Below are 56115 nucleotides of genomic sequence, written 5' to 3' on the forward strand. Positions count from 1 at the left end.
GCCGTAGAGCGGCGCCACTGCGGTCGCGGTCAGAAGATAGCCGGTTACGATCCACGGCAGATATTCGGCATGCCCGAGCAGACGTGCCATCGTCGGCATCGCCGGCGCGACGATGGTCTGGTCGAGCGCCGCCAGCAGCATTGACAAAAGCACGCCGCCGATGATGGCGTTTTTCTCGGTTTCGGTCAGCGGCGTGCTGGTTTCCACCATCGCTTGCTTGTCGATAGCCTGGTCCATATCCGTTCATCCATTATGCCTGCGTGCACTTCCGCGACGGGCTGGGAAGCATCTAGTACGCCGATTGGCGTTTGCCGGAGGCTGATCCCTGCGAACCTGGCATATGTCGTTCGCTATAGGCCGATTTCGACAGCGGCTCGAAAGTTTTTCGAAGCTGGCACTATGCTTCGCCAAATTGGCTTTGTTCCAAATTTGGCTTTGTCCGACGCGGAGTTCAGCCGGGAGCGAGCCGTCCATTCTCAATGCGCTCGATGCGATAGTGCAAAAGCCGCAGGATGCGGCTTTGGAAATTGACGCTTTCCACACGATCGAAGCGCATCTGGTCCTGGTCGTGCTTGGCAAGCATGGCCGCTGTAATTTTCGCGGCCTTGGCCTTGGCCAATTCGCAGGTCTTTTCAGGGTAGCTCGCCTTCAAGGCGTCTTCTAGTTCGCGGCCATGGTTCTTGGCAATCTCGACGTGGCGTTCCTCATGGCGCTTGATGTCGGCGGACAAAGTCTCCCAGAACAGCTTGACGCCTGCATCGGCTTTGCGCGGGCGGCGCCACTCGGGAAGGATAACCTTGACCTTGACGGTAACGGCAGCGTCGGCAATCCAGCACGAGCCCGGCTTTTGCGCATAACTGACGCGGGTGGTGAACGCCATCTGGGTGGCGCCGGGATGCCGCGACCCGGTGCTTTTCACCTGAGGCCCGAGTTTCGACAGCTGGGTCCCGATGTCGTCGAGCGTCCTGCCGCCGATCGGGAAATAACTATATGTCTTGACGAGAGTCGTAGCGCCGGCCGGGAATGCGGTCAGAGCGAGCATCAGGGCGCAGAGGAGGGATCGTTTCATCGTGTTGCCTCTTTGCCCACCTTGCTTTACCGCCGTCTCCGGCGCAACGGAATTGATCCCCGGTCATGACGTGGGATCGAACATGGTTGATGGGCAATGATGACAGGGCGATGGCAGCTGGCGCATGGGCGCCATCTTGACCTTGGCGGCAAGGCCATCGTCGTCGGCATCCTCAACGTCACGCCGGACAGTTTTTCCGACGGCGGGCTGTTCGATGCCCCGGAAAAAGCGGTGGACCAGGCGCGCCGTATGGTGGAGGAGGGAGCCTCCGTCATCGACATCGGCGGAGAATCGACGCGTCCCGGTGCCTCTCCGGTGTCTGCAAAGGAAGAGCAGGCCCGCATAGTGCCCATCATCGAGGCGCTCGCGACGTCTGGCGGAACGCTGATCTCGGTCGATACCTATCGCCAGGATACGGCGCGGCTTGCCGTCCAAGCCGGTGCACATATCGTCAACGACGTCTGGGGCCTGCAGCGCGAGCCGGGCATTGCCAGCGTCGCTGCCGAAACCGGCGCCGGCCTTGTCATCATGCACACGGGACGGGACCGGCAGAAACTGCCCGACGTGATTGCCGATCAGCTCTTCTTCCTCAGGAAGTCGCTGGAAATCGCGCAACGGAGCGGTGTTGCCGACGACCACATCGTGCTCGATCCGGGCTTCGGCTTCGCCAAGGAGACAGCCGCGGAAAACCTTGACCTGATGGCACGGTTTTCCGAGCTTCGTGCGCTGGGCTTTCCGCTGATGGCCGGCACATCGCGAAAGCGCTTTATCGGCACCGTCACCGGCCGCGACGCAGCGGCAAGGGGCGCCGGAACCGCCGCCACAAGCGTCATCCTGAGGCTCAAAGGCGCGCATCTTTTTCGCGTCCACGATGTCGCAATCAACGTGGATGCGTTGGCTATTGCCGATGCTATGCTCGCACGTGAGATCGGGGAAAGCTGAGCCATGTATGTCATCCGCATGAAGAACTGCGCCTTCTTCGCCCGGCACGGTGTGCTGGACGAAGAGGAGACGCTCGGCCAGCGCTTTTATGTCGATGCGGCGCTCACGGTAGACCCCGGGCGGGCGCTGGTCGACGATTCTATCGAGGACACCGTCAATTACGGCATCGCCTTTGCGGTCATCGAAAAGATCATTACCGGCGAGCGGCGCTTTCTGATCGAAGCGCTGGCGCTCGAAGTGGCGAGGGCGCTGACGGCGCGGTTTCCGCAGATCAAAAAGGCCGAGATCACCGTGCGCAAGCCGAACGCCCCGGTGCCGGGTGTGCTCGATCATGTCGAGGTGACCGTTGTCTGGCCAGAATAGTAACAACAACACCGTCTATCTCAGCCTTGGCGGCAATCTCGGTGATCCGGCGAAGTCGATGGCTGCGGCACTGGGCATTCTGGATGCCGACGAGAGCACGCGCGTCGTTGCCGTTTCGTCGCTCTACCGAACGCCGCCCTGGGGCAAGCTCGATCAGCCGGATTTCCTCAATGCGGCGGCCGAGATCTCGACCGCGCTTGCGCCGCGGGCTTTGCTCGACCTTTGCCTCGACGCCGAGCGAAAACTGAAGCGGGTGCGGGAGGAGCGCTGGGGTCCGCGCCTGATCGACATCGACATTCTGGTGTTCGGTGACCGCATCATCCACGAGACCGGACTGGAGGTGCCGCATCCGCGCATGCTGGAGCGCGCCTTCGTGCTGGCACCGCTGGCAGAAATTGCACCGAAGCTTGTGGTCGACGGCAAGAGCGTGTCGGAGCGACTGGCCGCCGTTGACACGTCGGGTATTGAACGGCTGCCGTCAGGCCGGAAATGGTGGAAGACCTGACGCTGCCGCCATCGGTGGCCGAAAATCAGCCGGAAAACCCACCACCGTCGAGGAACATTTGTTCGTCCGGTGTCGTCTCCCGGCCAAGCATCCTGTTTCGGTGTGGAAAGCGGCCGAAGCGCTGGATGATGTCGCGGTGTTCTACCGCATATTTCAGATAGGACGGGGCTTTGGCGGCGGTAAGCTCCATCGATTTGAGCTGATCGGCGAGATCCTCCGAATGCTCATAGGGCAGATAAAGAAAGACGCGGAGCTCTTCGTCGAGCGCCAAGTCATGGCCGGCAGCGATCGCCTTCTCGGCAAAATGCCGCGCCAGCGGGTCCGTGGCGTACATGTGGCCAGTGCCGCGAAAGCAGTTTCGCGGAAACTGGTCGAGCAGGATCATCAGTGCCAGCGACCCTTCGGCGTGTTCGGACCAGCCGTCGCATTCGCGGCGGGCGGCGGCGAAGTGCAGATCGAGAAACCGGGTGCGGAAGTCGGCATCAAAAGCGTCGTTCTTCTCGAACCATGCGTCCTCCCCGGCGTGGCGCCAGAATCTGGTGACGGAGCGCGCGCGTTCGTCCAGTTCATCCATCATTCGCATCTTCCCAAGGATTAATCGGCCGGCTCGGATTTCTGCAGCACGCCGGCGGTTTCCTCATTGAGCGCCTGACCCGCGCGGCGTGGTGTGCTGAGCGGCGTCGGGATGGGGGTGCCAATATTGCCTTTGAGGAAGCGCCGTCCGGCGCGGATGCCTTCGGCCTGTTGAAGCTCGAAACGGGCAGCGTCGCGGCGGCGGACGTCCTCGACTACCTCGGCGACCTCTTCCGGGTCGACGCCGAGGGCTTCCAGCGTCGAGCCGCCGAAGACAAGCGCCGATTCGAACGTCTCGCGGAGCTGATAGTCAACGCCGGCACGAATGAGCTGCAACGCGGTGCCGCGGTCGAACGCCCGTGCCAGCACTGTCAGCAAGGGAAACTCCGCCTTGATCAGTTCCGCGATGCGCACGGCGGCATCGGGCTTGTCAACGCAGATCAGCACGGCGCGTGCCCGCCCGGCTCCCGCGGCTCGCAGGATGTCCAGCCGCGTGCCGTCGCCGTAATAGACCTTGAAGCCGAAATCGGCCGCTGCTTGGATCATTTCGACCTCGTTGTCGATGATCGACACGTCGATGCCGCGCAACAAAAGCGGCTGGCTGGCGATCTGGCCGAACCGGCCAAAGCCTATGATCAGCACGCTGCCGGTCAGGCCGTTGGCGACATCGACGCCTTCAAGCGACTGCTCGTCGCGCGGCGTCAGATACCGCAGTGCAATGATCGCCAACGGCGTCAGCACCATGGAAATGATGACAATGGCGGTCAGCATCGCATTGGCTTGGCCGTCGATAATGCCCACCGCAGCCGCCGCGGAATAGAGGACGAAGGCGAATTCGCCGCCTTGCGCCATGAAGACGGCGCGCTCGAGCGCTTCCCGATGGTCGGTTTTGAGGACGCGGGCAACGATATAGATGCCGATCGCCTTCATCACCATGTAGGCGACGACATAGATGGCAATGAGCTGCCAGTTGACGACGACGACATGCAGGTCGAGCGACATGCCGACGGCGAGGAAGAACAGCCCGAGCAGAATGCCGCGGAACGGTTCGATGTCGGCCTCCAGCTGGTGGCGGAAGGTCGATTCCGACAAAAGCACGCCGGCCAGGAAGGCGCCCATGGCCATCGACAGGCCGGAAAGCTGCATGGCGAGCGCTGACCCGAGAACGACCAGAAGGGCAGCTGCGGTCATCACCTCACGGGCGCGCGCATCCGCCAGGATACGGAAGAACGGATTGAGCAGATAGCGCCCGGCAACCACCAGCCCGACGATCGCGGCAAGGCCGATGCCGACCTCCGTCAACCTATCCGACAGGCTCATATCGGCGCCGCCCGGCGCGAGGAAGGCGATCAGCGCCAGCAGCGGCACGATGGCCAGATCTTCCAAAAGCAGGACCGAGACGATGCGCTGGCCCTTGGGCGTTGCCAGGTCGCCGCGTTCTTCCAGCAATTGCATGACGATTGCCGTCGAGGTGAGTACGAAACCGGCGCCAGCGACGAAGGATTGCGCGATCGGGAAACCTCCCGCCAGGCCGACGCCGGTCAGCAGAACCGCGCAGACGCCGACCTGCAGCGCACCAAGCCCGAAAATCTCGCGGCGCAGGCCCCATAGGCGTGACGGCTGCATCTCCAGCCCGATGATGAACAGGAACATGACGACGCCGAGTTCGGCGACATGAAGAATGGCTTCCGATTCGGAAAAGACGCGCAGCCCGAATGGGCCGATCACGACGCCGGCCGCCAAATAGCCGAGGATGGAGCCAAGTCCCATGCGCCTGAAGATCGGCACCGCAACGACGCCGGCGGCAAGCAGCGCCACCACCTGGATCAGATCGCTGTTCGATGCCTCTGCCGCCATGCCTGCCCTTCCGCTCTCCTGGGAGTCAAGCGGCCAAGATAGGGGCTTCGGAGCGGATCGAACAGTGTGAATCCGGCGCATTGTGCAGGCGATATTGCAGGCGCACTGCACAGGATAATGGCCTTCCAGGCGTTGCTTGTTTTCGCTATCCGGCGCTAAGGACGCCCGGCTTCGGCCAGTGGAGGGTGAGCGACGATCAAGTCACGGCCCTTTTTGAGGAGATGACTGACATGAAGAAGTTTTTGCTGGTTGCCGTTGGCATCGCGGCACTTGCCGGCTCTGCCTGTTCGAAGGCGCCGGAGTGCACGACCGAGATGCTGACCAAGAAGGCTCAGGACATGACTGCGGCACTTCAGGCTGCTATCACCAAGGATCCGGCCAAGGCAGCCGACCTCACAGCCAAGGTCCAGGCGGTCACAACCAAGTATCAGGGCGGCACGACAGCAGCCGAGGCCTGCAAGGCCTATGACGAGTTGATTGCAGCGATCAAGGGCTGAGCACCCATCTGCATGTCAAGGAGGGCGGCGGCGTTTGGTTGCCGCCTTTTCACGCCGAAAGCTCAGTTCGGAGTTATGGAGCCGACCTCGACTGCATCGATCCGCTTCAACTTCATGCCGATGACCGGGACCAGCTGCTGGTCGACGCGCACGGCAACGGTCACCGTCATCGAATTGTCGTCGGGGACAAGCGCCTGCATCACGCCGCGCAACTGATTGCGATTAATGGTGAAAACCACCTTGTGCGCATCGATGACATTGCCACCGATAATGTCGAGGCCGGAGCCAGCGGCCCCGCCCATGAAGCTGCCCTTGTAGCCCTGCCGGCCCTTGTGTTCGATCGTTGCCGACATCTGCTGGGTGAACATACCGACCCGGCAGCCGCCGTCGAGCGACATGCCGACCTTGCCGTCAGGCGTCGAGCCAATGAAGCTGCAGGTGAATTTCGTGCCCTTGTATTTGCCGGCAACGATTTCTCCGGGGCCGACCCATTTGCCCTCGACCGATCGAAAGAACTGCTTGTCCGGTTCTGCCGCCGAAGCCTTTCCGGCAATGCCGATGGTTGCGACAAGGGCGAGCGCCACGGGCAGCACGCTGGACAAAATAACGCTTTTCATCGACGACACCCGGCAACAAAGAGACTGGTTTGGACGCTTCCGACCATGAACAAGATTGGTTAATGCTTTGTCACCCCAAGGCGATAGTCACGTCTCGGAAGCGGATGTTTCTTTTTCTTTCTTTGCCGCAAAGGAGGTCAGCGCGGAAAGGAAATCGCCCAATCCTGGACGCCTGACGGCGTTAAAGGGCAGGGGCCTTGCCGTTTCCATCGCTGCAATGCCGATGCGCGCCGTCATCATGCCGTTGACGACGCCTTCGCCGAGCTTGGCCGAGAGCCGAGCCGCAAGGCCATGGCCGACGATCTGCTGGACGAAACTGTCGCCGACGGCGATCGACCCAGTGACCGCGAGATGGGCGAGAACGCTGCGCGCCAGGCGAAAAAAGCCAAGCGTGCCGGGGCGGCCGCCATAGAGCTCCGACAGACGGCGAATCAGCCGGCCGGCTTCGAACACGACATAAGCGACGTCGACCAGCGCGCGCGGACTGACCGCGGTCACCAGGGACACGCGCTTCGCCGCTTCGAGGATCATCATCTTGGCGCGGGCATCGAGCGGGCCGAGGATCTCGGTCTCGGCCAGCCGCACCAGATTGCCGCCATCGATGATCTCGCCGCGCAATTCGGCCAGCGAGCGCCTGCCGGCCGCGGTTTCGGGCTTGGCCGCGACAAATGCCGACAACTCGTCGACCACGGCGCGGGCGGCCTTCGGATCATCGCGGGCAATCGCATCGAGCGCCCGCTTCTGCAACTTTTCGACCTCGGCGAGGCGAGCAATCGCCACGAATTCGCGGATAAGGATGACCACAAGCGCCAGGATGGCGATCAATGCCATTCCGGCCGCCAGCCAGCCCAGCCACTCGGCGCGCTCGAACAGGTCGCGAATCAGCTGGTCGGTCCAGAGGCCAAGGGCGAGCGAAACCAGAACGCCCAGCGCGCCGAAGAACAGGCTGCCAAGCAGCGAACGTTTTCGCGGCGCAATCGCCGGCGGCGGTTCGGCAGCGACGACATCAGGCTCGTCGAAGACGTCGATCTCCGCCGGTGTGACCACGGCAAGATCCGCCTTCACGTTACGCGGCTTTCGCGCCGGCGCGGCCTCGGCCCCGGAATGGCGAGCCGTCGGATCTACCTTCGGCTGGGGCTCCGGCTCGATGCGAAAGGCCGCCGGTCTGCGGGGCGCGCTCATGCGAGATGATCTCCGATCAGGAACTGCACCGCGCGGTCGAGCCTGATATGCGGCAGCGACAGCGTCACGCCCTCGGCCGTGCGCTCGAGTTTCGGCGGGCGAAAGCGCACGAAGCGGATCGCCGGGTCGTCATCGTTCTGCTGGTGCTTCGATTCGAAACCATCGAACACCGCATCAACTTTCTCCGGCAAATCACCGGGAAATATGGCTGTTTCGGTCTTTCCGTCAAAGGTTTCGCCATTGATTTTTTCGCCACGCAATGGCGTGCCGATAATGACCGGCAAAGTCTCACGGCCCTGCTTGACCGTGCCTTCCCGAGTCGCGCGCATGGCCGCCATGGCGACGACGTCGACGTCGGCACCAGTGAAATTCGCCCGCGCCACGGCGCGGTCGGCAAGCCGCCGCACGATCGCCTGCAGCCGGTCGTGGCTTTCGTGGTGCAGATGGTCGGCCTTGGTCGCGGCCACCAATATGCGGTCGATGCGTCTTGAAAACAGGTCGGTCAGGAAGTTGCCCCGGCCGGGCCGGAAACAGGACAGGATTTCGGTGACCGCGCGTTCCAGATCGGCCATCGCACCGGGGCCGGCGTTCAATGCCTGTAAGGCGTCGATGAGCACGATCTGCCGGTCGAGGCGCGTGATGTGTTCGCGAAAGAACGGTTTGACGACATACGTCTTGTAAGCCTCGTAGCGCCGCTCCATCATCGCCTGCAGCGATCCGGAGCGGGCGCGCCCGAGGCCGAGTTTCGGCAGCGGCGCAAAGGTCAGCGCCGGCGATCCTTCAAGATCGCCGGGCATCAGGAAGCGGCCGGGCGGTAGGGTCGAAAGCGCCCGCTCGTCAAGCTTGCAGGCCTTGAGGTAGGCGGCGAAGCTCTCGGCGAGACGGCGCGCCGTCATCTCGTCGGCGTCGGCGTTGGGGTCGACGGAGGCAGAGAGCGCCTGCCATTCCCGCGAAAGATCGACACGCACCGGCAACACGGCCATCTCGAAGGCCTCACGCGAAAAATCGGCGTAGGACTTGCCGAGCAGCGGCAGGTCGAGCAGCCATTCGCCGGGATAATCGACGACGTCGACGGACAATTTGCCGGCGGAAAACATGCGGCTCCAACCGGAGGCCGATTCGTATTCGATGGTGAGCCTCAGTTCGGAAATCGCACGCGTCGAGTCCGGCCAGACACGGTCGTCGACAAGAGCCGCGATGTGATCCTCGTACTGGAAGCGTGGTACGGCGTCGTCCGGCTGCTCTTCGAGAAAGGCCCTGGCGATGCGCCCCGATTTTTGTGCCTCAAACAGCGGCAAGCGTCCGCCATGGACCAGATTGTGCACAAGGGCCGAGATGAACACCGTCTTGCCGGCGCGGGACAGCCCGGTCACGCCAAGACGCAGCGACGGAGCGAAAAGCCCGGCAGCGCGGCCTGACAACGTATCCAAGGCGATCTTCGCCTCGTCGGTGAAAGTCGTCAGCGATGATGCCAAAATCTGTTCTCGCGGGGCCGGTCAGCCACCGATATAGGCTTTGAGGCGCGGCTTTGAAATGGCCTCAGATATCGGCAGGCGTCAGGAAGGCTTCGAGATAGCCGGCGCCAGGCGCAGCCTCCGCAAGACTGCCGTTGAACCGGACCACCGCAAGTGCGGAGGTCGGGAAGCCGTGGTTCAGCATGGCCCGCGCGGTCTCGTTGCCGTCGCCTGAGAGCGCCATGGCGAGATCCTCAATCATCGGATTGTGGCCAATGACGAGCAGGGCGTCCAGCCCGCCATTCTGCCGGACGGCAGCGAGGTACGCGGCGGCATCGTCGTTGTAGAGCGCGTCAAAGAACAGCACCCGGCCCGTGTCCGTATGGCCAGCTAAGCTTTCCAGCGTCTGGCGGGCACGCCTGGCGCTTGAGCACAGGGTGAGGCCCGGTACGTATTTGCGAGAACGCATCAGCACGCCCATCGCTTCGGCATCGGCGAAGCCAGATGTATAGAGCGGGCGGTCGAAGTCGGCGACGCCGGGCAGCGCCCAGCCGGCCTTCGCATGCCTCAGCAGGTAAAGTCTGGTCACCGGATCCCCGTTGTGCCGGGCACCGAACCCGTCAATACGCCGCAGGATTTGCCATCAGAAGAGCTCCGTGCGCAATGGCAAGCGTCCTTCAAGCATAGCGAATCATGTATGAATTCGGTCGTATTCTTCGCAAAAAGGGCATCGCGGATGCCGTTTGTCCGGGACTAACAATTGCGTGAAACAGTCGTCGATTGACCTTGTGCAGTTTTCGGTCCGCGAATATATAGGCGCCAAATTTGGGGTTTGTTGGGTGAGTCGAATGAACGACATCGTTACCGCCGATTACGTACCCTCCGAAGACGAGCCGTTCATGAACGAGCGGCAGAAATCCTACTTTCGCCTGAAGCTCGTCACCTGGAAGAACGACATCTTGCGCGAAGCGCGCGAAACTCTCGAAATCCTGCAGCAGGAAAACGCCAACCATCCCGATCTCGCCGATCGGGCTTCCTCAGAAACCGACCGCGCCATCGAACTTCGCGCCCGCGATCGCCAGCGAAAACTCATCTCGAAGATCGATTCCGCCCTCCAGCGCCTTGACGAAGGCACCTACGGCTATTGCGAGGAAACAGGCGAGCCGATCGCGCTGAAGCGGCTCGACGCGCGCCCGATCGCGACCTTGTCGATCGAGGCACAGGAGCGCCATGAGCGGCGCGAGAAGGTGTACCGCGACGACTGAGTCGGCGGGAAAAACAGAGCGGCATCGGTAAAGCGTTCAAAATGGCCGGTTTTCCGGCCATTTTCATTGGCCGTTCGCTATCAGCCTATCTTTTCTGATTGGACAACTCGCCGAGGAGCTTCGTCATCTCGTCGTCGAGAGAGGGCGATGCCTTCGCCACTGGCTTGCTCGGCGTTTGGCTGAAGCGTGGCTCGTCGAGGGAAACCTCCAGCTCCTTCATCAGCGCATCGTCGATCGACTCGTGCTGTGCCGGCGGCTCGTATCTTGCCGGGGAGTCCTGTCTTGCCGGCGGCGGCGTATGCCGTGAAGCATTGGCGTTGACGGATCCATAATTTGGCAACGGTGTGACGTTCGATGCCGGTTTCGGCGCCGGTGCCGGCATTGTTGCCGGCATTGTCGCCGTCTGGCGGGCTCGGACAGGGGTTGCGGCTACGCTTGCCGCCTGCGGCGGCGCTTGCCTCACCGGCGCGGCTGTGGTCTGAGCCGATCTTGCTGCCGGCTGGTGGCTGTTATCTCCGGTCAATGCCGGGCGGCGCAGCGCCGAGAGCCTGATGTCGCGCTCGACGACGACGTCGGTCGGACCACCGATCAAGAGCAGGTGCTCGATATCGTCGCGGCGCACCAGCACCAGCCGCCGGTGACTGTCGACCGCTGTGGCATCCATGACCGCCAGCCGCGTCTTGCGGTTCCTGCCGCCGGCGACGAATGTTCCGAAGGTCAGGCTGCGGACCAGCCTGATGATGAGAAGAATGATGAGCAGAAGGACAAGTACTGCAAACGTCCACAGGATTGCCGCGGCATAACCAGGACCCGCCACGCCATCCAGCCATTGCAGCATTGGTTCCCCCAAAATCAGCTTTCGAAGAGAGGCGACACTAGACTGTTGCGGCAGGCCACCGCAAGTTGCCTTTCACGCTTCGTGAACAGCTTGAAACACCGGAAGCGGAACGGCGTCTTTTTAGCGGACATTTGCCGCCGGGCCTTTTCCCGACCCTGAGAATATGATTCAACCGACACCGGAATTCACGAGCAGGGGGAACATGGCCAAGGAAGCGCGCGGCGATTTCTATCCGGTACCTATCGTCGACCAGAACACGCGACCGGGAGCGGTCACCCGGCTCATCGTCTTCATCGTCGTCCTGACGGGGGCAGCGATCGTCTTCGGCCTTTTCCGCGAGCGACTTGGCGACCCATTCCTGCTCGGCATGCTTGGCGTGTTGGGGATGATCGGCGTCGGCTTTCTGTTCGCCACTGCGATCGGCTTCGTGCACGTCACGCCGCGCTCGACAAGCGACGAACTGTCGAAAGCTTTCGTCGATTCGATGTCGCAAGGCCTCCTGGTCACCGATACCAAAGGCCGGATCATCTACGCCAACCGGACCTATGCCGACATGACGGGTGCCGAGTCGGCCGCCGACCTCAAGACGGTCGAAGGTTTGCTTTCAGACGTTCCCGAGGCCTCGGTGACCATATACCGGCTGGCGTCAGGCCTGCGCGACGGCCAGCCGGGCGACGGCGAGTTTCGGCTCGCGCAGTCCATTCGGCCAGGCGCCGAACCGGGCGCGCGCTGGTACCGCGTCCGGGCCCGCGCGTTCAGCGTTCCAGGCCAGCGGCTGCCCATGCTTGCTTGGCAGCTTGCTGATATCTCGCAGGAACGGGCCGAGCAGGAGCGGTTCTTTCTCGACCTGCAAAAGGCCATCGATCACCTCGACCACGCGCCGGCCGGTTTCTTTTCGGCCGACCAGGAAGGCCGCGTCACCTATATCAACGCGACCCTTGCGGAGTGGCTGGGCATCGACCTGGCCAGCTTCACCCCCGGCGCCATCACGCTGCCGGAGATCGTCGCCGGCGACGGCATGGCGCTGGTCCGTTCGGTCAAGGCCGACGCGGGTACCACGCGCAATGCCGTTATCGATCTCGATCTGACGACGATGACCGGGGAGGCGTTGCCGGTGCGCTTCATGCATCGTGTTTCGGCCAGCCGAGAGGGGCTCAACGGCCCGACTCGCACCATCGTGCTCAACCGGACGCAAGGCGAGGACGCTTCGGCCGACCTTCGCGCCTCGGAAATACGCTTCACGCGATTCTTCAACTCGACGCCGATGGCGATTGCCGGCGTCGACCATGCCGGTCGCATCCTGCGCACCAATGCGCCGTTCCTGTCGCTATTTTCCTCGGTCGTCGACCGCGACGCGGTCGATCGGCGTGTGCGGCTGGATACGGTGATCCACGAGCGCGACCGGCCGGCCTTCGCCGCGGCGTTCGAAAAGGCACGCCAGCAACAGGCTGATATCGAGCCGATCGATACGGTGCTGCCCGGCAATGAGGAACGACACATACGCTTCTACGTCAATGCGGTCGCAGACGGCACCGGCGGCGAGGGCGCCGAGGAATCGGCCATCGTCTATGCCGTCGAGACCACCGAGCAAAAGGCCCTCGAGGGCCAGATGGCGCAGAGCCAGAAGATGCAGGCGGTCGGCCAGCTCGCCGGCGGCATCGCGCATGATTTCAACAATGTGCTGACCGCCATCATCATGGCCTCAGACCTGCTTTTGACCAACCACCGGCCGTCCGATCCGTCGTTCCCGGACATCATGAACATCAAGCAGAATGCCAACCGGGCGGCCTCGCTGGTGCGGCAGTTGCTGGCCTTCTCGCGCAAGCAGACGCTGCGACCGGAGGTGCTCAACCTGACCGACGTGCTCGCCGACCTAAGGATGCTGCTTGCCCGTCTGGTCGGCAACGATATCAAGCTCAAGATCGACCATGGCCGCGACCTGTGGCCGGTCAGGGTCGATATCGGGCAGTTCGAGCAAGTGGTGGTCAATCTGGCGGTCAATGCGCGCGATGCGATGCCGGCCGGCGGCGACCTCACCGTTCGCACCCGCAACGTCAGCGCCGGGGAATGCAAGACCTTTTCCTATCGCGAACTTACTCCGGCCGACTATGTGCTGGTCGAGGTCGAGGACAGCGGCAGCGGTATCGCGCCTGATGTGCTGAAAAAGATCTTTGAGCCCTTCTTCACGACAAAGGAGGTTGGCAAGGGAACGGGCCTCGGCCTGTCCATGGTCTATGGCATCATCAAGCAGACAGGCGGCTTCATCTTCTGCGATTCCGAAGTCGGCAAGGGATCCCTGTTCCGCATCTTCCTGCCGCGGCACATTGCGGAGGCAAGGAAGGCGGGCGAGGCTGGAGAAGTGCCGGCCGCACCTGCCAAGATCGCCGACTCAGCCAAGGATCTGTCGGGCTCGGCCACGGTGCTGCTGGTCGAGGACGAGGACGCCGTACGCATGGGCGGCATGCGTGCACTAAAGTCGCGCGGCTACACCGTCCACGAGGCGTCGTCGGGCGTCGAGGCGCTTGAAGTCTACGAAGCGCTCGGCGGCAAGGTCGACATCGTGGTCTCAGACGTGGTGATGCCGGAAATGGACGGCCCGACGCTGCTTGGCGAATTGCGCAAGCGGCAGCCCGACATCAAGTTCATCTTCGTGTCCGGATATGCGGAAGACGCATTCGCCAAGAACTTGCCGGCCGACGCACATTTCGGCTTTTTGCCCAAGCCGTTTTCGCTCAAGCAATTGGCCACGATCGTCAAGGACATGCTGGAATCCTGACCCTTCCAATGCTCCGCTTGCGCAATGCCGTGAGACTGCCATGATTGCAGGCGAAACGGGCGACGGGTTTTGGAAAGCATGCCGTGACGCCACACAACGAGGCCAGCAAGGGCGACTACGCAAGCACGGTGCTGCTGCCGGGCGATCCGCAGCGCGCAGAATGGATGGCGCAGACTTTTCTGGAGGCGCCGCGCTGCGTCAACCGCCGCCGCGGCGCGCTTGGTTTTACCGGCCTGTTTCGCGGCAAGCCTATCAGCATCCAGTCCACCGGCATCGGCGTCCCGTCATTCCTGGTCTACGTGCACGAGCTGCTGGATTTCTATGGTGCGAAAACACTGATCCGCACCGGCACCTGCGGCGGGCTGACCGCCGAGCTGGCGCTGCGCAGTCTGGTGATCGCGCAATCGGTGCGCGGTGAAAGCTCAGAAAGCGTTCAGAGTTTCGGGCTCTATCGTGCCAACGCCAGCCCCGATCCGGCATTGTTGGCCCAGGCGTTGACCCGGGCCGCCGAACTCGGCATCGACCAGCGGGCCGGCCTGACCATCTGCAGCGATATTTTTTATCATCCGCAGGGGCGTGAGCGCTTTGCCGAAGCGCAGGCACAGGGCGCGCTCGCCGTGGACATGGAAACCAGCGCGCTCTACCGCATCGCGGCCGATTTTGGTGCCCGGGCACTGTCGATCCTGACCGTCGTCGACAATGTGGCAACCGGCGAGCAGACCGACTATGCAGAACGCCAGGGGCTTTTCACCAATATGACCCGGCTGGCGCTCGACGTGGCGGCGGAGAGCTAGGCGGCTCTCTGCCTTCCGGTGCTAATTCTCACGAGGTTGCGCATATTTTTTTCAACGTTTGGTGCAGGTCGAGGCGGTAAAGGCACCGTCCGGCTGCTTCATGATGATGTCGAAGGAGGGGGTGGTTCCGCTTTCCAGCGTCGCTTGCGTAAGCGAGATCGAGTTGCCGCCGCTGGTGTAGCCGCCCAGCGGACCCAGCCAAGTGATCACCCCGTCTGCATCCATCTGGTAGTTATAACTCTGCCGCGCGGTGCCGAAGCTCACCGGACCGCTATAGACGTTTCCCTTGATGGTGATGTCGCCGAGGCTGAGGAACATGCCAAGCAGATAGACTTCGCAATGATAGGGGCCGTCCGGCAGCTTGCCGTCGCTGAAGCCGGCGCGCGCTACAGTCGTCGTCGCCAGCAGAAGCATGGTGATGAAAATGCAAGACGTTCGGAAGGCCATGGCGTCGCTCGTTTAAGGGTTCGAACTTGCCCCATTTCGCTGCGGCGCTGCAATCCTCGCCAGTGCTCTTGTGATGCTGCTCAAAATTCGGGCATTGGCCCGTACATGAGTAAAACTTAGGCTGATACGGGTGATCTTTTCTCAGTTCGAACCTGGCAGGCGAGGTTCATCTCCTGCGCCTAATACATTAACCGACTGACAGAGCTGGGAAATCTCAGATCTTCCGATCTTGCTCCGGTAATTGGCACAGCCGTTGCATGGTCTGTTCCGATGCAGTTAACCAGCTTGGGAGTTTAAAAGTATGAGGGGCAGTTTCTCGACAATAACAAAAATGTTTTCGGCCGGCGTGGTCACCGCCGGCCTGCTGATGAGCATTCCCGCCAAGGCGGCCGACGACACCATCAAGGTCGGCATCCTCCATTCGCTGTCGGGAACCATGGCGATCTCGGAGACGACGCTAAAGGACGCCATGCTGATGCTCATCGAAGAGCAGAATGCCAAGGGTGGCCTGCTCGGCAAGAAGCTCGAGGCGGTGGTCGTCGATCCGGCTTCCAACTGGCCGCTGTTCGCAGAAAAAGCGCGCGAGCTGATCTCGAAGGACAAGGTCGCGGCGGTGTTCGGCTGCTGGACCTCGGTGTCGCGCAAATCGGTGCTGCCGGTGTTCAGCGAACTCGACAACATCCTGTTCTACCCGGTTCAATATGAGGGCGAGGAGAGCGAGCGCAACGTGTTCTACACCGGTGCGGCGCCGAACCAGCAAGCCATTCCCGCGGTCGACTATCTGATGAGCGAGGATGGCGGTTCGGTGAAGCGCTGGGTGCTCGAAGGCACCGACTATGTCTATCCGCGCACCACCAACAAAATTCTTGAAGCCTATCTGAAGGCGAAGGGCGTTGCTGCCGAAGACATCATGGTCAACTATACGCCGTTCGGCTTCTCCGACTGGCAGACCGAAGTCTCGGCAATCAAGAAGTTCGGCTCGGCCGGCAAGAAGACCGCTGTCGTCTCGACCGTCAACGGCGACGCCAACGTGCCGTTCTACAAGGAACTCGGCAATCAGGGCATCAAGGCCGAGGATATTCCGGTCATGGCCTTCTCGGTTGGTGAGGAAGAGCTTGCCGGTCTCGACACCGCGCCGCTCGTCGGCCATCTCGCCGCCTGGAATTATTTCGAGAGCGTCGACACGCCCGAGAACGCGAAGTTCATCGCCGATTGGCACAAATTCATCAAGAACGACAAGCGCACCACCAACGACCCAATGGAAGCCCACTATATCGGCTTCAACATGTGGGTGAAGGCGGTAGAGAAGGCCGGTACCACCGATCCGGACAAGGTCATCGACGCCATGGTCGGCGTCTCGGTGCCGAACCTGACCGGCGGTTATTCGACCATGATGCCGAACCATCATATCACCAAGCCGGTGCTGATCGGCGAAATCCAGGCCGACGGCCAGTTCGAAACCGTCTCGCAGACGCCGGGCCTGGTGATGGGCGACGAATGGTCCGACTACCTGCCCGACTCCAAGGACCTGATCTCCGATTGGCGCGCGCCTCTATCCTGCGGCAACTTCAACGTTGCCACCGGCAAATGCGGCGGCAAGGGAACCAACTAATCCTCCCGGTCTGTCCTCCCAGACCGCAAAGCCTCCGGGCGGGCTCCTTTCTCCAGCCTGCCCGGAGGCGACATTCAACCTCCAAGAGCCACCAGAAACCGATGATCCTGATCCGCGCGATTGGCCTGATGCTGCTGCTCCTCCTGGGGGCGCTGCTGCCGTCGAACGCCAGCGAAGCAGATATGCGCGCCGTCATCGCCAAATTCGCCACTGCCGCCAATTTTCCGGCGATCGAAGCCGTCGTGCGCGAGCTTGCGGCTTCCGGCGATCCGGCCGTCGAACGGCCGCTTGCCGCGCTTGCGGAGGGCAGCCTTTACGTTCGCAAGGCCGATTCACTGGTCTTTGTCGGCAAGGAGAGCGGCGACGGTATTGAGCTGCTCGATGCGCTCACCGGCGAAAAATCGGGCGAAGCTGCCAAGGCCGACATCACCAAGATCAAAGTCAACAACACGCTGCGCCGCGTCATCCGCGACGCGCTGGGCACACTGACGCTTGGCTCCAAGGACCCGGCCGTGCGCATTGCCGCCGCCGACACCATGTTCAAGACGCCGGACGCGGCAAACATCGAGCCGCTCGACACCGCCATCGCCAATGAGAGCGTGGCAAGCGTCAAGGCGCTGCTCGAACATGCCCGCGCCGCGTCGGTTCTCGTTTCCGACAGGCCGGAGGCCGACAAACTGGCGGCTATCGCTCTCATCGGCGCGCGCGGCGACCGCGATGCGGTGTCGCTGCTCACGTCGGTAGAGGCCAATTCCGAAGGTGCGGTGAAGGACGCGGCGACGGCTGCGATCGCCAATATCAATTCGACGCTGGCGCTGTGGGATGCCGGCCAGAATATCTGGTACGGCATATCGCTCGGATCGGTGCTGCTGCTGGCGGCGATTGGCCTGGCCATCACCTTCGGCGTCATGGGCGTCATCAACATGGCGCATGGCGAGATGGTCATGCTCGGTGCCTACACGACCTTCGTCGTGCAGGAGGTGATCCGGAATTCCTTTCCCGGTCTGTTCGACTGGTCGCTGGTCATCGCCTTGCCGCTGGCCTTCCTAGTGGCGGCGCTCGTCGGCCTTGTCATCGAGCGCGGGCTGATCCGCTTCCTCTACGGCCGGCCGCTGGAGACGCTGCTGGCGACATGGGGTGTGTCGCTGATCCTGCAGCAGGCCGTACGCACCATCTTTGGGCCGACCAACCAGGAGGTAGGCAACCCGTCATGGATGTCCGGCTCGTTCAATATCGGCCAGCTTGCCGTGACATGGAACCGGCTCTGGATCCTGGTATTCGCGCTTGGCGTGTTCGCGGTGCTGCTCTACGTGATGAAGCGCACGCCTTGGGGGCTGCAGATGCGTGCAGTCACCGCCAACCGCCGCATGGCCGCCTCGATGGGCATCAGGACGCCGTGGGTCGACGCCCTGACGTTTGCACTCGGCTCCGGCATTGCCGGCATAGCCGGTGTCGCGCTCAGCCAGATCGACAACGTCTCGCCCAATCTCGGTCGTGGCTACATCATCGATAGCTTCATGGTCGTCGTCTTCGGCGGTGTCGGCAATCTCTGGGGCACGCTGGTCGGCGCCTTCTCGCTCGGCATCGTCAACAAGTTCCTCGAACCTTATGCCGGAGCGGTGCTCGGCAAGATCGTCGTCCTGGTGCTGATCATCCTGTTCATCCAGAAACGCCCGCGCGGCTTGTTTGCGCTCAAGGGCAGGTCGGTGGAAGCATGACCACGGGACGTTTCTTTGCCGCCGGCGCCGATCGTCGCGTCGCCATCACCATCTTCGTCCTGCTGGCGGCCGCCATCGTCGTGCCGCTGCTCAACCTTGCGGTCTCGCCGACAAGTTCCTTCTACGTGCCGTCTTATATCGTGGCGCTCACCGGCAAATATCTCTGCTACGCACTGCTCGCCTTGGCGCTCGATCTCGTCTGGGGCTATTGCGGCATCCTCTCACTCGGCCACGGCGCCTTCTTCGCGCTCGGCGGCTATGCGATGGGCATGTACCTGATGCGCCAGATCGGCTCGCGAGGCGTCTACGGCAATCCGCTGCTGCCCGACTTCATGGTGTTCCTGAACTACAAGGAATTGCCGTGGTTCTGGTATGGCTTCGACCATTTCTGGTTCGCGGCGGTCATGGTGCTTGCGGTGCCCGGCCTGCTCGCCTTCGTCTTCGGCTGGTTTGCCTTCCGCAGCCGCGTCACCGGCGTCTATCTGTCGATCATCACCCAGGCGATGACCTATGCGCTGCTGCTTGCCTTTTTCCGCAACGACATGGGTTTCGGCGGCAATAACGGCCTGACCGATTTCAAGGACATTCTAGGCTTCAACGTGCAGGCCGACATGACACGCTCGGCGCTGTTCGCGGCCAGCGCCGTCATGCTCGCGTTTGCCGTCTTCGTCACCTGGGCAATCGTCGGTTCCAAATACGGCAAGCTTTTGATGGCGGTGCGCGACGCCGAAAGCCGCACGCGCTTTCTCGGCTGGCGGGCGGAGAACGTCAAACTGTTCGCCTTCACCGTGTCGGCGGTGATGGCCGGCATCGCCGGTGCGCTTTACGTGCCGCAAGTCGGCATCATCAACCCTGGCGAGTTCGAGCCGTCCAATTCGATCGAGGTGGTGGTGTGGGCGGCCGTCGGCGGGCGCGGCACCATCGTCGGACCGATCATTGGCGCGCTTCTGGTCAATGCCGGTAAATCCTGGTTCACCGGCGTGCTGCCGGAGTTCTGGCTGTTTGCGCTGGGCGGCCTGTTTGTCGCCGTCACGCTGTTCCTGCCCAAGGGCATCATCGGCATGTGGGATTCCTGGCGCGGCAATGCCAAGGCGCTGCGGGCAGCCTCGATTGCCGAGGAAGCCGGCACCGATCCTGACACGCCGGTGCCGCCGAAAACCGATCGCTCGGCGGCGAGAAGGCCGGGCGACTGGTCGGCCTCCGGTGCCGAACCGCAGCCGGCGGAGTGATGGCCTGATGTCGAAGAGCAACACCATCCTCTATCTCGACGGCGTGTCGGTTTCCTTCGATGGTTTTCGCGCCATCAACAACCTGTCGCTGGTGCTCGACAAGGGCGAGATGCGGGCGATCATCGGCCCCAACGGCGCCGGCAAGACGACGATGATGGACATCGTCACCGGCAAGACGCGGCCCGACGCGGGCGAGGTCTTCTTCGACGGCGAGGTCGACCTGACTAAACACGACGAGGCCGAAATCGCCATGATGGGCATCGGCCGTAAATTCCAGAAGCCGACCGTCTTCGAAAGCCACACGATCGAGGACAATCTGATGCTGGCGCTGAAAGGCCCGCGCTCGATCTTCCCGGCACTGTTCCATCGTCGCTCGGCCGCGGAAGCGCGGCAGATCGACGACATTCTCGGCATCATCCGGCTTGGCGACAAGCGCGACGAACTCGCCGCCAATTTGAGCCATGGCCAAAAACAATGGCTCGAGATCGGCATGCTTTTGGCGCAGGATCCGAAGCTGCTGCTGGTCGACGAACCGGTTGCCGGCATGACAGACGCCGAGACTGAGGAAACCGCGCGGCTGCTTAGAGACATCGCGCGCGACCATTCGGTCATCGTCGTCGAGCACGACATGCATTTCGTGCGCGAGCTCGGCGTCAAGGTTACCTGCCTGCACGAAGGCTCGGTACTTTCCGAGGGCTCGCTCGACTTCGTTTCGGCCGACGAGCGCGTCGTCGAAGTCTACCTGGGGAGATGAGCATGGTCTGGCGCGTTCCGTTCCATCATTTCGACCTTTCGTTTTTCAGGCGTTGGAGAAAGCGCTGACCATGCTCGAAGTCTCCAATGCCACGCTGCATTACGGCGCCGCCCAGGCGCTGCGCGGCGTCTCGCTAAAGGCCGGCGCCGGCAAGATCACCTGTGTGCTCGGCCGCAACGGCGTCGGCAAAACCAGTTTGATGAGATCGATCGTCGGCCATCACCGGCTGACGAGCGGAAGTGTTGCCTTCGAGGGGAAGGCGCTCGACCGGAGCGCGGCGTATGATCGCGCCCGGTCGGGCATCGCATTCGTGCCGCAGGGCAGGGAGATCTTTCCACTGCTTACGGTGCGGGAAAACCTCGAATCGGGATTCGCGCCGCTGAAGCGCGCCGACCGCAACATTCCCGGTCACATCTTCGAGCTGTTTCCGGTGCTGAAGCAGATGCTCGCGCGCCGCGGCGGCGATCTGTCCGGCGGCCAGCAGCAGCAGCTTGCCATCGGCAGGGCACTGGTGATGCGGCCGAAACTGCTGGTGCTCGACGAGCCGACCGAAGGCATCCAGCCGTCGATCATCAAGGATATCGGCCGCGCCATCCGCTATCTGCGCGACCAAGCCGGCATTGCCGTGCTTTTGGTCGAACAATATCTCGATTTCTGCCGGGAATTGGCCGACGAGGTCAATATCATGGACCGCGGCCAGATCGTCCATACCGGCCCCGCCGAGGATCTCGACCGGGCGGACGTGCGGAAATTCCTGACCGTCTGAATTCTTTTTGATTCTATTACTTTGCAACTCTGGCGCGCCGAAGATTGCGTGCTAGATTTTGCTTGGCCTTGGTGAGTCGGCCGCTTTCCGTACCAGTTCCAAATTGGCAGATCAGGGGAAGGCGCGGGCCGCTTGCGCGCAAGCCGCTCCCTCCAGCGATCTGTTGTCGTCCGACATTTCGGGTGCTTGGGAGCCAGGGCCAGATGATGGAGCGCTATGTCGAGGACTACCAGAAACGACGGCTCACGGAGCGTGTCGACATCATAACCGCCATCAACATTCTGAAATCGCAGGGATATGAACACGACGAACTTATCGCGGAGATCACCAAGGTCTTCTATGTCGATCTCGATGCTTTCAACGAGATCGTCAGGGTTGATCGGCGTCCGGACGAGCGCGCCGCATAGGCGGTAATCTAGGAGCCGGCCAGCCGGACCGCCGACAGCGGGGCGTCAGCCTGCGACCCGCTTCATCAGCGCGATGGCGCCGAATGGAGCGCGGACCTTGCCCTCGGTGATGAAGTAGACGAACACGTCGCGTGGCTTGACCGGCGCGTCGGTTGAAGGGTCGGCGTGGGGCAGGTCGGCCGGAACCTTTCCATCAGCCCAGGTCTTGGCACGGGCCGCCCATTCGTCGAGCGCCTTGGGCGTATAGCAATCGGGATTGTCGTCGCTGCCGGTCTGCAGCCGCGCATAGATGAAATCGCCGGTGACGTCGGCAATCGCTGGATATTTAGCATGATCAGCAAAAACGATCGCCACCTTGTGCTTGCGAGCCAAAGCGGCGAACTCGGGCACGACGAAGCTGTCGTTGCGCACCTCGACCGCGTGGCGCAGCGCAACGCCGTCCTGCTTCTCAGGCAATAGCTTGAGGAAGGCCTCGAAGTCGTCCGGGTCGAATTTCTTGGTCGGCGCGAACTGCCACAAGATCGGCCCAAGCTTGTCGCCAAGTGCCGCGACGCCCGACCCGAGGAAGCGCGTCACCGATTCGCCGGCCTCGCCGAGCACGCGGCGGTTGGTGACGAAGCGGTTGCCCTTCAGCGAATAGACGAAACCATCCGGCGCCTCGTTGGCCCATTTGACGAAGGTCGGTTCCTTGAAGCTCGAATAATAGGTGCCGTTGACCTCGATGGTCGGCACCTGCCGGCTGGCGTAATTCAGCTGCTTGGCCTTCGACAATTTGTCCGGGTAGAAGGACGTGTCCCAGGGCTCGAAGGTCCAACCGCCCATGCCAGCGCGGATTGTTCCTGATTGAGTCATGGTAGTCCTCCCGGTTTGCAGAAAAGGATCACGCGATGGCGGTCGTCTCGACGGCTTTCGCCATGTCGACGACCGTCCATCCTGGCCGATATGGATTGGGCCGGCGACCCGTTTCGCGAAAGCCGTAGGCCTTATACAACGAAACGTTCCGTTCCATTCTGGAATTGGTGTAGAGTCGGATTTCAGGCAAGCTCCACAGGCGCGTCTGTTGCTCGGCCCAGTCGAGCAGCCCGATGCCGAAACCCTTGCCTTGAAAGGCGGGCGCAACGGCGACGCTGAAGATCATTGTGTGGTCATCGTGCCGTTCGAGAACGATCAGGCCGGCCGGCTGTCCGTCCTGCTCCGAAAGCCAGACCTCGCCGCGTTCTATGCGCGGCGCATAGTCCTCGGTGACGGGGATCGGCGGCGCTCCGAACAGGGCAGTGTAGGGCGCGTAGGCGTCGGTGGTGAGCGAGATCACCGTAGGGAGATCATCGGCCCGAGCGGCTCTCATGATCAAAACTGGCCCGCGCCGGCAGCGGCCGCAATCACCTTGTCCATGCCGGCGGCGATCGCAGCGACGGCATTGCGACTAGCGTCGCCCAAGCCGTGGCGTTCCGCCAGCCAGTGTGCGTCATTGTAGGAGAGCCAGACCTTGCCTTGCTCGTCCTCCCAGGCCAACGCCTTGACCGGCAGATCGATGCCGGCAAGCTGCCGGTCCTGCATCAGTGGCGTACCGCCTTTGGGATTGCCGAAAATCAGGAGTTGGGTTGGACGCAGTGATGTTTCGACATTGCGCGCACCGGCGGCGTGGTCAATGCGGGCGAAGACCAGCAATCCTGCACGTTCCACAGTCTCGGCCAGGCGATCTATGGTTTCGGCCACGCCGAAGCGGCTTTGGACCGTGATGAGACCGTTCTTTGCCATCACTCCGCCGCTTCGCGCTTGCCTCCGGGGCGCCGTTCCAGCAATTCCCTCAGGAACTGCCCGGTATAGCTGCGCTTTTCGCGAACGATGTCCTCAGGCGTGCCGGACGCCACCAGCTCGCCGCCGCCGTCACCACCTTCGGGGCCAAGATCGAGAACCCAGTCAGCGGTCTTGATCACCTCCAGATTGTGCTCGATGACGACGACCGTGTTGCCCTGGTCGACCAGCTCGTGCAGCACTTCAAGCAGCTTGGCGACATCGTGGAAATGCAGGCCGGTGGTCGGTTCGTCGAGGATGTAGAGCGTTTTGCCGGTTGCCTTGCGCGACAGTTCCTTGGCGAGCTTGATGCGCTGCGCTTCGCCGCCCGATAAAGTCGTCGCCTGCTGGCCAACATGGATGTAGCCGAGGCCGACCCGTTTCAGCGTCTCCAGCTTGTCGCGCACGCCGGGCACGGCGGCGAAGAAATCGACGCCTTCCTCGACCGTCATGTCGAGCACGTCGGCGATGGACTTGCCCTTGAACAGCACGTCGAGCGTCTCGCGGTTGTAGCGCTTGCCGTGGCAGACATCACAGGTGACATAGACGTCGGGCAGAAAATGCATCTCGATCTTGATGACGCCGTCGCCCTGGCAGGCCTCGCAGCGGCCGCCCTTGACGTTGAACGAGAAACGGCCCGGCTGGTAGCCGCGCGCCTTGGCCTCCGGCAGGCCGGCGAACCAGTCGCGGATCGGCGTGAAGGCGCCGGTATAGGTTGCAGGGTTGGAGCGCGGGGTGCGCCCGATCGGCGACTGGTCGATATCGATGACCTTGTCGAGGAATTCCAGCCCTTCGATGCGGTCGTGATCGGCAGGATGCTCACGCGAGCCCATGATGCGGCGTGACGCCGCCTTGAACAAGGTCTCGATCAGGAAGGTCGACTTGCCGCCGCCGGACACGCCGGTGACGGCGGTAAACGTGCCGAGCGGGATTTCAGCGGTGACGTTCTTCAGATTGTTGCCGCGCGCGCCGACGACCTTCAGCCGGCGGTTCTTTTTCGCCTCGCGCCGAACCGCAGGCGTCGCCACTTCGAGCTCGCCCGACAGATATTTGCCGGTGATCGAGGCGGGAGTCGCCATGATCTGCTGCGGTGTGCCCTGGGCGATGATGTGACCGCCATGGATGCCGGCGGCCGGGCCGATATCGACGACGTAGTCGGCATGCAGGATGGCATCCTCGTCGTGCTCGACGACGATGACCGTGTTGCCGATGTCGCGCAGATGCTTCAGCGTGTCGAGCAGGCGGGCATTGTCGCGCTGATGCAGGCCGATCGACGGCTCGTCGAGCACGTAGAGCACGCCGGTCAGGCCGGAGCCGATCTGCGAAGCGAGGCGGATGCGCTGGCTCTCGCCGCCCGACAGCGTGCCGGAGTTGCGCGACAGCGTCAGATAGTCGAGACCGACATCGTTGAGGAAGCGCAGCCGCTCGCGGATTTCCTTGAGCACGCGCACTGCGATCTCGTTCTGCTTGTCGTTAAGCGAAGCAGGCAAATCGGTGAACCACTGGTCAGCCTTGCGGATCGACAGCTCGGTGACCTCGCCAATGTGCTTGCCGGCGATCTTGACTGCGAGCGCCTCGGGCTTCAGCCGGTAGCCGCGGCAGGCCGGGCAGGGCGTGGCCGACATGAAGCGCTCGATCTCCTCGCGCATCCAGGCGGATTCGGTTTCCTTCCAGCGGCGCTCGAGATTGGGGATGACGCCCTCGAAGGTCTTGGTCGTCTTGTAGGAGCGCAGCCCGTCATCATACTGGAAGGCGATTTCGCGCTCGCCAGTGCCGTGCAGGATGGCTTGCTTTGCCTCTTCGCTCAAATCCTTGAACTTGTCGCCGAGCTTGAAGCCATAGGCAACGCCCAGCGCTTCCAGCGTCTGCGCATAATAGGGTGAGGTCGACTTCGCCCACGGGCTGACGGCGCCGGCACGCAGCGAGACATTCTCGTCGGGCACGACCAGGCTGGCGTCAATGGCGCGCTGGCTGCCGAGCCCGTCACAGGTCGGGCAGGCGCCGAACGGATTGTTGAACGAGAACAGCCTGGGCTCGATCTCGGGAATGGTGAAGCCGGACACCGGGCAGGCGAATTTTTCCGAGAACAGCATGCGCTCATGCGTCTCGTTCTTCGACTTGTTGACCGAATCCTCGCCGGTCTGGCTGGCGTCGAGCGGCTTGTCGGCAAATTCCGCCACCGCCAGCCCGTCGGCCAGCTTCAGCGCGGTCTCGATGGAATCGGCGAGCCGCGTCGCCAGATCGCCGCGCACGACGATGCGGTCGACGACGACGTCGATGTCGTGCTTGTACTTCTTGTCCAGCGCCGGCACGTCGGCGATCTCGTAGAAGACGCCGTCGACCTTGACGCGCTGAAAACCCTTTTTCTGCAGCTCGAGCAGTTCCTTGCGGTACTCGCCTTTGCGGCCGCGCACCATCGGTGCCAGGATGAACAGCCGGGTGCCCTCTTCGACCGCAAGCACCCGGTCGACCATCTGCGAAACCGTCTGGCTCTCGATCGGCAGGCCGGTGGCCGGCGAATAGGGGATGCCGACGCGGGCGAACAAAAGCCGCATATAATCGTAGATCTCGGTGACGGTGCCGACCGTCGAGCGCGGGTTCTTCGAGGTGGTCTTCTGCTCGATGGAGATGGCCGGCGACAGGCCGTCGATCTGGTCGACGTCCGGCTTCTGCATCATCTCGAGGAATTGCCGTGCGTAGGCCGAAAGGCTCTCGACATAGCGGCGCTGGCCTTCGGCATAGATGGTGTCGAAGGCAAGCGACGACTTGCCGGACCCCGACAGGCCGGTCATGACGATCAGGCTGTCACGCGGCAGGTCGAGATCGACATTCTTCAGATTGTGTTCGCGTGCCCCGCGAATGGAGAGATATTTATGGTCGGCCATCGCCGGTCGCCGCCTCAGAATCTGGAATTCGTGGGATGGGCGGGTTTTCCCGACCACCCCCTATGTAGGTAATTTCGCCGCCTTTTCGAGAGACGCCACAACTCTCGACCAAAGCGTTTAACCGCCTTTCGCGCGAACGGGCAAGCGGAAAGAACAAAGGCCGAACACGCTCCTGACAAAAGCTGCCCGTACAGCCGGCTTCACAAAGCGTCTCGCGATCACATTTTTCGGTAATCGGCTATTCAAGGTTGACGTCCATGCGTCACGGGGGCAGACTCCAAACGTCAACGAAGCCGGCCGTCTTTCGATGGCCTCGCGGCCTGCGAGACGCCGCGGGTTATGCGATGAGCGCTTCGACGACGACAGTCACAATGAACAGAAGGAGAGCAGAGGCATGACTCCACCGGATAGTTCCTTGAGGCTCCACGTGTCGCTGGAGCCGCGGCAGGTATAAGTGGCCAGGTCAGGCGTTTTGCGCTATCTGCCAACGTTGACTTGCCGATCCCCACAACAATCAGAGACTGCTAGTCGGATCGTCGGCTGAACGCCGCGAAGCATCCGAAATAAAAAGCCGGCAGTACACTCCCGGCAATTTGGATTTCAGATCCAAGAAGCCCCGTCAGTTGCACAAGCAATGGCGGGGCTGTTCGTTTGAAGCGCACATTTGTGGTGCATACCAGGCGAACTTAGCGGCTGGGAGGCCTGATCCCGCCGGTAGCGACATCGATGGTTATGCTACCGGAAATCCGAACTTCGGTATCGCCGATCTTGAACGTGCCGTTGCCGCTGCTGGGAACTGCGTCGTCTGGCTCTGGCTGCGGCGCTGGCTCGGCGATGCGATAGTCGCTGGTCACACCGGGCAGGGCGCCCCGTTGCGAAGACGTCGAATTATCTTGGGCAAGTGCCATGCCCACCAGCATGTTCGTGCCGGCAACTGTGGCGACGGCAACGCATAACAGGCTGCATGGACGGTTCGCGATCATCACCGGACTATAGTGCCGCGATAGCGGCAAGACCAGACCGACTGCCCTGAAATTGCTGGGCGCTCAGTCGCCTCAGTGCCGGCCGCCGCCTTCGCTCGTTCACGCGGCCTGTTTGCGAGTGTCGAAAACATGGTCGACGAGGCCCCAATCCTTGGCCTCCTGCGCGGTCATGAAAAAGTCGCGGTCGAGCGTGCGTTCCACTTCTTCGTAGGTGCGGCCGCAATGCTGGGCGTAAAGATCGGTCATGCGCCGCTTGGTGCGAAGGATGCCCTCGGCATGGCGCTGGATGTCGGAGGCCTGGCCCTGGAAACCGCCGAGAGGCTGATGCAGCACGATGCTGGCGTTGGGCAATGCGATGCGCCGCCCCGGCGTGCCCGCCATCAAGAGGAACGAGGCCATCGAGGCGGCGAAGCCCATACAGACGGTGGAGACCGGGCAGCTGATGTACTGCATCGTGTCGTAGATGGCGAAACCGCTGGTCACCACGCCGCCCGGCGAGTTGATGTAGAGGGAGACCTCCTTGTCGGGATTGTCGGATTCCAGCGACAGAAGCTGGGCGCAGACCAGCGCCGAGGTGCCGTCGTCGATCGGGCCGTTGATGAAGACGATGCGCTCGCGCAGCAGCCGCGAAAATATGTCGAAGGCGCGTTCGCCGCGGCTCGACTGCTCGATCACCATCGGCACCAGATTGGCAAGGCCGCTCATCGTTTCTCTCCGTTGACTATTGTCGTTCAGGCCGCGCGCAGGAAGAGGCGCGGGATGTTGGCGGCGATCTGCTTGTGCCTGGGATTGCGCGCTTCAAACGAAAGCCGACAGCCGGCGCCTGCCATCGCGATCTCCGGCATCGCTGCCCGAGCAAAACCATCATGGACGATGCGCAGATGCGTGCCGCCGGAAAGGGTGCGATCGAGCGTAAAGGTGACGATGCTGTCCACCGGGCTGTCGTCCATTGGGCTGTCCACCGGGCTGCCGGGCGGCGCCTGTGTATCGCCGGGCGCCGGCCGTTCTCGCCAGGAATAGCGCAGCAGCCGTCCGGGATCGGCGTCGAGGATTTCGCATTCGATCGGCGCCTCCGGCGCTTTAAAGGCAAAGCGGCTACCGATCTTTGGTTCAATGTCGTTCGGCATCATCCAGGCCGCGAGCAGGTCCGGCACCGTCAGCGCCCGCCACACCTTTTCCGGCGGCTCCGGCAGCTCGCACTCGAACTCGATCTTGTCTGCCGCCATTTCCGCGCGTTCTTTGCCTCGGCTGGTCATTGGTCCATGTCCTTCAAAACCGTCTTGAGCCTTTCGATGCGCTCTGGCCAGAACGCGCGGTAGCGTTCGATCCAGCCGAGCAGTGGCGCAAGCCCCTTCGGATCGGCGCGGTAATAGGCGTTGCGACCGGCCCGGCGCTCGACCACGAGGCCGGCGCCGCGCAGCACGGCGAGGTGTTGCGATACCGCCGGCTGCGATACCGGCATGCCAGTGCGCAGTTCCGACACCGTCATCTCGCCGCCGGCGAGCCGCTCATAGACGGCGCGACGCGTCGGATCGGCCAGTGCCCGAAAAATCTCTGCTTCGATCATGTCAAAAGCATAAGTCGATACTTATCGGTTTGGCAAGCCGTGTTTTTAAGACAGGCGGTGTTTTTTAAGACGGGCGAGGTTTTACAAACTCGCTGGAAGCCAGCGTCTCACCATGTCAGGGGATCCGTTGAACGTCGCCTCGAAAACTGATGACGCGAGCACGGCATGGATATGAAGCATTTCGGAGCCGACGTTTCGGAAGCCATGTCGCCTGCGCGCGGCAACAACAAGCGACTGTCCGGCAGTCAAGACGACATGCTCTTCGTCGATCCACATCTCGGCCTTGCCAGCGATGACGGTAAGCACTTCCTCGACCGGGTGCCAATGTGTCGGGGCGCCAACCGCTGGTTCGACCCATTGTTCGAATATGCAAAGTTGAGTTGCGCCGTTGCGAGCCGAGACATGCATTCGGGTCTTTACCCCCGCCCGCCATTCTTCTTGCGGCTGATCGTCATGCGCAACCGTCTTCATGCGTTCGCCTCGATCCCATGGTCTGTGGAAATTCGACGCCAAGACACTACTTCTTGCTGACAACTATTGACAGTGCAGGGCCTGTACTATAGAACGAAAAGAGAACAAAAACGTTGTGGGAAAAGGCAGCGACGGCAGGCAGGGCTTATCCATAGCCTGTAAGGTGCAGCGACAGAAATCTGGTTTCGGATGAGCGCGGAGAAGTATCATGGCGGGTAGCGTCAACAAGGTCATTCTGGTGGGCAACCTCGGGGCGGACCCTGAAATCCGCCGCCTGAATTCGGGTGACCCGGTTGTCAACATCCGCATCGCGACGTCGGAAAGCTGGCGCGACAAGACTTCCGGAGAGCGCAAGGAAAAGACCGAGTGGCACAATGTCGTGATCTTCAACGATCAGATCGCCAAGGTGGCCGAGCAGTATCTGAAGAAGGGCATGAAAGTCTACGTCGAGGGCCAGTTGCAGACGCGCAAGTGGCAGGACCAGACCGGCAATGACCGCTATACGACCGAAATCGTGCTGCAGAAATTCCGCGGCGAGCTGCAGATGCTCGATGCACGGGGCGAGGGCGGCGGCCAGGTCGGCAACTATGCCGGTGGTGGTGCCAGCCGCGGGTCCGATTTCGGCCAGTCCGGCCCGGGAGAAAGTTTCAATCGCGGTGGCGCCAACAAGGGCACCGGCGGTGGTTCGTCGCGCGAACTGGACGACGAAATCCCGTTCTGATTTCTCGGGGCGGACTGCCCTTGCGGCGAAAAGCGCCAGCACCTTGGCCACGAAATGGCGTCCCGAAAATCTGTCTTGGATTTTCGGGACGTTGTGCGTTTGAGCGGTGAAAGGACGGATCAGTGAAAGCAAGGGTCAAATGGGTCGAGGAGCGCACTTTCGTCGGCGAGTCCGCCAGTGGGCACAAGCTGGTGCTAGGCACTGCGTTCGGGCCGGAGGGCAAGACGCCGGGGCCGAGCCCAATGGAGCTGGTGCTGATCGGCACCGGCGGCTGTTCGGCTTATGACGTGGTCCATATCCTGGAAAAGGGGCGCGAGGCGGTCGAAGATTGCGTCGTCGAACTCGATGCCGACCGTGCAGAAGCCGATCCCAAGGTGTTCACCCGCATCCACATGCATTTCGTCGTCAAGGGCCGGGCGCTGTCGCACGACAAGGTAAAGCGCGCGATCGAGCTTTCGATCGAGAAATACTGCTCGGCCTCGGCAATGATGGCCAAGACCGCCGTGATCACCCATGACTTCGAAGTGATCGAGACGGCGAAGTAGGGCGGTTCCTACGTCGCCATCAGTGCCTTGATGCCGTCGGCGACGAACTGCACGGCGAGCGCCGCCAGTATGACGCCAAGCAGCCGCGTGAGGATCGAACGGCCGGTCTGGCCGAGGATACGGTCGATGCGCTCTGACAGCACGAACACCAGGTAGGTGATGACAAGGCAGATCGCGATGATGCCGACAAGTGCTGTCTGCGCGCTAAAACCCTGAAACGAGCTTGAGAGCAGGACGGTCGCCGAAATCGCGCCGGGACCCGCAATAAGCGGGATCGCCAGCGGAAAGGCGGCGATGTTGTGGATCATGTCCCTGGTGATGGCGACATCGCCGATCTTCTCCTTGCGGTCCTGCCGGCGCTCGAACACCATTTCGAAGGCGATGAAGAACAGCAGAAAGCCGCCGGCGACGCGGAAGGCCGGCAGGGTGATGCCGAAGACTGACAGGATCGACGCGCCGGCGACTGCGAACAACGCCATCACCAGGAAGGCGATGACCGAGGCGCGCACGGAGACCTGGTTGCGCTCCTCGCGGTTCATGCCGCGGGTCACGGCGAGGAAGAGCGGCGCCAGGCCGGGCGGATCGATCGTCACCAGTATGGTGACGAAGGCGTTGAACAGGCTGTCGAAGCTCGGCATGCTGACCCTCCCCGCCGGCAATGCCGGATAACGGGATTGGTAGAGCAAAGCGGTGCCAGTGGAAACCGTGCGGATCAGGGGCTGGCGGCGCGCCGCGCCAGAAACTCGACTTCGACACGCCAGGTGGCGCCGTCGTCATACGAGCGCTCGCCCAGCCAGCGGAAGGAATCTCCGGTGATCCGGGAAAAGCTCCAGCGTACCGAAGCGCCGGTGCCGTCTGCGCCCAATTGGACGATCGTGTCGCCTTCGACGCGGCCCAGCTGGCGGCTGTAATACTGGTTGCGCGGGTCGCTCCAGAAGATGTGCCAGGCGTCGACGCCTGAGTCATAGACGCGCAACGTCGTGCCATAGAAGGTCCATTTGCCGAGCGACGGCGAGGGGCCGGCGTCGCGAGCGGGCAGGATCCATACGTCCTGGATCGCGCGGCCCTCGAGCACCCAGCCGAAATGCACTTCGCCGCGCCCGGTCAGCACCTGGCCGTCCTCGAGATGGCGCGTGGCGTCGAACGTCCAGGCGCCGACGAAGCGGCCATAAAGGTTCAGTTTCTCGGCAAGGGCCGGTACGGGCCTATCGCTGTGCAGGGCCTTGGCAAAGGAATTGGACATGGCTTCGCTCTCATCTTGTCAGGAGACCGGTAAGCATAGAGGCCGACCGGGGTTCTGCGCTTGGGAAAAATTGCTATGTTTCGGCGATGACGACGAGCGCGCATAGGCTGGCGTCGGGCCGAGGCTGGCAGGTGTTGGATGTCGTCTGCATCGCTAGTGCCGCCGACAGGCCATTCGAGGAGGAGCATCGGGATTTCTGCGTCGCCGCCGTGACCAGCGGCACGTTCCGCTATCGTGCGCGCCAGGGCACGGCGATGCTGGCGCCGGGCGCGCTCCTGCTCGGCAATCCCGGCACCTGCTACGAATGCGGGCATGAGCATGGCACCGGCGACCGCTGCCTCTCCTTCCATTTCGGACTGGCCTATATGGAGCGGATCGTCGCCGACGCGGGCGCAAAGCAGCTTGATTTCAGCATGCCGCGCCTGCCGCCTTTGTCGGCGCTGGTGCCGCTGCTCGCCGAAGCGGAGGCGGCGCGCGAGATGGCCGACACCGGCGCGTTCGAGGAACTCGCCCTGCGCATTGCCGGCGCAGCCGTGACAGCGGCTTGCGGCGATACGGATCGGGGACGGGCGCCAAGTCGCCGTGACCAGAAGCGTGTCGCCGAAGCGGTGCGCCGCATCGAAATCGATGCCGACCGGCCGATCTCGCTTGCCGAACTCGCCGACGAGACCGCCACCAGCCCTTACCATTTCCTGCGCACCTTCCGGCACGTTGGCGGCATGACGCCCTATCAGTTCCTGCTGAGAGCGCGGCTGCACAGGGCAGCCGTGCGGCTGCGGACGTCAGATCAGGCGATCTCGGCGATCGCCTTTGCGGCGGGATTCAACGATCTATCAACCTTCAACCGCCGTTTCCGGCGGCTGATGGGCGAGACGCCGGGAACTTATCGCGCCCGCCGGCGACGCTCGTGAAAGGGTGCCACGGCCATATCGTCGCAATTGGTGTATCCTTTTGAATTTGCCGCTAAAAACGACACTGGAAAACTGCCGCGATTATTGGAGTTTCGGGCCGGCTTCCTATATAAGCACCAAGTGATTCCTGATTAGATTGTGATCCGATTTGACCGACCAAAAGACACCGCGCGGCGCCGACGGCGGCCCCACCGGCATCGAGCCGATATCCATCATCGAGGAGATGCAGCGCTCCTATCTCGATTACGCCATGAGCGTAATCGTCAGCCGTGCGCTGCCGGACGTGCGCGACGGCCTCAAGCCGGTGCATCGCCGCATCCTCTACGCCGCCTATGAGAGCGGCTATCACTGGAACCGCAAATATGTGAAATCGGCACGCCCGGTCGCCGACGTGATGGGTAAATACCATCCGCATGGCGACGCCTCGATCTATGACGCTTTGGTGCGCATGGCGCAGGATTGGTCGCTGCGCGTTCCGCTGATCGACGGGCAGGGCAATTTCGGCTCGATCGACGGCGATCCGCCGGCGGCGATGCGCTACACGGAATCGCGGCTGACCAAGGTCGCGCATGAGTTGCTGGAAGACATCGACAAGGACACCGTCGATTTCCAGGACACTTACGATGCGTCGGGCAGCGAACCGAAAGTCCTGCCGGCGCGCTTCCCGAACCTGTTGGTCAACGGCTCCGGCGGTATCGCCGTCGGCATGGCCACCAACATCCCGCCGCACAATCTGGGCGAGGTCTGCAACGGCGCCATTGCCCTCATCGACAATCCGGCGATCGACCTGCCGGCGCTGATGGAGATCATTCCTGGACCGGATTTCCCGACCGGCGGCATCGTGCTTGGCCGCTCCGGCATCTACAGCGCCTATTCGACAGGCCGCGGTTCCATCGTCATGCGCGGCCGCGTCAACGTCGAGCCACGCGGCAACGACCGTGAATCGATTGTCATCACCGAGGTTCCCTACCAGGTGAACAAGGCGTCGATGATCGAGAAGATGGCCGAGCTGGTGCGCGATAAGCGCATCGAGGGCATTTCCGACATTCGCGACGAGAGCGACCGCCAGGGTTACCGCGTCGTTATCGAACTGAAGCGCGACGCCGTCGCCGATGTCATCCTCAACCAGCTTTACCGCTTCACCCCGCTGCAGACGTCCTTCGGCGCCAATATGGTGGCGCTGAACGGCGGCAAGCCGGAATTGCTGACGCTGACCGACATGCTGAAGGCGTTCGTCGCCTTCCGTGAGGAGGTGATCAGCCGGCGCACGAAATTCCTGCTGCGCAAGGCGCGCGACCGCGCCCATGTGCTGGTCGGCCTTGCCATTGCTGTTGCCAACATCGATGAAGTCATCAAGCTGATCCGCACGGCGCCGGACCCGCAGACGGCGCGCGAGCAGTTGATGGAGCGGCGCTGGCCTTCGGGCGACGTGGAATCGCTGATTCTGTTGATCGACGATCCGCGCCATCGCATCAACGAGGACGGAACCTACAATCTCTCCGAGGAGCAGGCCCGCGCCATCCTCGAACTGCGCCTGCAGCGCCTGACCGCGCTCGGCCGCGACGAGATCGCGGACGAGCTGAATACGATCGGCGACGAGATCAAGGATTACCTGGACATCCTGTCGTCCCGCGCCCGCATCCAGCAGATCGTCAAGGACGAACTCATCGCCGTGCGCGACGAGTTCGGCACACCGCGCCGCACCGAGCTCGCCGAGGGCGGGGCCGACATGGAAGACGAGGACCTCATCCAGCGCGAGGACATGGTCGTCACCGTCAGCCATTCCGGCTACATCAAGCGCGTGCCGCTGTCGCTCTACCGGGCGCAGCGCCGCGGCGGCAAGGGCCGCTCCGGCATGTCGACCAAGGACGAGGATTTCGTCACTCGGCTGTTCGTCGCCAACACGCACACGCCGGTGCTGTTCTTCTCCTCACGCGGTATCGTCTACAAGGAAAAGGTCTGGCGCCTCCCGATCGGCAACCCGCAATCGCGCGGTAAGGCGCTGATCAACATGCTGCCGCTCGAACAGGGCGAGCGCATCACCACCATCATGCCGCTGCCGGAGGATGAGACGAGCTGGGGCGAGCTCGACGTGATGTTCGCCACCACGCGCGGCACGGTGCGTCGCAACAAGCTTTCGGACTTCGTCCAGGTCAACCGCAACGGCAAGATCGCCATGAAGCTGGACGAGGAAGGCGACGAGATCCTCGGCGTCGAAACCTGCACCGACAATGACGACGTGCTTTTGACGGCAAGTTCCGGCCAGTGCATTCGCTTTTCGGTCAGCGACGTACGCGTCTTCCAGAGCCGCAATTCGGTCGGTGTACGCGGCATAGCCATGGCCGATGGCGACCGGGTGATCTCGATGGCGGTGATCGAGCATGTCGATGCGCCGCCGGCCGAGCGGGCCGCCTACCTCAAGCGGGTGGTGGCTGAACGCCGGCTTGTCGTCGACATTGCCGCCGGTGAGGAGGAAGAAATCCAGCTTACCAATGAGGAGGTCGGCGAAGAGGCGGAGCTTTCCGACGAGCGCTACGAATTCCTCAAGGCACATGAGCAGTTCGTGCTGACGGTTACGGAATATGGCTACGGCAAGCGTTCGTCGTCCTACGATTTCCGTCTGACCGGCCGTGGCGGCAAGGGTATCCGCGCCACCGACGTGTCGAAAACGGCCGAAATCGGCCGCCTGGTGGCGACTTTCCCGGTCGGCAATGACGATCAGATCATGCTGGTTTCGGATGGCGGCACCGTCATCCGCGTCCCGGTCAACGGCATTCGTTTTGCCAGCCGCGCCACCAAGGGCGTTACGATCTTTAATACCGCAGAGGGCGAGAAGGTCGTTTCGGTGGAGCGGATTTCAGAGCCGCAAGCCGACGAAGAGATCGAAGAGAGTGTCGATGCTGAAGGTGGCGCTGCTACCGATGCCGAAGGTGGGGAGCCTGACAGTACCGTCGAGTGAGTTTGCCGCGACGGCGCCAGCCCTATGGGCCGGCGTTCTCAAGAAACCCCAGCAATCTAGAAGTGGCGATAAGGCTTGCGGATGCCGAAGCCTTCGAACCGTTTGGTATTGGCCTTGGCGCGGACTCGCTGTGCTTCCTGATGCAACCCGAATACGGTAGCGATCAGCATGGCGACGGTCATTGCGGTGGCGAGCATGTAGATCAGCATGTGCGTGTTCTCCTGCGCCTAACAACGGTTAGATGGGTGTTTGGTTTCATCTTTCGAAGCTGCAACTTAGTGAACACTGCGTGAAGCCGTTGTGAGCGGCACATTCATCTGTCGTTCACGTCGGCCAAAAGGTTCATGGGGCGGGCCTGCCGATCGGATTTGCCTTTAGGGGAGAGGCTCGCTAGAAGCACCTGCCATGACCGAACGCATCGCCCTTTATGCCGGCTCTTTCGACCCGCTGACCAACGGCCATCTCGACGTGCTGAAGGCGTCGCTGGCCGTGGCGGACACCATCTATGCGGCGATCGGCATCCATCCCGGCAAGAAGCCATTGTTTTCCTTCGAGGAACGGATCGATCTGATCGAAACGGCAACGAAGGCGGAATTCGGCAGCGACGGTGCGCGCATCAAAGTGGTCGCCTTCGACGGTCTGGTCATCGACGCGGCCAGGAAGCATGGCGCCTCGATCATGATCCGCGGCCTGCGCGACGGCACCGATCTCGACTACGAGATGCAGATGGCCGGCATGAACGAGACCATGGCGCCGGAGCTGCAGACGGTCTTCCTGCCCGCCAGCCCCTCGGTGCGCACCATTACCGCCACACTTGTGCGCCAGATAGCTTCGATGGGAGGCGACATCCGCCACTTCGTGCCGGCGGCCGTGGCCGGCGCGCTCACCGCCAAATTCGCGAAATAAATGCATGTCGCCCAAAAGTGGAGCCCGGTTTTGGGTAACGACATGCATGAACGAAGATATTCGGAGAAAGATCCCATGCAGCTGAAAAAGCTTGCCTTCTTGCTTGTCATGCTTGCCGGTCTTGTGACCGCATCGGTGTCGGCGTTTGCCGCCGATCCCGAAAACACCATGATCGTAACGCTGAAGGACGGCGACGTGACCATCGCGCTGAGGCCCGACCTTGCGCCGAAACACGTCGCGCAGATCAAAAAGCTGGTGCGCCAGGGCGCCTACGACAACGTCGCCTTCCACCGCGTCATCGACGGCTTCATGGCGCAGACCGGCGACGTCAAGTTCGGCAACATGAAGAGCGGCTTCAATGCCGACGCCGTCGGCACCGGCGGTTCCGATCTTCCCGACCTGCCGGCCGAATTCTCCAGCACCGAACACTACCAGCGCGGCGTGGTCGGCATGGCCCGCTCCAACGATCCGAATTCCGCCAATTCGCAATTCTTCATCATGTTCGCGCCGGCACCGCCGCTCGATGGCCAGTATACCATCGTCGGCAATGTCGTCAGCGGCATGGAGCTGGTGGACCACATCAAGAAAGGCGACGAGGCGCAGAACGGGACGGTGACCGATCCCGATCGCATGATCAAGGTGCGCATCGCCGCGGATGGCAAGTAAACCCAAGTTTCAAAAGGATATTCTGACATGGCCGAGATCAAGGACCGCGAGAACGCGCTTATCATGGACACGACCAAGGGCAAGGTCGTCATTGAATTGTTCCCAGACCTGGCGCCCGGCCATGTCGGCCGCATCAAGGAGCTGGCGCGCGAAGGCGCCTATGACGGCGTAGTCTTCCACCGCGTCATCGACGGCTTCATGGCGCAGACCGGCGACGTGAAATTCGGCAATTCCAATAAGCCGTCTTTCGCGCCGACCCGCGCCGGTACGGGCGGTTCCGACAAGCCCGACTTGAAGGCCGAGTTCTCCAACGCCAACCACGGCCGCGGCACCTGCTCGATGGCGCGCTCGCAGAACCCGAACTCGGCCAATTCGCAGTTCTTCATCTGCTTCGACGATGCCGCCTTCCTCAACCGCCAGTACACGGTGTGGGGCCAGGTCATCGAAGGCATGGACAATGTCGACAAGATCAAGCGCGGCGAACCGGTGCAGGATCCCGACAAGATCGTGTCGCTCAAGGTCGCGGCCGACGTGAAATGACCAGCCGGGCTGTCGCGGCCATCGCATTTGTGCTCGTCGCGGCGGCCACTCCGGCGGTGGCGACGGAATCGATCGTTTGCAGCGCCGACGGCGGCGCGGCATCGATCGACGTGTTGATGGGACACACAGCCGTCATTGCAGTGGCGCGCGTGTGGCTGGATGCCGGCGGCAAGACATGGACCACGGACGGCCAGCCGGGTTCAACGAAAGTCATCGTCGGACAGGCATTCGAGGACGACGAGCGTATGCTGATCGATCTCACTGATGAGGGCCTCAGCTCGATCGTCGCCAGATTGCGGCTGGTCAAGGCCAGCGAGCAGTCCAGTTTCGCGATGGGCGGCACATTGAGCATAGACGGTGTCGGCGCCTGGGCGGTGACCTGCCCGGAACCTTGAGGCGGGGATTTCTTGCGCGTCGACCTTTTTGACTTCGATCTGCCGGAGGAGCGCATCGCGCTTCGCCCAGCCGAGCCGCGCGACAGTGCCAGAATGCTGGTGGTCAGGCCGGGCGCGGGGCTCGAGGACATGACCGTGCGCGACCTGCCGTCCCTGCTCAAGGCTGGTGATGTGCTGGTTTTCAACGACACCAAGGTCATTCCTGCGCAGCTGAAAGGCATCAGGCGGCGCGGCGAGGCAGCGGCGCAGGTCGAAGCCACGCTGCACATGCGGACGGCGCCCGACCGGTGGCTCGCCTTCATGCGGCCGGGCAAGCGCGTCGCCGCCGGCGATCGCATCCATTTCGGTCATGATGCCAATTCCTGCTTTCTCGGCCAGCTCGACGCGACCGTGATCGAGAAGGGTGAAGGTGGCGAGGTGCTGCTCGGCTTCGACCTGTCGGGTCCGTTCCTCGATGAGGCTCTGCACGCCGTCGGCCACATCCCGCTGCCGCCCTACATCGCCTCCAAGCGTGACGACGACGAGCGCGACCGCAGCGATTACCAGACCATCTATGCCAGGGAGGAGGGCGCCGTGGCCGCGCCGACGGCGGGGCTGCATTTCACGCCGGAGCTGTTTGCCGCGCTCGACGCCAATGGCATCGAGCGCCGTTTCGTCACGCTGCATGTCGGCGCCGGCACGTTTTTGCCGGTGAAGGCGGACGACACCGCCGACCACAAGATGCACGCCGAAACCGGTTCGGTCAGCCCGGAAACCGCCGAGGCGCTGAATGCGGCGAGAGCAAAAGGAGGGCGCATTATCGCTGTCGGCACGACATCGCTGCGTTTGTTGGAGAGCGCGGCTGGCAAGGACGGCAGGCTGGCCGCATGGTCAGGCCCGACCGACATCTTCATCACGCCCGGCTATCGCTTCAAGACCGCCGACATGCTGATGACCAATTTCCATCTGCCGCGTTCGACGCTGTTCATGCTGGTTTCGGCCTTCTGCGGTTTGCAGACGATGCACGCGGCCTATGCGCATGCCATTGAGAACCGCTACAGGTTCTATTCCTATGGAGACGCAAGTCTTCTGTTCAGGGAGGATAACGATGGACGATGACCTGGAAACTTTCGGCCGCGAAGCCTTGCTCGCCGAGGTCAGGAAACTGCGCGCCGGCATCCGCCAACACCGCGACGCCACCGGCCATGATCTGTGCTGGCATCACCCCGACCTCTGGTCGCTTTTACCCGAAAAGACCGAGCCGGCGATTGCCGTGCCGCCCTGGCCGAAATTCATGCGCGGCTGCATCCGCTACCGGCAGTCGCTCGACCGACAGGCTCCGGACGCGCCGGTGTTCGACAAGGAGTTCGATGGCTAGGGAATTCAATGACTAACGCATTCGCCTTCAAGGTGCTGGCGACCGAAGGCAGAGCCCGGCGCGGCTCAATCACCATGCCGCGCGGGGAAATCCGCACGCCCGCTTTCATGCCGGTCGGCACCGGCGGCACGGTGAAAGCCATGTATATGGATCAGGTGCGCGGTGTCGGCTCGGACATCATCCTTGGCAATACCTACCACCTGATGCTGAGACCCGGCGCCGAGCGCGTGGCTCGGCTCGGCGGCCTGCATGAATTCGCCCGCTGGCCCTATCCGATCCTCACCGACAGCGGCGGCTTCCAGGTGATGTCGCTGTCGAAGCTGAGGAAACTGACCGAGAACGGCGTGACCTTTCGTTCGCATATCGACGGCGGCGCCTACGAGATGTCGCCGGAGCGTTCCATCGAGATCCAGGGGCTGCTCGATTCAGACATCCAGATGCAACTCGACGAGTGCACGGCGCTGCCGGCCAAGGAAAAAGAGATCGAGCGTGCCATGGAGTTGTCGTTGCGCTGGGCCGAGCGCTGCAAGACGGCGTTCGGCGAGCAGCCCGGCAAGGCGATGTTCGGCATTGTGCAAGGCGGCGATATACCGGACCTGCGGCTGCGCTCGGCGCAGGCGCTGAAGGCGATGGAGCTGAAGGGCTACGCGGTCGGCGGGTTGGCCGTCGGCGAGCCGCAAGCGGTGATGCTGGAGATGCTCGACATCACTTGCCCGGAGTTGCCGGCTGACCGGCCGCGGTACCTGATGGGTGTCGGTACGCCGGACGACATCTTGAAGTCGGTGGCGCGCGGCATCGACATGTTCGACTGCGTGATGCCGACGCGGGCAGGGCGGCATGGCCTTGCCTATACACGGCGCGGCAAGGTCAATCTGCGCAACGCCCGCCATGCCGACGATCCGCGCCCGCTCGATGAGGAAAGCGACTGCCCGGCCGCACGCGACTATTCGCGCGCCTATCTGCACCACCTGGTGCGCTCGCAAGAGGCGCTCGGGGCGATGCTCCTGACCTGGAACAATCTGTCCTACTACCAGCAGCTGATGCGCGACGTTCGCGAAGCGATCGGGGCTGGCAGGTTCGCCGGACAAGCTGAGATCATCACGCAGCAATGGGCAAACGGTGACCTCCCCGTCCGGTAGGCGTGCTCGCCAGGAATCCGGCTCCAGGGAGGAGTCGCACCTGCCATGAACTGTTTTGAAACGTCTGCCTAATAAGCATTGCCGGACGACATCGGGCGAGGATCAAGAACCTGTTCGTTTCGGGGCAAGTTTCAGTTCCTGGCACGACGGTGCGGACGAATGGCAGCGCCGAGCCTTCGCCTTCGCCCTCCGTGGCGGTCCAGCAATGGACGGCGGGGTCGTTGCTTGCCGTTCTGGTCATCGCCGTGACCGGCTTGGTTTTGCGCTTGCTTGGCGCGGGCGGCGACCTTTGGCTGGACGAGATCTGGAGCTTTGCGCTGATTGAGCCGCTGACCTCGATCGACCAGATATTCTGGCGCGTCAATCACGACAACAATCATTTCCTCAACTCGGTCTATCTCTATCTCATCGGCCCCGACGCTTCGCCTTTGATCCAGCGAGGCCTGTCGATAGCACTAGGTGTTGCCACGACAGTTGCGGCGGCAGCGACCGCCGCACCGCACGGACGACGGGCGATGATTGCCACAAGCCTGTTGTTTGCCGTGAGCTATCCGATGGTGCACTACGGCTCGGAGGCGCGTGGCTATGCCGGCCTTGTGCTCTTCACGCTGCTTTCGGTGGTTTTTCTGGAGCGCCGGCTCGACAACAAACGGTTGTCTGGCACGGCCTTGGCAGCGGCGATCCTTTTCGGGTTCCTATGCCATCTCACCATGATCGGAATGGTGGCAGTCCTCGCAATCTGGACCGCGTGGCTCGCCTGGCAGCGTACGGCGAGGGTCAGCCGTGTCGTTGCGGATCTGGCGTCGATCTTCCTGCCGGCCTTGCTTGCCGTGCTGCCGCTGGCTGCCTGCGTGTTTATCGGCGGCAGGCTGTTCGGCTTCAGTGTCGGTGGTGTTTCGCCGTTCTCGATTGCCGCCTTCGCGCAGGGCTATGGCGGAATGATCCGCTCTCTGTTCGGGCTGCCCCCCTGGTTCGGCGACTGGCCGTATATCGTTGCCGCCTGCGGTCTTGTTGGCCTCTCCGCTGGTGTCTGGTGCGATCGCCGGGCCAGCCTCTATGTCATCGGGATTATCGGACTGCCTTTGCTCATGGCGGCGACACATCTGCCCAATCTCGAGTTTCCGCGCTATTTCATCATCAGCGGAACATTGCTGCTGCTCTGGGCCGGCGAGATGATCGGTCGCGGCTTGGCTGCTCGCGGGACTGCCAGGCTATTTGCGGTGGGAGCACTGGCGATCGTGGTGAGTGGAAGCATTTCGTCGCTGCTCCAATTCTATCAGTACGGACGCGGCTCGTACGCTGCTATGGTCGATGAAATGACCAGGAACGGCGCTGCCGCCTATGCGAGCAACAGTGATTTCCGCACCGCCATGGTCGTCGATTATTTTGCGGCGCGGACGGATCGTCGGGCTTGGCTGGTTCCGGAAAACAGGATGTGCGCCGACCGGCCGGCTTGGCTGATCCTCGAGGGGGATGTGGACAAGCAAGCCGAACATGTTGAACCGACGGCCGCATGCGCTTTGGCGTATGAACGGGCCGACGCGTCGAGACACTGGGGGTTTTCAGGCCTGAGCTGGACGCTCTACCGGCGACAGGATTGAGACAACTTTGCCCTCCTCAAGCACCCTCAGGTGCTGAGCGACGTGGACGCGCGCAGGCTGCAGCCGGTGATCCGAAAGCTGCCGTCAGGCTGTAGTTCGAGCGTGTAGACCGCCTCATAGTCCTTGCCATCCGGGCCGACGATCAGCACCTGCTGGATGATCGAGGTCGGGCTCGTCTCGCGAACCTTGCCGAAGGAGTAGGTCTGCGGTTGGCGCACCGGCGGGTAGCCGTTGGTCACCATGTTCATGAAGGTATCGACAGTTGGAAAGATGCGTTTCACATTTGGTGCGGCAAAGCTGTAGGCCGTCGCTCCGTCGTTGGCGATGAAGGCCTTCAATTGACCATCGATGACCGTTTGCGCCGCCTTGACTTCGGCGTCGCCAGCAAAGGCCTGGGATGCGAAAATGAATGGAACGACTGCGAATGCGAAAAACGCGCGGCGCATGGCCTGTCTCCGTTGTCCCTGAGAAATCGCTGTCCGAGGTACATGATACTATACGCTTTGCAGTGCTCGAGGGTTTCAGCCGAGCGCAAACATTCGGCGCCGCGAGCTGTGTCCAGACCGAGAAAGCATTGTCGAGGCTAGAACAGCCTGAGCGATGGCCGATGCTTGAAAGCCGGGCGGCAGTCTGCCACAAGGGCCGCTCGATTTTACCTAGAGCGTGCGATGTTGGGCAGGACCAGGCAATGAAAGCATTTTTCGTGCAGATAAAGTGCGATCTGGGCAAGGCCTATGACGTTGCCAGCGCCCTGGCCGATGCCGAGATCGCTTCCGAAATCTACTCGACAGCCGGAAACTACGACCTGCTCGCCAAATTCTATGTCGACGACGAGGAAGACATCGGCCACTTCGTCAACGAGAAAGTGCAGATTCTTCCCGGCATCAAAGACACGTTCACGGTCGTCACCTTTCGCGCGTTTTGATCCGCATCCGGCATCTGCCCGGACACGAAGCAAAGCCTGACTACGGCCCTATCGGCACTGCCTTAATTTTAGGCAAGAGCGATATACTGATCGCCGGCGCCCACCAAATCACCGATTGCGCTTGATTTTCTCCAGCGAGGCCAGTGAAATGGCGCCACAGGGGAGTATGCGATTGGCAGCGTTCGATGAAATGCTTCCGGAAGTTTCCGGGCTGAGAAAACCGTATTCGGCTTACGATCGCTGGCTGAAGGAACAGGACCCGGCCAGGCTTAACGAGAAGATGCAGGACGCCGAACGCGTCTTTCGCAAGACCGGCATCACATTCGCCGTTTACGGCGAGCAGGAAGCATCGGAGCGGCTGATACCCTTCGACATCGTTCCGCGCATCATTTCCGGCAACGAATGGCGACGGCTGACGCAAGGCATCGAGCAGCGCGTCCAGGCGCTGAACGCCTTTCTCGACGACATCTACCATCGTCAGGAAATCTTGCGTGCCGGCCGCGTGCCGAAGGAGTTGATCGCCAAGAACGAGGCGTTCCTGCCCGAAATGATCGGGGTGCGGCCGCCGGCCGGCGTCTATACCCATATCATCGGCGTCGACATCGTACGCATCAGCGAGAACGAGTTCTACGTGCTGGAGGACAATGCGCGCACGCCGTCCGGCGTCTCCTACATGCTGGAGAACCGCGAGACGATGATGCAGCTCTTTCCCGAGTTGTTCCAGCAGATCAAGGTGCGGCCGGTGGAGAATTATCCGCAGCTCTTGCGCCAGTCGCTGGCCGCAGTGCGGCCGCAAAGCACCAAGGGCGCGCCGACCATTGCCGTGCTGACGCCGGGCAGCTTCAACTCGGCCTATTTCGAACATGCTTTCCTTGCCGACCAGATGGGGGTGCAACTCGTCGAAGGGCAGGATCTGCGCGTCGTCGATGGCCATGTCGCGATGCGCACGACCGAGGGCTACAAGCAGATCGACGTGCTCTACCGGCGCGTCGACGACTCGTTCCTCGATCCGCTGACCTTCCGCCCGGACTCAGCCCTTGGCGTGCCGGGCATTATGGACGTCTACCGCGCCGGCAATATCACGATCGCCAATGCGCCCGGAACCGGCATTGCCGACGACAAGGCGATCTATTCCTACATGCCCGAAATCGTCGAATTCTACACCGGCCGCAAGGCGATGCTCGGCAACATCCCGACCTGGCGCTGCTCGGAACCGGACAGCCTGAAATATGTGCTGGAGCACATCGACGAACTGGTGATCAAGGAGGTCCACGGGTCCGGCGGTTACGGCATGCTGGTAGGACCTGCGGCGACTAAGAAGGAATGCGAGGATTTTTCCAAAAAGCTCGCGGCAAAACCGTCGAACTACATTGCCCAGCCGACGCTGGCGCTGTCGACCTGTCCGATCCTGACGGACAAGGGGCTGGCGCCGCGCCATGTCGATCTGCGCCCCTATGTGCTGGTGTCCGACCGTATCCAGATCGTGCCCGGTGGACTGACGCGAGTAGCGCTCAAGGAAGGCTCGCTGGTCGTCAATTCCTCGCAAGGCGGCGGCACGAAGGATACTTGGGTGTTGGATGATTAGAGCGAATAGCGAATAGTGAGTAGCGAATAGGGAAGAGGGCACCAACACGACTATTAACTCTTACAGGGACTTGATTGTTTGGAAGGCGGCCGTTGAATTGGCTGTAGATTGCTATTCGGCAACGAAAGCCTTTCCGAGCAGCGAAGTTTACGGGATGACGTCTCAGATACGGCGATCATCTGTATCGATTGCGGCAAATGTCGCCGAAGGGCACGGGCGAGAAAACACGGGATCGTTCGTTCAATATCTTCGCATAGCGCAAGGTTCTCTCAAAGAGTTGGAAACGCACCTAATCTTGTCTGGAAGGGTAGCGCTGATGGTTGAGCAGGACGTATTGCGTTTGCTTGGCCAGGCCGATGAGATCGGGAGAATGCTGCGTTCGATGATCAGGAGTCTGCAACAGAAATCATGAAGCCGATTTTCCCCTATTCGCTATTCGCTATTCGCTACTCACTCAGCATCGAGGCACGTTGACATGCTTCTCGGCCGCACCGCCAACGGGCTCTATTGGATGAACCGCTATATCGAGCGGGCGGAGAACATGGCGCGGTTGGTGGATGCCGGCCTGCGCATGGCGCTCACTCGCACGCAGAATGCTTCGGAGGAGTGGAATTCGGTGCTGCTCAGCGCCGGCTCGGACGCCAGCTTCACGCAGAAATATTCGGACTACACCGCCGCCAATGTCGCCGACTACCTGCTGCGCGATACGTCGAACCCGTCGAGCACGATGTCGTCTATCGAAACGGCCCGTAACAATGCCCGCATGGTGCGCACAGCATTGACGCGTGAAACCTGGGAAAGCATCAACGAAGCCTGGATGTCGCTGAAACGGATGTTGGCCAAGCCGATCGACGAGCGCGACCTGCCCAGCGCGCTCGACGCAATCAAGCGCGAGACGGCGCTGATCCGCGGCTCGTTCTACGGCACCATGCTGCGCAACGAGATCTTCGATTTCTCGCAGCTCGGCACCTATGTCGAACGCGCCGACAACACCGCGCGCATCCTAGACGTGAAGTACTATGTTCTGTTGCCGTCGATCTCCTGGGTCGGCTCGACGCTCGACAACTACCAGTGGGAATCGATCCTGCGCTCGGTGTCGGCGCACCGCTCCTACCGCTGGGTCTATGACGCCGACTACAAGCCGAGCAACATCGCCGACTATCTGATCCTCAATGTCCGCATGCCGCGCTCGCTGACCTTTTGCTACCGCTTCCTGACGGAGCATCTCAAATTCCTGGGTGACGACTATGGTGAGCGCCACGCCTGTCATGCGACGGCCGCCAAGACCCATTCCATGCTGACGGCCGGCTCGATCAAGGATATTTTCGACGCCGGCCTGCACGAATTCCTGGCCAATTTCATCCGCGACAACACCAGGCTCGGCGATGAGATCGCGCAGGATTACAGGTTCTATTGAGCATGATCCCAAAAAACGAAGACCGGTTTTCGGTAAAGCTCATGCTCCAGGGACGACAGCAATGCGGCTGAAGATCACCCACCGGACCGAATACCGCTACGATGCGCCGGTGCATTATCTGTTGCAGCGTTTGCGGCTGCTCCCGGTGAACGGGCGCACCCAGACGGTGCTGTCCTGGGCGCTGAAGATCGAAGGCGCGCGCGAGGAAGTGCGGTTCACCGACCATTTCGGCAATGATACCCGGCTGTTGAGCGTCGAGGGCGAGCGCGACTTCATCACAGTCGAAGCAGCTGGCGAAGTGGTGACGCGCGATACCGCCGGTGTCTGCGGACCGCATCAGGGTTTCGCGCCGCTCTGGCTGTTCGGCCATGAAACGCCGCTGACGACGATCGGCAGCGGCATTCGTGAGCTTGCTGCCTCGGTGGGCAAGGGCACCGACATCGAAAGGCTGCACCGGCTAATGGCCGTGATCGGCGAGCATGTCGCTTATACACCCGGCACCACCAACGCGACGACGCCGGCCGAAGAGGCCCTTGCGCTCAAGACCGGCGTTTGCCAGGACCACAGCCATATCTTCGTTGCCGCGGCTCGCGCCATGGATTTCCCGGCGCGCTACATCAGCGGCTATCTGATGATGGATGCAGCGATCGAGCAGGCGGCAAGCCACGCTTGGGCCGAGGCGCATGTCTCGGGCCTGGGCTGGGTCTCCTTCGATGTCGCCAACGGCATTTCTCCCGACGAGCGCTATGTAAAGGTGGCGATCGGCCGCGATTATCGCGACGCCACGCCGGTATCGGGAATTCGGCTGGGACAGGCGGAAGAACAGCTTGCGGTCACCGTCACCGTGGAGCAGTAATCCCGGCAAGATTGTTGCCAAAGAGATTCGATGACCTATTGCGTCGGCCTGAAGATCGATCGCGGGCTCGTGTTCATGTCGGACACGCGCACCAATGCCGGCATGGATTCGATCTCGACCTTCAGGAAGATGCATGTCTGGGAGGAGCCGGGCGAGCGCGTCATCGTTTTGATGTCGGCCGGCAATCTGGCGACAACCCAGGCCGTAGTCAGCCTGCTCGACGAACGCACCAAGGCAGTGGCGGAGCGCCATGCCACGCTGCTCGAAACGCCCTCCATGTACCAGACAGTCCGGTTGGTCGGAGACACCGTCAAGGAGGTCATCGCCAGTTCGTCGCCGGCCGGCGAAAAGGCGGATTCCTATTTCAACGCCTCCTTCATCCTCGGCGGTCAGATCAAGGGCAGCGCGCCGCGCCTGTTCATGATCTATCCGGAAGGCAATTTCATCGAATCGACCGACGATACGCCGTTCTTCCAGATCGGTGAGACCAAATACGGCAAGCCGATCATCATCCGGGCCTACGAAAAGACGATGAGTTTCGCCGAGACGGTAAAGCTGTTGCTGGTGTCGTTCGATTCGACGCTGAAGTCGAACCTGTCGGTCGGCCTGCCGCTCGACCTGCTGTTCTATGAAAAGGACACTTTCAAGGTCGGCCTCAAAAAGCGAATAAACCATGACGATCAATATTATCGCACGATCTCGGATAGCTGGTCGAACGCGCTGAAGACCGCCTTTGCGAGCTTGCCTGATTTTCCCGAATGAAAACCTTCGTTTTTCGTGCTCTTTGATCGCGGCTCGCTGAGGCGCTACGGAGGCGAAGATGAATAGCAACGAATTCCGCGAATGGTCGCTGCGAGCGGCTGCATGGGGCGCCGACTACAGAAACAGCCTTCGCGAAAGACCGGTGCGGCCGCTTGTCGAGCCGGGCGAAATCTTCAAAAGCATCGATGTCGCGCCGCCGGAAGACGGCGAAACGATGCAGGCAATCTTCGCCGATTTCGAGCAAAAGATCCTGCCGGGCATGACGCACTGGCAGCATCCGCGTTTCTTCGCCTATTTTCCGGCCAATGCGGCCCCGGCCTCCGTCGTGGCCGAGTATCTGGTTTCCGCGATGGCTGCGCAATGCATGCTCTGGCAGACCTCGCCGGCCGCAACCGAGCTCGAGATGCGGGTCGTCGACTGGATGCGGCAGGCGCTTGGTCTGCCGGAGGGATTTTCCGGCGTCATGCAGGATTCGGCTTCATCGGCGACGCTTGCCGCCGTGCTGACCATGCGCGAGCGCGCGCTCGACTGGCAAGGCAACAAGAGCGGCCTGCAAGGCCAGCCGATCGTGCGGGTCTATTCTTCCGACCAAGTCCATACTTCCATAGACCGGGCGATCTGGGTGTCGGGCATCGGCGAGGCGAACCTCGTGCGCATTCCGGTCGCCGGACGCTTTCGCGCCATGCAGACGGCGGCTCTGGAAGCGGCGATCGTCACCGACCGCGAAAACGGCATGCTGCCGGCCGGCATCATCGCCAGCGTCGGCGGCACCAGTACCGGCGGCACCGACGATGTCGCGGCTGTTGGCGCGGTGGCGAAGCGGCACGGGCTCTACCTGCATGTCGATGCCGCATGGGCCGGCTCCGCCATGATCTGCCCCGAGTTCCGGCATTTCTGGGCCGGCGCCGAACATGCGGATTCGATCGTCTTCAATCCGCACAAATGGCTGGGCGCACAGTTCGATTGCTCGATGCAGTTCGTTCGCCAGCCGGAAGACCTCGTGCGTACGCTGGCGATCAAGCCCGAATTCTTGAGAACACATGGCCGCGACGGGGTCATCAATTATTCCGAATGGTCGGTGCCGCTCGGACGGAGGTTCCGCGCGCTGAAACTTTGGTTCCTGCTGCGTGCACATGGCTTGGAAAATCTGCGAACCATGATCCGCAATCATGTCGCCTGGAGCGAGAGCCTTGCCGCGCGGCTGGCTCGGGAACCGGATTTCGAGATCGTAACGGAGCCGATGCTGTCGCTGCTCTCGTTCCGGCATCTTACGGCTGCGGGCATCGACTCTGACAAGCACAATTTGCGGTTGGTCAGCGCGATCAACGATGACGGCCGCATCTACCTGACGCAGACTCGGGTGGACGGGCAGGTGGCGATCCGCTTTCAGGTCGGGCAGTTCGAAACGACTGCGGCGGACGTCGATACTGCTTTCGAGGTCATCACTGAGATCGCGCGGGGCCTGAGTTGATAGCCTCGTCGAGATTGCGCCGGAGCTTTTCTCTCTGCAGTCGCCCGATTTTCATTAGCCGGCTCATACCTGTTCATGGCTTTCGTTTTCAGCTATAGACGAGAAAAACGAAAATGAGAGGTTGCTAGATGTATCTGTCGCCGCGTCATTCCGAAATCATCCAGATGGCCAAAGATCATGGCCGCGTACTGGTCGAGGAGTTGGCGACGCATTTCAACGTGACGCCGCAGACGATCCGCAAGGATCTCAACGATCTCTGCGACCAGCGGCTTTTGTCCCGCATTCATGGCGGGGCATTGTTCCCGTCCGGCATCGAGAACATGGAATATGAGGCCCGGCGCAAGATCGCCGCCGAGGAGAAGGAGGCGATCGGCCGCGCGGCAGCCCGGCTGATCCCTGACAACGCCTCTCTGTTCATCAATATCGGGACCACGACGGAAGCGGTCAGCAAGTCGCTGCTCGATCATATTGGCCTGATGGTCATCACCAATAACATCAATGTTGCCAACAGAATGCGCATATATCCTTCGATCGAGGTGGTGATCGCCGGCGGTGTCGTGCGCGGTTCCGACGGCGGCGTGGTCGGCGAGGCAGCGGTCGATTTCATCAGGCAGTTCAAAGTCGATTTTGCGGTGATCGGCGCCTCGGCCATCGACCATGACGGCGCACTGCTCGACTTCGATTTTCGCGAGGTGAAGGTGGCTCAGGCGATCATCGCCAACGCGCGGCATGTGATCCTGGTGTCGGACCAGACCAAATTCGAGCGCACCGCGCCCGTCCGCATCGGCCATCTGTCGCAGGTCAACACCTTCATCACCGATCGTTGCGACATCCCGTCGGTGCGCAAGATCTGCCAGGAGGCAGAGGTTCAGCTGATCGAAACGTCGCTCTCCTAGAGATGCCGCAGCGGCATCTGCCGCCGATCATATTTCGTTTGACATTCGTTATCATTTCGAAATAATCCCGCCACGGTTTCGCAAAACTCAAAAATGCTGCAATGCGAAATCGAGGGAGGACTTCTTTGGGCGCATCACCGATCCATGACATTTTCGTCATCGGTGGCGGCATCAATGGCTGCGGCATTGCCCGCGATGCCGTTGGGCGTGGCTTTTCGGTCTTCCTTGCCGAGATGAACGATCTGGCCAGCGGAACCTCTTCCGGCTCGACCAAACTGATCCATGGCGGCTTGCGCTATCTCGAATTCTACGAATTCCGCCTGGTGCGCGAAGCGCTGATGGAACGCGAGATCCTGTGGAGGAACGCGCCGCATATCATCTGGCCGATGCGCTTCGTGCTGCCATACGCCAAGGGGCTGCGTCCGGCCTGGCTGATCCGGCTCGGGCTTTTTCTCTACGACCATATTGGCGGGCGCAAATTGCTGCCGCCGACGAAAACGCTGGACATGGCCAAGGATCCGGCCGGCAAGCCGCTGAAGCCGCTTTTTCGAAAGGCGTTCGAATATTCCGACGGTTGGGTCAACGATGCCCGGCTGGTTGTGTTGAACGCCCGTGACGCTGCCGAGCGCGGTGCAACCGTTCGAACCCGAACAAGGGTCGTCAGCGCACGCCGCGAAGGCAATCTCTGGACGGTCAGGCTTGAAAACGTGCGGACCGGCGATACCGAGGAGGTCAAGGCGCGGCTGCTGGTCAATGCCGCCGGCCCGTGGGTCGATCAGGTGCTTTCAGCCACCGTCGGCTTGAACGACGTGCACAATGTCCGCCTCGTGCAAGGCAGCCACATCGTCGTTGGCAAGAAATTCGACGACCCACGCGCCTATTTCTTTCAGAACAAGGACGGGCGCATCATTTTCGCCATCCCATACGAAGACGAGTTCACGCTCATCGGCACCACCGACCGGGACTATCCCGGCGATCCGCACGACGTCAGGATCAGTGATGCCGAGATCGACTATCTCTGCGCTGCGGCAAGCGAATATTTCGCGCAGCCGGTCAAGCCGTCGGATATCGTCTGGACCTATTCCGCGGTGCGCCCGCTCTACGACGATGGCGCCTCAAAGGCGCAGGAAGCCACCCGCGACTATGTGCTGAAGGCCGATGGAGGCGAGGGTGCCGCCCCGATCGTCAACGCCTTTGGCGGCAAGATCACGACCTACCGCCGATTGTCGGAATCGATGCTCGAGAAGATCGAGGGTTTTCTCGGCAAGCGCGGCAAACCATGGACGGCAAACGCGCCGCTGCCCGGCGGTGACTTTCCCGTCACCGGCTTCGATGCCGAGGTGGCGAAACTGAAAACGGCGTACCCGTTCCTCGACGCGCGGCTGGCCCGCCGGTTGACTCGGCTCTACGGCACCCGCGCAAGGAAGCTGCTGGGCCTCGCCAAGTCGAACGTCGATCTTGGCCGCAACTTCGGCGCCGATCTCTACGAAGCCGAGGTGCGCTACCTCGTCGAAAACGAATGGGCGATGACCGCCGAGGATGTATTGTGGCGCCGGACCAAGCGCGGCCTGCGTCTCAGCCGTGAGCAGGCGGCAGTGCTCGACGAGTTCATGCGCGGAATAAGCCGGCAGCACGTAGCGGCTGCCGAATAGGGACGGCCGACTAATGCAGAAAGCCTGGGAGGAGGCATCATGCTTGAACTGAGAAACGTGACGAAGACGGTGGGTGCGGCGGAACATATCCGCGACGTCTCGCTGACGCTTCAGCACGGCTCGCTCAACGTCCTGCTCGGGCCGACGCTCTCCGGCAAGACCAGCCTGATGCGGCTGATGGCGGGCCTCGACGTGCCGACCTCCGGCTCGGTCTGGTTCGATGGCAAGGATGTCACCGGCATGCCTGTGCAAAAGCGCAACGTCGCCATGGTCTACCAGCAATTCATCAACTATCCGGCGATGACGGTCTACGAAAACATCGCCTCACCGCTGCGGGTGGCCGGCACGGATCAGGCAACGATCGACAGGGAGGTGCGCAATGCCGCCGCCCTTCTCAAACTCACGCCCTATCTCGATCGCACGCCTCTCAGTCTGTCGGGCGGCCAGCAGCAGCGCACCGCGCTGGCCCGCGCCATCGTCAAGAATGCCAGCCTCGTGCTGCTCGACGAGCCGCTCGCCAACCTAGACTACAAGCTGCGCGAAGAATTACGCGCGGAACTGCCGAAGATATTCGCGGCCGCCGGCACAATCTTCGTTTATGCCACGACCGAGCCGCACGAGGCCTTGCTGCTCGGCGGCAACACGGCGACGCTTTCCGAAGGCAGCATCACCCAGTTCGGGCCGACCATCGAAGTGTTCCGCAAGCCGGTCGATCTGGTGACGGCGAGAACCTTCGCCGATCCGCCGCTCAACACCATCGTGCTTGCCAAGAAGGGCCTGGATTTCCTGCTCGAGGGCGGCGTGAAATTGCCGGTGCCGGCCGAACTCTTCGGCATTGCCGATGCGATCTATACGATCGGCTTCCAGCCTCATCATCTTTCCCTCGATCGGCCCGACGCCGCCGCGGTGCCGGTGCGCGCAAAGGTGACGATCACCGAGATCACGGGATCGGAAAGCTTCATCCATCTCGATTTTGCCGATGCGCGCTGGGTCATGCTGACCCACGGCATTCGCGACTTCGAGCCGGACGAGGAGGTCGAGGTGTTCATCGACCCGCGCCACATCATGGTCTTCGACGAGCACGGCCGCGCCGTGGCCGCGCCGAAGCTGGCGGCTTAGGAGGAAGCGATGGCGCGCATCGATGTCAATCATATCCGCCACTCTTATCTGCAGAACCCCCGCACGGATGCCGATTTCGCGCTGAAGGAAGTGCACCACACGTTCGAGGATGGCGGCGCCTATGCGCTGCTAGGCCCGTCCGGCTGCGGCAAGACTACGCTGCTCAACATCATTTCGGGATTGCTGCATCCCTCGCACGGCCAGTTGCTGTTCAACGGCAGGGACGTGACCAATCTGTCGACCCAAGAGCGCAACATTGCCCAGGTCTTCCAGTTCCCGGTGATCTACGACACGATGACCGTCTACGACAATCTGGCGTTCCCGCTGCGCAATCGCGGCGTGCCGGAGGCCGACGTCGACCGCAAGGTGCGCGAGACGCTGGAGATGACCGGGCTGGCCGATATGGCCAAACGAAAGGCGCGCGGACTGACCGCCGATCAGAAGCAGAAAATCTCGCTCGGACGCGGGCTGGTGCGCTCCGACGTCAATGCCATCCTGTTCGACGAGCCTTTGACCGTCATCGACCCGCATATGAAATGGGTGCTGCGCTCGCAGTTGAAGCAGCTTCACCGCCGCTTCGGCTACACCATGGTCTATGTCACGCACGACCAGACTGAGGCGTTGACCTTCGCCGACAGGGTGGTCGTCATGTATGACGGCGAAATCGTGCAGATCGGCACACCGGCGGAGCTGTTCGAGCGCCCGCGCCATACCTTTGTCGGCTATTTCATCGGCTCGCCCGGCATGAATGTCATGCCGGTGGCGATCGACGGCAAGACCGCGAAGCTGGGCTCGCAGCAGATCGAACTGCCGGGCGTGCCCAAGGCGGGCGGCAGCGCCATCGAGCTCGGCATCCGTCCCGAATATGTGCGCCTGGGCAGCCAGGGCATGGCCGTCCGGGTCAGCAAGGTCGAGGACGTCGGCCGCCACAAGGTGGTCCGTGCCAATCTCGAAGGGCGCGAGATCGCCGCCATCATCGGCGAGGACGAGACAGTTCCGGCTGATCCGAAGGTGCGGTTCGACCCGGCCGGCATCAACATCTATGCCGATTCCTGGCGCGTCGAGATGGGAGCCTGAAGTGGAAAAGACCTGGAACAACAGAGCCTGGTTCCTGGTGCTGCCGGTGCTGCTGCTGGTGGCGTTCTCGGCGGTCATACCGCTGATGACGGTTGTCAATTATTCGGTGCAGGACACTTTCGGCAACAACGTCTTCTTCTGGGCCGGCACCGAGTGGTTCGAGGAACTGCTTTCCTCCAGCCGCTTCTGGCAGGCGATGATCCGCAACCTTGTCTTCTCCTTCATCATCCTGGCGATCGAAGTGCCGCTCGGCATCTTCATTGCGCTCAATATGCCGAAGAAGGGTTGGGGCGTGCCTGTTTGCCTTGTTTTGATGGCGTTGCCGCTGCTGATCCCGTGGAACGTCGTCGGCACCATCTGGCAGGTGTTCGGGCGCAACGACATTGGCCTGCTCGGCTATTACGTCAACGCGCTCGGCATCGACTATAATTATGTGCAAGATCCTTATGACGCCTGGGTCACGGTCATCATCATGGACGTCTGGCATTGGACCAGCCTCGTCGTTCTGCTCTGCTATGCCGGCCTGGTCTCGATCCCGGATGCCTTTTATCAGGCGGCCAAGATCGACGGTGCCTCGCGCTGGGCGGTGTTCCGTTACATCCAGCTGCCGAAGATGAACCGCGTGCTGCTGATCGCCGTGCTGCTGCGCTTTATGGATAGCTTCATGATCTACACCGAACCGTTCGTGGTGACCGGCGGCGGACCCGGCAACTCGACGACCTTTCTTTCGATCGATCTCGTCAAGACGGCGCTCGGCCAGTTCGACCTCGGCCCGGCGGCGGCGATGTCGCTGGTCTACTTCCTTATCGTCCTGTTGTTGTCATGGGTGTTCTACACCGTGATGACCAATTACGACGCGGAGCGCTGAGATGAGCCGCGCTGACGAAAGAGCCGACAGAGTGAGCGAGACGACAGCTTCGCAAGGATTAGCCAGCACGCTGCGGCAGGACGAGATCGCACGGCTGATGCGCCGTCGCGGCGAGGAGTCGCGTTGGTGGTGGATCGTGCCGACGCTCTACATCATCGTTCTGCTTTTGCCGATCTACTGGCTCATCAATATGAGCTTCAAGACCAATGGCGAGATCGTCTCGTCGCTGACGCTCTACCCGCACGCACCGACATTGGCGAATTACCGCACCATCTTCACCGACGCGTCCTGGTATTCGGGCTACATCAACTCGATCACCTATGTGGTTATGAACATGGTGATTTCGGTGGCCGCAGCACTGCCTGCTGCCTATGCTTTTTCGCGCTATCGCTTCCTCGGCGACAAGCATCTGTTCTTCTGGCTGCTGACCAACCGCATGGCGCCGCCGGCGGTGTTCGCGCTGCCATTCTTCCAGCTTTATTCGGCCTTCGGCCTTATCGACACCCATATCGCCGTGGCTCTGGCGCATTGCCTGTTCAACGTGCCGCTGGCGGTGTGGATCCTCGAAGGCTTCATGTCGGGGGTGCCGAAGGAGATCGATGAGACCGCCTATATCGACGGCTATTCGTTCCCGCGCTTCTTCATCAAGATCTTCATGCCGCTGATTGCGAGCGGCATCGGCGTGGCGTGCTTCTTCTGCTTCATGTTCTCGTGGGTCGAGCTGCTGATCGCCCGCACGCTGACGACCACGGACGCCAAGCCGATCGCCGCGACCATGACCCGCACCGTTTCGGCCGCCGGCATGGATTGGGGGCTGCTCGCCGCAGCCGGCGTGCTGACGCTGATTCCCGGCGCGCTCGTCATCTGGTTTGTGCGCAACTACATCGCCAAGGGCTTTGCCCTGGGGAGGGTATGATGGAGCAGGTCGACAGAAGCCCATGGTGGTGGGCCGTGCTGTTTCTCGCCCTGGTCGTCGTGGCCTGGGTGGCCCTTCAAATCGATTTCGTGGCAATAACGGTAGGCTTCAGCGATCCGGCCAATATCCGCCTGTGGGGATTTAACCTCTCGTCCAACCTCGATTTTTCGTGGATGGCGTGGACGTGGCCGACCGCGGCCTTCTTTGGAACCATCTTTCTGCT

Annotated in this window: 62 protein-coding genes (2 of these 62 cut by a window edge); 39 read left to right on the forward strand and 23 right to left on the reverse strand. The window is 61.9% G+C overall.

The window, feature by feature from the left end:
- Together NKH63_RS04425 and NKH63_RS04430 are read right to left on the reverse strand one after the other, a co-directional pair.
- Positions 1-237, reverse strand: partial view of an MDR family MFS transporter gene (locus tag NKH63_RS04425; RefSeq protein ID WP_023717828.1) — the 5' portion only. It extends 1245 nt beyond the left edge of the window; the window shows 237 of its 1482 coding nt (coding positions 1-237); its start codon is at positions 235-237; the stop codon falls past the left edge of the window.
- Between the two features lie 214 nt (positions 238-451).
- A complete protein-coding gene (locus NKH63_RS04430; protein WP_023717827.1) occupies positions 452-1069 on the reverse strand; it encodes a DUF922 domain-containing Zn-dependent protease in 618 nt (205 codons plus the stop codon).
- Between the two features lie 96 nt (positions 1070-1165).
- Here NKH63_RS04430 and folP point away from each other — a divergent pair, with 96 nt between their 5' ends.
- Genes folP through folK form a run of 3 tightly spaced genes read left to right on the forward strand, consistent with a single transcriptional unit; the run spans position 1166 to position 2879 of the window.
- Complete coding sequence (folP, locus tag NKH63_RS04435; protein WP_023717826.1) at positions 1166-2011, forward strand: dihydropteroate synthase; 846 nt, start codon at positions 1166-1168, stop codon at positions 2009-2011.
- A 3-nt stretch (positions 2012-2014) separates the two neighbouring features.
- Entirely contained in the window at positions 2015-2374 is a 360-nt protein-coding gene (gene folB, locus NKH63_RS04440; protein ID WP_023717825.1) for a dihydroneopterin aldolase, read from the forward strand.
- The gene (gene folK / locus NKH63_RS04445) at positions 2358-2879 is read left to right on the forward strand and encodes a 2-amino-4-hydroxy-6-hydroxymethyldihydropteridine diphosphokinase (RefSeq protein WP_023717824.1); all 522 of its coding nucleotides are present in this window, start codon (positions 2358-2360) and stop codon (positions 2877-2879) included. Before folB ends, folK begins: the two co-directional genes overlap by 17 nt.
- A 25-nt stretch (positions 2880-2904) precedes the next feature.
- Here the strand turns inward: folK and NKH63_RS04450 are convergent, their stop codons facing one another.
- Together NKH63_RS04450 and NKH63_RS04455 are read right to left on the reverse strand one after the other, a co-directional pair.
- Complete coding sequence (locus NKH63_RS04450) at positions 2905-3456, reverse strand: DUF924 family protein (RefSeq protein WP_502896294.1); 552 nt, start codon at positions 3454-3456, stop codon at positions 2905-2907.
- A gap of 17 nt (positions 3457-3473) precedes the next feature.
- The gene (locus NKH63_RS04455; protein ID WP_023717822.1) at positions 3474-5309 is read right to left on the reverse strand and encodes a monovalent cation:proton antiporter-2 (CPA2) family protein; all 1836 of its coding nucleotides are present in this window, start codon (positions 5307-5309) and stop codon (positions 3474-3476) included.
- A 230-nt stretch (positions 5310-5539) separates the two neighbouring features.
- On the opposite strand from NKH63_RS04455, the gene NKH63_RS04460 reads away from it, so the two are divergent.
- On the forward strand, positions 5540-5806 hold the full coding sequence (locus tag NKH63_RS04460) for a hypothetical protein (RefSeq protein WP_023717821.1): 267 nt from the start codon (positions 5540-5542) through the stop codon (positions 5804-5806).
- Between the two features lie 62 nt (positions 5807-5868).
- Here NKH63_RS04460 and NKH63_RS04465 read toward each other — a convergent pair whose 3' ends face one another.
- From NKH63_RS04465 to NKH63_RS04480, 4 genes are all read right to left on the reverse strand, one after another.
- The gene (locus NKH63_RS04465) at positions 5869-6423 is read right to left on the reverse strand and encodes a hypothetical protein (protein WP_352482234.1); all 555 of its coding nucleotides are present in this window, start codon (positions 6421-6423) and stop codon (positions 5869-5871) included.
- An 87-nt stretch (positions 6424-6510) separates the two neighbouring features.
- Positions 6511-7605 (reverse strand): YcjF family protein, encoded by a 1095-nt coding sequence (locus tag NKH63_RS04470; RefSeq protein ID WP_352482235.1) that lies wholly within the window; start codon positions 7603-7605, stop codon positions 6511-6513.
- The gene (locus NKH63_RS04475) at positions 7602-9080 is read right to left on the reverse strand and encodes a YcjX family GTP-binding protein (RefSeq protein ID WP_352482237.1); all 1479 of its coding nucleotides are present in this window, start codon (positions 9078-9080) and stop codon (positions 7602-7604) included. The genes NKH63_RS04470 and NKH63_RS04475 overlap by 4 nt, the downstream gene beginning before the upstream one ends.
- A gap of 64 nt (positions 9081-9144) precedes the next feature.
- Positions 9145-9648 (reverse strand): SixA phosphatase family protein, encoded by a 504-nt coding sequence (locus NKH63_RS04480; protein WP_023717817.1) that lies wholly within the window; start codon positions 9646-9648, stop codon positions 9145-9147.
- Between the two features lie 259 nt (positions 9649-9907).
- On the opposite strand from NKH63_RS04480, the gene dksA reads away from it, so the two are divergent.
- The gene (gene dksA, locus NKH63_RS04485; protein ID WP_023717816.1) at positions 9908-10324 is read left to right on the forward strand and encodes an RNA polymerase-binding protein DksA; all 417 of its coding nucleotides are present in this window, start codon (positions 9908-9910) and stop codon (positions 10322-10324) included.
- Between the two features lie 85 nt (positions 10325-10409).
- Here dksA and NKH63_RS04490 read toward each other — a convergent pair whose 3' ends face one another.
- Complete coding sequence (locus tag NKH63_RS04490; RefSeq protein WP_352482239.1) at positions 10410-11162, reverse strand: hypothetical protein; 753 nt, start codon at positions 11160-11162, stop codon at positions 10410-10412.
- Positions 11163-11364: 202 nt separating this feature from the next.
- On the opposite strand from NKH63_RS04490, the gene cckA reads away from it, so the two are divergent.
- Both cckA and NKH63_RS04500 read left to right on the forward strand, forming a co-directional pair.
- Positions 11365-13938 carry a cell cycle histidine kinase CckA gene (gene cckA, locus NKH63_RS04495; RefSeq protein WP_352482240.1) on the forward strand — a complete coding sequence of 858 codons (2574 nt, stop codon included), beginning with the start codon at positions 11365-11367 and terminating at the stop codon, positions 13936-13938.
- Positions 13939-14021: 83 nt separating this feature from the next.
- Positions 14022-14732, forward strand: coding sequence for a purine-nucleoside phosphorylase (locus NKH63_RS04500; RefSeq protein WP_023717814.1), 711 nt, complete (start codon positions 14022-14024; stop codon positions 14730-14732).
- 51 nt (positions 14733-14783) lie between these two features.
- Here NKH63_RS04500 and NKH63_RS04505 read toward each other — a convergent pair whose 3' ends face one another.
- Entirely contained in the window at positions 14784-15179 is a 396-nt protein-coding gene (locus NKH63_RS04505) for a hypothetical protein (RefSeq protein WP_352482241.1), read from the reverse strand.
- A 301-nt stretch (positions 15180-15480) separates the two neighbouring features.
- On the opposite strand from NKH63_RS04505, the gene urtA reads away from it, so the two are divergent.
- From urtA to NKH63_RS04535, 6 genes are all read left to right on the forward strand, one after another.
- Positions 15481-16791, forward strand: a complete 1311-nt coding sequence (gene urtA / locus NKH63_RS04510) for an urea ABC transporter substrate-binding protein (RefSeq protein WP_352448748.1) — start codon at positions 15481-15483, stop codon at positions 16789-16791.
- A gap of 101 nt (positions 16792-16892) precedes the next feature.
- Entirely contained in the window at positions 16893-18509 is a 1617-nt protein-coding gene (gene urtB / locus NKH63_RS04515) for an urea ABC transporter permease subunit UrtB (protein WP_352482243.1), read from the forward strand.
- Positions 18506-19738: an urea ABC transporter permease subunit UrtC gene (gene urtC, locus NKH63_RS04520; RefSeq protein WP_352482244.1), complete on the forward strand. Its 1233-nt coding sequence runs from the start codon at positions 18506-18508 to the stop codon at positions 19736-19738. The genes urtB and urtC overlap by 4 nt, the downstream gene beginning before the upstream one ends.
- A 7-nt stretch (positions 19739-19745) precedes the next feature.
- Positions 19746-20492, forward strand: a complete 747-nt coding sequence (gene urtD / locus NKH63_RS04525; protein WP_023717809.1) for an urea ABC transporter ATP-binding protein UrtD — start codon at positions 19746-19748, stop codon at positions 20490-20492.
- Between the two features lie 70 nt (positions 20493-20562).
- Complete coding sequence (gene urtE / locus NKH63_RS04530) at positions 20563-21258, forward strand: urea ABC transporter ATP-binding subunit UrtE (protein ID WP_292502702.1); 696 nt, start codon at positions 20563-20565, stop codon at positions 21256-21258.
- A 206-nt stretch (positions 21259-21464) separates the two neighbouring features.
- Positions 21465-21665: a hypothetical protein gene (locus NKH63_RS04535; protein WP_023717807.1), complete on the forward strand. Its 201-nt coding sequence runs from the start codon at positions 21465-21467 to the stop codon at positions 21663-21665.
- Positions 21666-21710: 45 nt separating this feature from the next.
- Here the strand turns inward: NKH63_RS04535 and NKH63_RS04540 are convergent, their stop codons facing one another.
- From NKH63_RS04540 to NKH63_RS04580, 9 genes are all read right to left on the reverse strand, one after another.
- A complete protein-coding gene (locus NKH63_RS04540; RefSeq protein WP_352482246.1) occupies positions 21711-22517 on the reverse strand; it encodes a DUF72 domain-containing protein in 807 nt (268 codons plus the stop codon).
- Positions 22518-22545: 28 nt separating this feature from the next.
- Positions 22546-23016: a GNAT family N-acetyltransferase gene (locus NKH63_RS04545; protein ID WP_352482247.1), complete on the reverse strand. Its 471-nt coding sequence runs from the start codon at positions 23014-23016 to the stop codon at positions 22546-22548.
- Entirely contained in the window at positions 23013-23423 is a 411-nt protein-coding gene (locus NKH63_RS04550) for a DUF302 domain-containing protein (RefSeq protein ID WP_352482248.1), read from the reverse strand. Before NKH63_RS04550 ends, NKH63_RS04545 begins: the two co-directional genes overlap by 4 nt.
- Positions 23423-26344: an excinuclease ABC subunit UvrA gene (gene uvrA / locus NKH63_RS04555; RefSeq protein WP_352482249.1), complete on the reverse strand. Its 2922-nt coding sequence runs from the start codon at positions 26342-26344 to the stop codon at positions 23423-23425. Before uvrA ends, NKH63_RS04550 begins: the two co-directional genes overlap by 1 nt.
- Before the next feature lie 686 nt (positions 26345-27030).
- Positions 27031-27327 (reverse strand): hypothetical protein, encoded by a 297-nt coding sequence (locus tag NKH63_RS04560; RefSeq protein WP_352482305.1) that lies wholly within the window; start codon positions 27325-27327, stop codon positions 27031-27033.
- Positions 27328-27426: 99 nt separating this feature from the next.
- Complete coding sequence (locus NKH63_RS04565; RefSeq protein ID WP_352482251.1) at positions 27427-28032, reverse strand: ATP-dependent Clp protease proteolytic subunit; 606 nt, start codon at positions 28030-28032, stop codon at positions 27427-27429.
- A 26-nt stretch (positions 28033-28058) separates the two neighbouring features.
- The gene (locus NKH63_RS04570; protein WP_352917649.1) at positions 28059-28553 is read right to left on the reverse strand and encodes an SRPBCC family protein; all 495 of its coding nucleotides are present in this window, start codon (positions 28551-28553) and stop codon (positions 28059-28061) included.
- Positions 28554-28579: 26 nt separating this feature from the next.
- Positions 28580-28894: an ArsR/SmtB family transcription factor gene (locus tag NKH63_RS04575; RefSeq protein WP_023717799.1), complete on the reverse strand. Its 315-nt coding sequence runs from the start codon at positions 28892-28894 to the stop codon at positions 28580-28582.
- A gap of 81 nt (positions 28895-28975) precedes the next feature.
- Positions 28976-29365: a cupin domain-containing protein gene (locus NKH63_RS04580; RefSeq protein ID WP_023717798.1), complete on the reverse strand. Its 390-nt coding sequence runs from the start codon at positions 29363-29365 to the stop codon at positions 28976-28978.
- A gap of 208 nt (positions 29366-29573) precedes the next feature.
- Between NKH63_RS04580 and NKH63_RS04585 the strand changes: the two genes are divergently transcribed.
- Both NKH63_RS04585 and NKH63_RS04590 read left to right on the forward strand, forming a co-directional pair.
- On the forward strand, positions 29574-30086 hold the full coding sequence (locus NKH63_RS04585) for a single-stranded DNA-binding protein (protein WP_023717797.1): 513 nt from the start codon (positions 29574-29576) through the stop codon (positions 30084-30086).
- Between the two features lie 122 nt (positions 30087-30208).
- Entirely contained in the window at positions 30209-30631 is a 423-nt protein-coding gene (locus tag NKH63_RS04590) for an OsmC family protein (protein ID WP_352482253.1), read from the forward strand.
- A gap of 8 nt (positions 30632-30639) precedes the next feature.
- Here NKH63_RS04590 and NKH63_RS04595 read toward each other — a convergent pair whose 3' ends face one another.
- Together NKH63_RS04595 and NKH63_RS04600 are read right to left on the reverse strand one after the other, a co-directional pair.
- The gene (locus tag NKH63_RS04595; RefSeq protein WP_023717795.1) at positions 30640-31269 is read right to left on the reverse strand and encodes a MarC family protein; all 630 of its coding nucleotides are present in this window, start codon (positions 31267-31269) and stop codon (positions 30640-30642) included.
- 74 nt (positions 31270-31343) lie between these two features.
- Positions 31344-31874 carry a hypothetical protein gene (locus NKH63_RS04600; RefSeq protein WP_023717794.1) on the reverse strand — a complete coding sequence of 177 codons (531 nt, stop codon included), beginning with the start codon at positions 31872-31874 and terminating at the stop codon, positions 31344-31346.
- 86 nt (positions 31875-31960) lie between these two features.
- Between NKH63_RS04600 and NKH63_RS04605 the strand changes: the two genes are divergently transcribed.
- Entirely contained in the window at positions 31961-32785 is an 825-nt protein-coding gene (locus NKH63_RS04605; RefSeq protein ID WP_352482255.1) for a helix-turn-helix transcriptional regulator, read from the forward strand.
- 148 nt (positions 32786-32933) lie between these two features.
- Positions 32934-35744, forward strand: a complete 2811-nt coding sequence (gyrA, locus tag NKH63_RS04610) for a DNA gyrase subunit A (protein ID WP_352482256.1) — start codon at positions 32934-32936, stop codon at positions 35742-35744.
- A 56-nt stretch (positions 35745-35800) separates the two neighbouring features.
- On the opposite strand, the gene NKH63_RS04615 is transcribed toward gyrA, so the two are convergent.
- Positions 35801-35953 carry a hypothetical protein gene (locus NKH63_RS04615; protein ID WP_023717791.1) on the reverse strand — a complete coding sequence of 51 codons (153 nt, stop codon included), beginning with the start codon at positions 35951-35953 and terminating at the stop codon, positions 35801-35803.
- A gap of 196 nt (positions 35954-36149) precedes the next feature.
- Here NKH63_RS04615 and coaD point away from each other — a divergent pair, with 196 nt between their 5' ends.
- The 8 genes from coaD to NKH63_RS04655 all read left to right on the forward strand — a co-directional run bounded on the left by coaD (position 36150) and on the right by NKH63_RS04655 (position 42348).
- Positions 36150-36650 (forward strand): pantetheine-phosphate adenylyltransferase, encoded by a 501-nt coding sequence (gene coaD / locus NKH63_RS04620; protein ID WP_352482257.1) that lies wholly within the window; start codon positions 36150-36152, stop codon positions 36648-36650.
- A 75-nt stretch (positions 36651-36725) separates the two neighbouring features.
- Positions 36726-37316: a peptidylprolyl isomerase gene (locus NKH63_RS04625; RefSeq protein ID WP_502896295.1), complete on the forward strand. Its 591-nt coding sequence runs from the start codon at positions 36726-36728 to the stop codon at positions 37314-37316.
- 27 nt (positions 37317-37343) lie between these two features.
- On the forward strand, positions 37344-37856 hold the full coding sequence (locus NKH63_RS04630) for a peptidylprolyl isomerase (RefSeq protein WP_023717788.1): 513 nt from the start codon (positions 37344-37346) through the stop codon (positions 37854-37856).
- Entirely contained in the window at positions 37853-38251 is a 399-nt protein-coding gene (locus tag NKH63_RS04635) for a hypothetical protein (protein ID WP_023717787.1), read from the forward strand. The genes NKH63_RS04630 and NKH63_RS04635 overlap by 4 nt, the downstream gene beginning before the upstream one ends.
- A gap of 12 nt (positions 38252-38263) precedes the next feature.
- Positions 38264-39349 (forward strand): tRNA preQ1(34) S-adenosylmethionine ribosyltransferase-isomerase QueA, encoded by a 1086-nt coding sequence (queA, locus tag NKH63_RS04640; RefSeq protein WP_023717786.1) that lies wholly within the window; start codon positions 38264-38266, stop codon positions 39347-39349.
- The gene (locus tag NKH63_RS04645) at positions 39339-39608 is read left to right on the forward strand and encodes a hypothetical protein (protein WP_023717785.1); all 270 of its coding nucleotides are present in this window, start codon (positions 39339-39341) and stop codon (positions 39606-39608) included. Before queA ends, NKH63_RS04645 begins: the two co-directional genes overlap by 11 nt.
- Before the next feature lie 8 nt (positions 39609-39616).
- A complete protein-coding gene (tgt, locus tag NKH63_RS04650; protein ID WP_352482259.1) occupies positions 39617-40747 on the forward strand; it encodes a tRNA guanosine(34) transglycosylase Tgt in 1131 nt (376 codons plus the stop codon).
- Between the two features lie 221 nt (positions 40748-40968).
- On the forward strand, positions 40969-42348 hold the full coding sequence (locus NKH63_RS04655) for a glycosyltransferase family protein (protein WP_352482260.1): 1380 nt from the start codon (positions 40969-40971) through the stop codon (positions 42346-42348).
- 26 nt (positions 42349-42374) lie between these two features.
- Here the strand turns inward: NKH63_RS04655 and NKH63_RS04660 are convergent, their stop codons facing one another.
- Entirely contained in the window at positions 42375-42794 is a 420-nt protein-coding gene (locus NKH63_RS04660; protein ID WP_023717782.1) for a DUF4864 domain-containing protein, read from the reverse strand.
- A 242-nt stretch (positions 42795-43036) separates the two neighbouring features.
- Between NKH63_RS04660 and NKH63_RS04665 the strand changes: the two genes are divergently transcribed.
- The 14 genes from NKH63_RS04665 to NKH63_RS04730 form a co-directional block, all read left to right on the forward strand.
- Entirely contained in the window at positions 43037-43273 is a 237-nt protein-coding gene (locus tag NKH63_RS04665; RefSeq protein ID WP_023674883.1) for an Lrp/AsnC ligand binding domain-containing protein, read from the forward strand.
- A 172-nt stretch (positions 43274-43445) separates the two neighbouring features.
- Positions 43446-44858 (forward strand): circularly permuted type 2 ATP-grasp protein, encoded by a 1413-nt coding sequence (locus NKH63_RS04670; protein ID WP_023717781.1) that lies wholly within the window; start codon positions 43446-43448, stop codon positions 44856-44858.
- 52 nt (positions 44859-44910) lie between these two features.
- The gene (locus NKH63_RS04675; RefSeq protein ID WP_352482308.1) at positions 44911-45270 is read left to right on the forward strand and encodes a four helix bundle protein; all 360 of its coding nucleotides are present in this window, start codon (positions 44911-44913) and stop codon (positions 45268-45270) included.
- A 63-nt stretch (positions 45271-45333) separates the two neighbouring features.
- A complete protein-coding gene (locus NKH63_RS04680) occupies positions 45334-46275 on the forward strand; it encodes an alpha-E domain-containing protein (RefSeq protein ID WP_023717779.1) in 942 nt (313 codons plus the stop codon).
- Between the two features lie 61 nt (positions 46276-46336).
- The gene (locus tag NKH63_RS04685) at positions 46337-47131 is read left to right on the forward strand and encodes a transglutaminase family protein (RefSeq protein ID WP_352482261.1); all 795 of its coding nucleotides are present in this window, start codon (positions 46337-46339) and stop codon (positions 47129-47131) included.
- Between the two features lie 30 nt (positions 47132-47161).
- Complete coding sequence (locus NKH63_RS04690) at positions 47162-47893, forward strand: proteasome-type protease (RefSeq protein ID WP_352482263.1); 732 nt, start codon at positions 47162-47164, stop codon at positions 47891-47893.
- A 58-nt stretch (positions 47894-47951) separates the two neighbouring features.
- Complete coding sequence (locus NKH63_RS04695; RefSeq protein WP_352482264.1) at positions 47952-49364, forward strand: pyridoxal phosphate-dependent decarboxylase family protein; 1413 nt, start codon at positions 47952-47954, stop codon at positions 49362-49364.
- A 128-nt stretch (positions 49365-49492) separates the two neighbouring features.
- Positions 49493-50260: a DeoR/GlpR family DNA-binding transcription regulator gene (locus NKH63_RS04700; RefSeq protein ID WP_023717776.1), complete on the forward strand. Its 768-nt coding sequence runs from the start codon at positions 49493-49495 to the stop codon at positions 50258-50260.
- Between the two features lie 125 nt (positions 50261-50385).
- A complete protein-coding gene (gene glpD / locus NKH63_RS04705; RefSeq protein ID WP_352482265.1) occupies positions 50386-51912 on the forward strand; it encodes a glycerol-3-phosphate dehydrogenase in 1527 nt (508 codons plus the stop codon).
- A 39-nt stretch (positions 51913-51951) separates the two neighbouring features.
- On the forward strand, positions 51952-53031 hold the full coding sequence (locus tag NKH63_RS04710; protein ID WP_352482266.1) for an ABC transporter ATP-binding protein: 1080 nt from the start codon (positions 51952-51954) through the stop codon (positions 53029-53031).
- 9 nt (positions 53032-53040) lie between these two features.
- On the forward strand, positions 53041-54108 hold the full coding sequence (locus NKH63_RS04715; RefSeq protein ID WP_352482267.1) for an ABC transporter ATP-binding protein: 1068 nt from the start codon (positions 53041-53043) through the stop codon (positions 54106-54108).
- 1 nt (position 54109) lies between these two features.
- On the forward strand, positions 54110-54976 hold the full coding sequence (locus NKH63_RS04720; protein ID WP_023674893.1) for a carbohydrate ABC transporter permease: 867 nt from the start codon (positions 54110-54112) through the stop codon (positions 54974-54976).
- 1 nt (position 54977) lies between these two features.
- The gene (locus NKH63_RS04725; RefSeq protein WP_023717772.1) at positions 54978-55892 is read left to right on the forward strand and encodes a carbohydrate ABC transporter permease; all 915 of its coding nucleotides are present in this window, start codon (positions 54978-54980) and stop codon (positions 55890-55892) included.
- Positions 55893-56065: 173 nt separating this feature from the next.
- On the forward strand, positions 56066-56115 hold the beginning of the coding sequence (locus NKH63_RS04730) for a DUF2160 domain-containing protein (protein WP_031193610.1). Its footprint extends 217 nt past the window's final position; only the first 50 of its 267 coding nucleotides appear in the window; the start codon lies at positions 56066-56068; its stop codon lies beyond the right edge, outside the window.

Source organism: Mesorhizobium sp. M0960 (genome assembly GCF_040319055.1).
Taxonomy (GTDB): domain Bacteria; phylum Pseudomonadota; class Alphaproteobacteria; order Rhizobiales; family Rhizobiaceae; genus Mesorhizobium.

Coding starts and splice junctions, on each gene's coding strand:
- folB (WP_023717825.1), top strand. CDS start 2,015: ATGTATGTCATCCGCATGAAGAACTGCGCCTTCTTCGCCCGGCACGGT.
- NKH63_RS04535 (WP_023717807.1), top strand. CDS start 21,465: ATGGAGCGCTATGTCGAGGACTACCAGAAACGACGGCTCACGGAGCGT.
- dksA (WP_023717816.1), top strand. CDS start 9,908: ATGAACGACATCGTTACCGCCGATTACGTACCCTCCGAAGACGAGCCG.
- NKH63_RS04700 (WP_023717776.1), top strand. CDS start 49,493: ATGTATCTGTCGCCGCGTCATTCCGAAATCATCCAGATGGCCAAAGAT.
- NKH63_RS04470 (WP_352482235.1), bottom strand. CDS start 7,605: ATGAGCGCGCCCCGCAGACCGGCGGCCTTTCGCATCGAGCCGGAGCCC.
- NKH63_RS04625 (WP_502896295.1), top strand. CDS start 36,726: ATGCAGCTGAAAAAGCTTGCCTTCTTGCTTGTCATGCTTGCCGGTCTT.
- NKH63_RS04660 (WP_023717782.1), bottom strand. CDS start 42,794: ATGCGCCGCGCGTTTTTCGCATTCGCAGTCGTTCCATTCATTTTCGCA.
- NKH63_RS04560 (WP_352482305.1), bottom strand. CDS start 27,327: ATGATCGCGAACCGTCCATGCAGCCTGTTATGCGTTGCCGTCGCCACA.
- NKH63_RS04665 (WP_023674883.1), top strand. CDS start 43,037: ATGAAAGCATTTTTCGTGCAGATAAAGTGCGATCTGGGCAAGGCCTAT.
- NKH63_RS04690 (WP_352482263.1), top strand. CDS start 47,162: ATGACCTATTGCGTCGGCCTGAAGATCGATCGCGGGCTCGTGTTCATG.
- NKH63_RS04680 (WP_023717779.1), top strand. CDS start 45,334: ATGCTTCTCGGCCGCACCGCCAACGGGCTCTATTGGATGAACCGCTAT.
- NKH63_RS04550 (WP_352482248.1), bottom strand. CDS start 23,423: ATGGCAAAGAACGGTCTCATCACGGTCCAAAGCCGCTTCGGCGTGGCC.
- urtE (WP_292502702.1), top strand. CDS start 20,563: ATGCTCGAAGTCTCCAATGCCACGCTGCATTACGGCGCCGCCCAGGCG.
- NKH63_RS04465 (WP_352482234.1), bottom strand. CDS start 6,423: ATGAAAAGCGTTATTTTGTCCAGCGTGCTGCCCGTGGCGCTCGCCCTT.
- NKH63_RS04725 (WP_023717772.1), top strand. CDS start 54,978: ATGAGCCGCGCTGACGAAAGAGCCGACAGAGTGAGCGAGACGACAGCT.
- NKH63_RS04455 (WP_023717822.1), bottom strand. CDS start 5,309: ATGGCGGCAGAGGCATCGAACAGCGATCTGATCCAGGTGGTGGCGCTG.
- NKH63_RS04450 (WP_502896294.1), bottom strand. CDS start 3,456: ATGATGGATGAACTGGACGAACGCGCGCGCTCCGTCACCAGATTCTGG.
- NKH63_RS04710 (WP_352482266.1), top strand. CDS start 51,952: ATGCTTGAACTGAGAAACGTGACGAAGACGGTGGGTGCGGCGGAACAT.
- NKH63_RS04595 (WP_023717795.1), bottom strand. CDS start 31,269: ATGCCGAGCTTCGACAGCCTGTTCAACGCCTTCGTCACCATACTGGTG.
- uvrA (WP_352482249.1), bottom strand. CDS start 26,344: ATGGCCGACCATAAATATCTCTCCATTCGCGGGGCACGCGAACACAAT.
- NKH63_RS04600 (WP_023717794.1), bottom strand. CDS start 31,874: ATGTCCAATTCCTTTGCCAAGGCCCTGCACAGCGATAGGCCCGTACCG.
- folP (WP_023717826.1), top strand. CDS start 1,166: ATGATGACAGGGCGATGGCAGCTGGCGCATGGGCGCCATCTTGACCTT.
- coaD (WP_352482257.1), top strand. CDS start 36,150: ATGACCGAACGCATCGCCCTTTATGCCGGCTCTTTCGACCCGCTGACC.
- NKH63_RS04505 (WP_352482241.1), bottom strand. CDS start 15,179: ATGGCCTTCCGAACGTCTTGCATTTTCATCACCATGCTTCTGCTGGCG.
- NKH63_RS04460 (WP_023717821.1), top strand. CDS start 5,540: ATGAAGAAGTTTTTGCTGGTTGCCGTTGGCATCGCGGCACTTGCCGGC.
- urtD (WP_023717809.1), top strand. CDS start 19,746: ATGTCGAAGAGCAACACCATCCTCTATCTCGACGGCGTGTCGGTTTCC.
- urtA (WP_352448748.1), top strand. CDS start 15,481: ATGAGGGGCAGTTTCTCGACAATAACAAAAATGTTTTCGGCCGGCGTG.
- NKH63_RS04630 (WP_023717788.1), top strand. CDS start 37,344: ATGGCCGAGATCAAGGACCGCGAGAACGCGCTTATCATGGACACGACC.
- urtC (WP_352482244.1), top strand. CDS start 18,506: ATGACCACGGGACGTTTCTTTGCCGCCGGCGCCGATCGTCGCGTCGCC.
- NKH63_RS04635 (WP_023717787.1), top strand. CDS start 37,853: ATGACCAGCCGGGCTGTCGCGGCCATCGCATTTGTGCTCGTCGCGGCG.
- NKH63_RS04585 (WP_023717797.1), top strand. CDS start 29,574: ATGGCGGGTAGCGTCAACAAGGTCATTCTGGTGGGCAACCTCGGGGCG.
- NKH63_RS04575 (WP_023717799.1), bottom strand. CDS start 28,894: ATGATCGAAGCAGAGATTTTTCGGGCACTGGCCGATCCGACGCGTCGC.
- NKH63_RS04565 (WP_352482251.1), bottom strand. CDS start 28,032: ATGAGCGGCCTTGCCAATCTGGTGCCGATGGTGATCGAGCAGTCGAGC.
- NKH63_RS04695 (WP_352482264.1), top strand. CDS start 47,952: ATGAATAGCAACGAATTCCGCGAATGGTCGCTGCGAGCGGCTGCATGG.
- NKH63_RS04715 (WP_352482267.1), top strand. CDS start 53,041: ATGGCGCGCATCGATGTCAATCATATCCGCCACTCTTATCTGCAGAAC.
- NKH63_RS04615 (WP_023717791.1), bottom strand. CDS start 35,953: ATGCTGATCTACATGCTCGCCACCGCAATGACCGTCGCCATGCTGATC.
- cckA (WP_352482240.1), top strand. CDS start 11,365: ATGGCCAAGGAAGCGCGCGGCGATTTCTATCCGGTACCTATCGTCGAC.
- NKH63_RS04685 (WP_352482261.1), top strand. CDS start 46,337: ATGCGGCTGAAGATCACCCACCGGACCGAATACCGCTACGATGCGCCG.
- NKH63_RS04430 (WP_023717827.1), bottom strand. CDS start 1,069: ATGAAACGATCCCTCCTCTGCGCCCTGATGCTCGCTCTGACCGCATTC.
- urtB (WP_352482243.1), top strand. CDS start 16,893: ATGATCCTGATCCGCGCGATTGGCCTGATGCTGCTGCTCCTCCTGGGG.
- NKH63_RS04490 (WP_352482239.1), bottom strand. CDS start 11,162: ATGCTGCAATGGCTGGATGGCGTGGCGGGTCCTGGTTATGCCGCGGCA.
- NKH63_RS04580 (WP_023717798.1), bottom strand. CDS start 29,365: ATGAAGACGGTTGCGCATGACGATCAGCCGCAAGAAGAATGGCGGGCG.
- NKH63_RS04645 (WP_023717785.1), top strand. CDS start 39,339: ATGGACGATGACCTGGAAACTTTCGGCCGCGAAGCCTTGCTCGCCGAG.
- NKH63_RS04570 (WP_352917649.1), bottom strand. CDS start 28,553: ATGGCGGCAGACAAGATCGAGTTCGAGTGCGAGCTGCCGGAGCCGCCG.
- NKH63_RS04605 (WP_352482255.1), top strand. CDS start 31,961: ATGACGACGAGCGCGCATAGGCTGGCGTCGGGCCGAGGCTGGCAGGTG.
- tgt (WP_352482259.1), top strand. CDS start 39,617: ATGACTAACGCATTCGCCTTCAAGGTGCTGGCGACCGAAGGCAGAGCC.
- NKH63_RS04540 (WP_352482246.1), bottom strand. CDS start 22,517: ATGACTCAATCAGGAACAATCCGCGCTGGCATGGGCGGTTGGACCTTC.